A 55,963-nucleotide genomic window follows, 5' to 3' on the forward strand; every position below is an offset into this window, starting at 1 on the left:
GCTGGGCCGTGGGGCGGGGCGGGGGCAGGTGCCCCGGCCCCGCCCGACCGCTTTGCCCAGGTCACGAAGCCGGGGAAAAGATCTCGGCGAAAATCCGGGCGGAGGTGTCGGATCGGGCCGGTCGCGTTCGTAGCAGTGGTGAGGCCGCCCACGAGGGGCGGCGCCAAGGCGGAGGAACGCGATCGTGAAGCTGACGACCACGACCCAGGTCACCCTCGACGGCGTCATGCAGGGCAACGGAGCCACGTCGGACGACCGCCGCGGCGGGTTCGAGCGCGGCGGGTGGGCCCTCGGCCGGGGCGACGACGCCACCAGGGAGTTCATCACCCGCACCTACCAGCGCGCCGAGGCGTTCCTGTTCGGCCGGCGCACCTACGAGCTGTTCGCCCGCTCCTGGGGGACGATCGACGACATGCGCGCGCACCCCATCGGGGTGGCCTTGGACCGGGCTCCGAAGTACGTTGCCTCGACCACGCTCTCCGCGCCGCGGTGGCACGGCACGACCGTCCTCGGCGACGACCTCGCGGCGGCGATCGGCGAGCTGAAGGCCAGGCCGGGGGGTGAGCTGCAGGTGCACGGCAGCGGCGTGCTGACCCGGTGGCTGCTGGAGCACGACCTGGTCGACGAGCTGACCCTGATCGTGGTGCCGGTGGTGCTGGGCCAGGGCACGAGGCTGTTCCCGGAGAACGGTCGGGGCCTCGCGCTCGACCTGGTCGAGTCGCGGGTCGACTCGAAGGGCGTGACGATCCAGGTCCACCGGCCGGCCGGGCGCCCGCGCCACGCCGCCGCGGCCTGAGCTCCGAGCACCGAACCCCCACCGCCAGACTTCCCGGAGAGGATCTTCCCATGCAGTACCTGGTTTCCGTGATCGACGACAAGACCAACCCCGGCAGCACGGACCGGCAGCCCGCCATCAGCGCGTTCAACGAGCGGCTGATCGCCGAGGGCCACTGGGTCTTCGCGGGCGGGCTCGCGGACACCGAGGCGGCCACGGTCGTCGACAACCGGGGCGAGCAGGCCGTGTTCAGCGACGGACCCTTCGTGGAGTCCAAGGAGTACCTCGCCGGCGTCTGGGTCTGGGAGGCTCCCGACCTGGACGTGGCGCTCGCGCTCGCCGCCGAGGCGTCGAAGGTGTGCGACCGGAAGATCGAAGTGCGGCCGTTCCGGTGAACGACGTCGAGGAGGCGATCACCCGGGCCCACCGCGACGGGTGGGCCCGGGTGGTCGCCGCCCTGACCAGGCGGTTCGGTGACCTCGACCTCGCCGAGGAGGCGACGGCCGAGGCGTTCGCGACCGCCGTGCAGCGCTGGCGCGCCGACGGCGTGCCGCCCAACCCCGCCGCCTGGCTGACCACCACCGCCACCCACAAGGCCATCGACCGGATCCGGCGCGAGAGCAAGCGCGACGACAAGCACGAGGAGGCCCGGATGGTGCACGACGACGAGCCGCCCGAGCCCCTCGGCGTCATCGACGACGACCGGCTGCGGCTGTTCTTCACCTGCTGCCACCCGGCGCTGGGGGTGGAAGCCCGCCTGGCGCTGACGCTGCGCATGGTCGGCGGGCTGACCGTGCCCGAGATCGCCCGCGCCTTCCTGGTGGCCGAGAGCGCCGTGGCCCAGCGGATCACCCGGGCGAAGGCCAAGATCAAGGCGGCGCGCATCCCGTACCGGGTGCCGGCCGCGCCGGACCTGCCCGCCCGCGTCGGCGGTGTGCTCGCCGTGCTGTTCCTCGTGTTCAACGAGGGCTACCTGGCCACCGGCCCCGACACCGACCCGGTGCGCCACGACCTGACCGCCGAGGCGATCCGGCTCACCCGCCTGATCCGCGCCCTGCTGCCCGACGACGGCGAGGTGGCCGGGTTGCTGGCGCTGATGCTGCTCACCGAGGCCCGCCGCGCCGCCCGGGTCTCGGCGACCGGCGAACTGGTGGCCCTGCACGAGCAGGACCGGGGAGCCTGGGACGCGGACCTGATCGCCGAGGGCCACGGGCTGGTGCGCGAACGCCTGGCCGCGGCCGCCGCCGGCGTCGCGCCGGGCCGCTACCAGGTCCTCGCGGCGATCAACGCCGTGCACACGTCGGCCCGCGACACCCGTGACACCGACTGGTCGCAGATCCTCGCCCTCTACGACCAGCTCGTCCGCCTCGACCCGTCCCCGATCGTCGCCCTCAACCGGGCCGTCGCCGTGGCCGAGCTGGACGGGCCGGAGGTGGCCCTGGCCCTCGTCGACCGGCTCGCCGGGGCGCTGGCCGGCTACCACGCCTACCACGCCACGCGGGCCGACCTGCTGCGCCGCCTGGGCCGCAGCGAGCAGTCGCGCACGGCCTACGACCGGGCCATCGAGCTGGCCGGCAACACCGCCGAGACCGCCTACCTGACCCGCCGACGCGACCAGTTGGGGTCTGGCTAGTCCGCGTGCAGGACGAAGAACAGGAAGCTCGGGAAGGTGTCGAGGAGGTGGAAGCCGTCGGGGAACAGCTCGCGCGCGGCGGGCACGGGTTTGGGCTCGTGGAGGGCGGAGATCCGGAAGCCCGCCGCGGTGAAGGCGTCGGTCATCGCGTGCAGCGGCCGGTGCCAGAAGCTCAGCTCGGCGGTCTGGCCGCCCATGGTCCACGTCTCGAGCCGGTTGACCGTCTCGAAGTAGTCGGGCCTCGGCCCCCGCGCGCGGTGCATGAGGTTGATCGCGAACGGGTGGTCCACCGAGGCGATGAGCCGGCCACCGGGCCGCAGCACGCGCCGCAGCTCCGCCAGCGGCGGCCCCCAGTCCCGCAGGTAGTGCAGCACCAGTGACGCGATGACGTCGTCGAACTCGTCGTCGGGGTAGGGCAGGGGTCCGCCCAGGTCGACCACCCGCAGGTCCGCGTCCTCGCCCAGGCGTCGCCGGGCCTGCGCCAGCATCCCGGCGCTGCCGTCGAAGCCGCTCACGACCGCGCCACGCTCGCGCAGCGCCAGCGACAGCAGGCCGGAACCGCAGCCGGCGTCGAGGATCCGCCTGCCGGCCACGTCCCCGGCCAGGGCCAGGGCCGCCGGGCGCTCGTAGTGGGCGTTCACCAGGCTGGTCTCGTTCTCGGCCGTGTAGCCCTCGGCCAAGCCGTCGTAGTCGGCGGCGCGCGACCGCGCCGCGGTGCCTTCTCCAGGAGCGCGGGACATGCGTTCCATCGTGGCACGGGCGTTCGCGCGCGGTCCCCGGCGCGCTCGCCTAGCCTGCTCAGCGGAGGTTGACCTTGACACGGTGACAAGGTGTCCACTGGACGCCGGAGGTGGTCCCGATTACCACGACAAGCGCGACCCCGCACCACGCCCGCGTCACCGCCGCGCTGAGCGCCGGCGACGCGTCGGTCCGGCTCCAGGCGGCCCTGGCGGTCGGCTCGAACCCCGACCCCGGACTGCTCGACGCCCTGGTCGAGCGGTGCGCCGTCGAGCCGGACTTCTTCGTGCGCGACATGCTGTCCTGGGCGCTGACCCGCCTGCCGGCCGAGCTCACCCTGCCCCGGATCCGCCGTGAGCTCGACTCCGCGCGCACCCGGGCCCGCAGCCAGGCGTTGCACACGCTGTCCAAGATCGGCGACCGGCGCGCCTGGCCGTGGGTCACGCGCGACCTGCTGCGTGACGCGGACGACGAGGTGGCGCGGACCGCGTGGCGGGTCGCGGTGGTCCTCGTGCCGGAGGACGCGAAGGCGGACCTGGCCGCCGAACTCGTCGGGCAGCTCGGCCGGGGCGACCGCGACGTGCGGCTGAGCCTGAGCCGGGCCCTGGTCGACCTCGGCGACGTGATCACGCCCGCCCTGGCGCGGGCGGTCGCGAGCCCGGACCCGGCGGTGGCCACGCACGCCCGCGCCACCGAGCTGCTCCTGCAAGACCCGGAGACCGGTTTCGACGCGGCCGTCGCCGAGGCCAAGCGCGTCGTCGCGCTCGGGCCCGAACGAGCCGCCCGCGTGGCGGGGGAACCGGAGGGCACCGCTTGCTGATCGGTGACGTGGCCCGCCACTCCGGGGTGAGCACCCGGATGCTGCGGCACTACGACGCCCTCGGGCTGGTGCGACCGACCGGTCGCACCGTCGGCGGCTACCGCGAGTACTCCGCCGAGGACGTCCGCCGGATCTTCCACGTGGAGGGCCTGCGGTCCCTGGGGCTCTCGCTCAAGCAGGTCGGACGGGCGCTGGAGGACCCGGCCTTCACGCCGTCCGCCCTGGTCGGCGACCTCATCCGGTGGACCGAGGACCGGCTGGAGCGGGAACGGGAGCTGCTGGAGCGGCTCCGCGCGATCGACGCGTCCGCGCCGACCGACTGGCAGGACGTGCTGCGCGTCGTGGAGCTGATGCAGGGGCTCGGGTCGACCAGCGCCGCGCGCAGGCAGCAGGCCGTGCTGTCCCGACCGGACGGCGCGCCCGCGCCCGCCGAGCTGCTGGCCGGCGCGGTCCTGGCCGAAGCCGACCCCATCGTGGCGGGCGCGCTGCGCTGGGCCCTCGCCCGGTCGGGCGGCGACGGCCTGGCGACGCTGGCCGCCGGGATGCGCTCGGACGACGCCGACGTCCGGCGGCGTGCCGTGCTGACGATCGCCGAGCTGCCGGAGGACCCGGAGGTGACCGGGGTGCTCGCCGACGCGCTCGACGACCCCGACCCGGCCGTGCGCGGGCAGGCGGCCCTGGCCCTGGGCCGGCGGGGCGTGACCGAGGCCGTGCCGACGCTGGTCGGCATGGTGGTCGAGGGTTCGAACGACGTGGAGGCGGCGGAGGTCCTGGGCGCGCTGGCGCGTGAGGCGGGGTGCGCCGACCGGGTCATGACCGCGCTGGTGGACGAGCTCGCCGCGCACGCCGGGCACACCGCGGTCCGGATACGCCTGACCCAGGCGCTGGTCGAGCTGTCGGGCCGCGCGGCCCGGGACGTGCTGCGCCGCCTGACCCGGGACGACGACCGGGCCGTCGCGCTGGTCGCCTCGGCCTTCGTCGGACTGCTCGACGAGCGATCGGCCGAAGGCCGAAGCGACCCGGATCGGTGACCGCGCGGTGTGCCGGACTCGCGCGGCCGGGTGTCAGCGGAAGTAACCCTCGAACATGATCCGGCTGATTCCGGTCGTGGTTTCCATGCCCACGGCGTAACCGTTGTCCACGACCTGGGTGTTGTTCATGATGGCGAGGGTGTAGCGCTCATCGGGGCCGACGAAACCGACCGAGTTCATCAGCCACGAACCGTCGTCGTTGTCGTCGGACCAACCGTTCTTGTTGCCCGGGCGCGCCGCCGGGCCCGCGCCCCACACGCCCCACTGCTGGTTCACGTCGACCGAGCGCATCTCGTTGACGATGTAGTCGCGGTGCTGGGCGGGGAGTTCGGTGAGCACGTAGTTCACCAGCCGGTCGAGGTCGTCGGCGGTGGTGAGGATCCAGCCCCAGTGGTGCGGGTGCTGATCGGTGAACCGCATGTCCGTCATCCCGTAGGACGGGAAGCGGGACGCGAACTCCCGCTCGCCGCCGTAGCGGTTCCACAGCGTGTGCGCCGCGTTGTCGTCGCTGGAGTTCAGCATGCGGTGCATCAGGTCGCGGTCCTCGGCCGTGAGGCTGATGACGCCGGCGTCGTTGCGCAGCAGCAGGTCGACGACCATCGCGAGCTTGGGCGTGGAACAGGCCCAGATGAGCGTGTCGGAGTGCTGGTTGCGCCAGACCGCGCCGGTCTTGCGGTCGCGCACCACGATCCCGGCGAAACCGGGACGGCTCTGCGCGTAGGCATTCGCCCGGCGGATGCGGTTGAGCAGCGTCCAGTCGAAGTGCGCTTTGCCCGCCACCTGGTCGGCGGCCACCACGGCGGTCGTCACGGGTTGCGCGGCCGTGGCCGTCGGGGCGATCGACGGGGTGGCGAAAACGGCCGCGAGCAACGCGGTCGCGATCATTCGTCGGGGGCTGGGCCTCATGGTCACGGAAGGTAGCAGGGCGTGTGCGACCCGGCCAGGAAACGCGGGTGACCATCGTCATGCCGACCAAGTCTCGAATGGGTGCAACCTTTTCCGGTGCACCGCGGCGAACGGAGTCGTCCCGTCAGCGCGACCGCGGCGAGTGGTCGTGGACGTCGGCGCAGTCCACTCGCCGGCCGGTGCCGCGGACCGGTGGCGGTTCGTGGCGGACGCGAATCCGGCCCGGTGCGCGGTGTCGTGCGGCACCGCCGCGTTCGGTGCGACGTCACCGAGCGCCCGCCCGACCGGGCCGGTGCCCGGATCGAGGCCGAGCGGCGCGTCACGGTGGTGGTCGACGCCTCACCGGGTGCCGTCCGCGGGTGGCGGGATCTCGCCGGAGCCGCGGTGGATGAGGGTGGCGGGGATGACGGCGTGGGTCGGTTCGGAGCGGTCGCCGTCGATGCGGGCGAAGACCAGTTCGGCGGCCCTGCGGCCGAGGGCGGGGACGTCCTGGCGCAGGACGGTGACGCCGGGTTGCAGCATGTCGGCCAAGGGGAAGTCGTCGAAGCCGATGAGCGCGACGCGGTGGTGCAGGTCGCGGTCGCGCAAAGCGCGCATCGCGCCCACGGTCACCAGGTTCTGCGCGGTGAACAGCGCGGTCGGCGGCTCGTGGCGGTCGAGCAGGGCGGCGGTGGCGGTCTCGGCGGCGTCGGGGCCGTGCAGGTCGGTGCGCACGAGGTCCTCGCGCAGGGTCAGCCCGGCGTGGGCCAGCCCTTCGAGGTAGCCGGTATAGCGCTCGCAGCTGGTCCACAGGGTCTGCCGGTCGCCCAGGAACGCGATGCGCCGGTGACCCCGGCCGGCCAGGTGCAGCACCGCGTCGCGCGAGCTGTCGCGGTTGGTCGTGGTGACGCTGTCGGTGCCGTCGAACGTCGGCGGGCGGTCCACCAGCACCATCGGCGTGCCCCGCTCGCGTTCGCGCTGCAACGCGTCCTGGTGCCCGCCGGCTGCCATCACCACCATCCCGTCCACCCGGCGCGTGGCCAACGACGCGAGCAGCTCGCGTTGCAGGGCCGGGTCGTCCTCGCTGCTGCCCGCGAGCACCAGCACCCCGTGCCGCCGCGCGTGGTCCTCCACCGCCCGCAGCAACGCCGCGTCGAACGGGTTGGACAGGTCCTCGAACAACACCCCGATCGTGGCGCTGCGCCGGTCCGACCGACGCAGGCTGCTCGCGGTCAGGTTGGGCCGGTACCCCAACGTGCGCGCGGCCTCTCGCACCCGCTCCACGACCTCCGGGCCGGCACCCGGCAGGTCGTTGATCACTCTCGACACCGTCTTCGTGCTGACCCGCGCCAACGCGGCGACGTCCCGCATCGTCGGCTCTCGCCGCCCACCCCGTGGGTCCATGGTCCTCTGCTCCATCCCGAGTAACGCTTGCGTAACGGCGACTTGTCGTGACTTGGACCACGAAGCTAGCGTCAACGATGACTTAACGAAAGTCCCACTTCCTCCCAGCGGCTCCACCGCGTGAGAAGCGTGGGATTTGTGCTCGCGATCCAGCGTAATCAGGCCCGATGGGACAGGCTCGACACCGTCGGTAGATTACGTCAACGTTGACGTAGGAGGAGACATGACCGGACGGGCGCGCACGGGCGTCAGGCTCACGGCCCTGGTGTCGGCGTCACTGCTGGCGCTGCTCACCGGGTGCGGGGACGGCGGCGGCGCGGCCGGCGGCGGCACGCTCGTCGGGTTGGTGACCAAGACCGACACGAACCCGTTCTTCGTGAAGATGAAGGAAGGGGCGCAGCAGGCGGCCGGTGGCACGGGCGCGACCGTCCAGTCGTTCGCGGGCAAGCAGGACGGCGACAACCAGTCGCAGGTCGACGCGATCGAGAACCTGATCGGCGCGGGCGCGAAGGGCATCCTGATCACGCCCAACGACTCCAAGGCGATCGTGCCCTCGGTGGACAAGGCGCGCCAGGCGGGGCTGCTGGTGATCGCACTGGACACCCAGCTGGAGCCCGCCGACGCCGCCGACGCGACCTTCGCCACCGACAACTACCAGGCCGGCAAGCTGATCGGGCAGTGGGCGAAGGCGAAGTTCGAGGCCGAGGGCAAGCAGGCGAAGATCGCCCTGCTCGACCTGAACCCGAACCAGGTGTCCGTGGACGTGCAGCGCGACCAGGGCTTCCTGGAGGGCTTCGGCGTGGACGTCAAGGACGACAAGCGGATCGGGGACGAGAGCGACCCGCGCATCGTGGGTCACGACGTCACCGACGGCGCGCCCGAGGGCGGCCGCACGGCGATGGAGAACCTGCTCCAGAAGGACCCGGGCATCAACCTCGTCTACACGATCAACGAGCCGGCCGCGGCGGGCGCCTATGAGGCGTTGAAGGCGGCGGGCAAGGAGAAGGACGTCACGATCGTGTCGGTGGACGGCGGCTGCCCCGGTGTGCAGAACGTCAAGTCGGGGATCATCGGCGCCACCTCGCAGCAGTACCCGCTGAAGATGGCGCAGCTGGGCGTGGAGGCGATCGCCAAGTTCGCCAAGGACGGCACCAAGCCGCAGAACACCGCGGGCAAGGACTTCGTCGACACCGGCGTCACCCTCATCACCGACCAGCCCGTCACCGGCGTCGACTCCAAGGACGCCGCCTGGGGTCTTGAGAACTGCTGGGGCTGAGCCATGTCGACCACGCTGTCCACCAGCCACTCGCCCGGCGGCGGCCCCCTCGGCGGGGACGACGCCCGCCGCTCGCCGTTGACCCGGCTCCAGCACCTGCTGCACGCACAGGCCACCATCGGCCCGGCGGTGGTGCTGCTCGTCTCGGTCGTGGTGTTCGCCCTGCTGTCGGAGCGGTTCCTCACGCCGGGCAACATCTCCCTGATCCTGCAACAGGTCGCGGTCGTCGGCACTCTGGCCGTGGGCCAGACGATCGTCATCCTCACCGCGGGCATCGACCTCTCGTGCGGCGCGATCATGGTGCTCACCTCGATCGTGATGGCCAAGGTCGCCGCCGACACCGGGCTGCCCGGCCTGCCCGCGCTGCTGCTGGGCTTTCTGGTCGGCACGCTGTGCGGCCTGCTCAACGGTCTGCTGGTGACGCGGCTGAAGCTGCCGCCGTTCATCGTCACGCTCGGCACGCTCAACGTGTTCTTCGCGCTGAACCTCTGGTACTCCGCCAGCGCCACCATCCGCGGCACCGACATGCCGTCGCTGCTGCTGTGGACCGGTCAGACGGTCAACGTCGGCGGCACCCGGATCACCTACGGCTCGATCATGATGGTGCTGTTGGTGGCCGCGATGGCGTTCGCGTTGAAGAACACCGCGTGGGGCCGGCACGTCTACGCCACCGGTGACGACGCCGAGGCGTCGCGGCTGTCGGGCATCCGCACCGCGCGGGTGCTGCTGAGCGTGTACGCCACGGCCGGCGCGGTGTACGCGCTGGCGGCGTGGGTGCTGATCGGCCGCATCGCCTCGGCCAGTCCGCAGGCGGGGCAGCTGGACAACCTGGACTCGATCACCGCCGTGGTGATCGGCGGCACCAGCCTGTTCGGCGGTCGTGGCGCGATCGTCGGCTCGCTGATCGGGGCGTTGATCGTCGGCGTGTTCCGCAACGGCCTGGCGCTGGCCGGGGTGGACGTGCTGTGGCAGACCCTGGCGGTCGGCGTGCTGATCATCGTCGCGGTGTCGCTGGACCAGTGGATCCGGAAGGTGAAGCCATGACCACACCGGTGTTGCGGGCCCGCGGTCTGGTCAAGCGCTACGGCCGGGTCACCGCGCTGGCCGGCGCGGACCTGGAGCTGCTGCCCGGCGAGATCCTGGCCGTCATCGGCGACAACGGCGCGGGCAAGTCGAGCCTGATCAAGGCGCTGTCCGGGGCCGTGGTGCCGGACGAGGGCGAGATCCTGGTCGACGGCCGCCCGGTGTCGTTCTCCTCGCCCCTGGACGCGCGGGAGGCCGGGATCGAGACGGTGCACCAGTCGTTGGCGGTCGCGCCGTCGCTGGACATCGCGGCCAACCTGTTCCTGGGCCGGGAACGCCGACGCAAGGGCGTGCTCGGCTCGGTGTTCCGGATGCTCGACCGCAACGGGATGCGCGAGGAGGCGCGGCGGCAGCTCGACGCGCTGGGCATCATGACGATCCAGAACCCCGGCCAGGCGGTGGAGACCCTGTCCGGCGGGCAGCGCCAGGCCGTCGCGGTGGCCCGCGCCGCCGCGTTCGGCAGCCGGGTCGTGATCATGGACGAGCCCACCGCGGCCCTGGGCGTGCGCGAGTCCCGCGCCGTGCTCGACCTCGTGCTCCAGGTCCGCGACCGCGGCCTGCCGGTCATCCTGATCAGCCACAACATGCCGCACGTGTTCGAGGTCGCCGACCGCATCCACATCCAGCGCCTCGGCCGGCGCAAGGCCGTGGTCGACCCGAAGACGATCTCGATGTCCGACGCCGTGGCGATCATGACCGGCGCCATGGAGCCACCGTCCTAGACCACGCGACCGTTCCGCCACTCGCCCGGCGCACCTCACGCGGTGCGCCGGGCGAGCGCGTGTCGGCCGATCGGTGCGGTACCCCGAACGGGTGGGGCACGCCACCGCGGGGTCGGTGTCGACGCCCCGCGGCACCGCGTAGGGTGGTGCCCACCCCGCGGGAGCCCTGCGCGTCCGGGCTGAGAGGACGGCACGACCGGCCGTCGACCGTTCGCACCTGACCCGGTTCGTACCGGCGTAGGGAGGATTTGCCGTGCGTGCATGGAAGAACTTCGGCGTCACCGCCGTCGTGGCCGCTCTCGCCCTCGCCTTGACGGCGTGCGGCGGTGACGGGGGCGACGCGGGCGGTGCCGGGAACCGCCCGAAGGTCCGCTTGGCGCTGGACTGGACGCCCAACGTCAACCACACCGGGATCTTCATCGCCCAGCAGCAGGGGTGGTTCGAGCAGGCCGGGCTGGACGTGGAGCTGCTGCCCTACAACAACACCACCCCGGAGACGCTGGTCTCCTCCGGCGCGGCCGACTTCGGCATCAGCTTCCAGGACTCGTTCAGCTTCTCGAAGGCGTCGGGCGCCGACATCACGTCGGTGATGGCGATCGTGCAGCACTGGGCCACCGCGATCGCGGTGCGCGGTGATCGCACGGACGTCAACAGCCCGGCCGACCTCGACGGCAAGGTGTACGGCGGCTTCGGCGCGGCTTACGAGGTGCCGAAGATGCGCCAGGTCATCAAGAACGCGGGCGGCAAGGGCGAGTTCGAGACGATCGTGCTGGGCACGGCCGCGTACGAGGCGGTCTACGCGGGCGAAGCGGACTTCACCGAGCCGTTCCTCAACGTCGAGGGCGTGCAGGCCGAGCTGCGCGGCACGCCGTTCAAGACCTTCGAGTACACCGATTTCGGCTTCCCGGACTCCTACAACCTGCTCCTGGTCGGCAAGACGCCGTGGCTGGCGGACAACCGCGACACCGCGGCGAAGTTCGTGCAGACCGTGCAGCGCGGGTACCAGTTCGCCGCCCAGGACCCCGCGCGGGGCGCTGAGCTGCTGGCCGAGGCCGACCCGGCGGCGTTCGGCGAGCGGGAGATGGTCTCGCGCGGTGTGAAGATGATGGCCGAGAAGTACCTGCTCGACGCCAAGGGCGTGGTCGGGACGCAGACCGTCGAGACCTGGGCGGGCCTGTCCGGGTTCCTCTACGACTCCGGCGTGCTGGCCGGGCCGGACGGCGCGCCGCTGACCGAGCGGCCCGACTTCGCGACCTGGTTCACCAACGACTACCTGGCGTCCTCCCCGTGAGTGCGCCCACCCGCGGGCGGGCGCGGCGCACGCTGTCCGCCGTCGTCCCGCCGCTGGTGCTCGTGGTGGTCGGCCTGGTCGTCTGGCAGTGGGCCGTGACGTCGACCGGCGTGCGGCCGCAGGTCCTGCCCTCGCCGCTGCGCGTGGTGGAGCAGGGGTGGCGCAACCGCGAGCTCATCTGGACCCACACCGTGCCCACGCTCCAGGTCACCGCCATCGGGTTCGCCTGCTCGCTGGCGCTGAGCTGGGCGTTGGCCATCGCGGTCGACTTCTCCCGCTGGCTGCGCCGGGCCCTGACCCCGCTGCTGGTGGCCTCGCAGACCATCCCGATCATCGTCATCGCGCCGCTGCTGATCATCTGGTTCGGCTTCGGGCTGCTGCCCAAGGTGCTGGTGATCGCCCTGGTGACGTTCTTCCCGATCGCGATCGGGCTGATCGAGGGCTTCGCCGCCACCGACCGCAAGGCCACGGACCTGTTGCGCAGCATGGGCGCGTCGCGCTGGCAGCGGTTCCGCTACGTGCGGCTGCCGGGCGCGTTGCCGTCGTTCTTCACGGCGTTGCGCATCGGCATCACCTACGCGGTGACCGGGGCGGTCTTCGCCGAGTACGCCGGGGCCAAGGAGGGTTTGGGCATCTTCATGAGCCTGCAGAAGAACTCCTTCCGCACCGACCTGGTGCTGGCGGCGGTGGTGGTCACCGCGCTGCTGTCGATCGGGTTGTTCGGGGTGACCCACCTCGTGGAGCGGCTGGTCATCCCCTGGCACGTGAAGAGGCGTCGTGGGTGAGGTCAAGCTGGCCGTCGAGGACCTGCACAAGTCGTTCCGGACCGACGCGGGCGTGCTGCCGGTGCTCGACGGGGTCCGCTTCGACGTCGCACCGGGTGAGTTCGTCTCGGTGATCGGCCCCAGCGGGTGCGGCAAGTCCACGCTGTTCAACGCGATCGCGGGGCTGGAGCGGCCCGACTCCGGCCGGGTGGTGGTCGACGGCCGCGACTCCACCGGGCGCAGCGACCCGTTCGCCTACATGCCGCAGCAGGACCTGCTGTTCCCGTGGCGCACGGTGCTGGACAACACCACGTTGGGGCTGGAGGTCGCGGGCGTGCCGCGGCGGGCCGCGCGGGACCGGGCCCGCGCGCTGTTCGGGCCGTTCGGGCTGGCCGGGTTCGAGTCGGCACGCCCGCAGGAGCTGTCCGGCGGCATGAGGCAGCGGGCGGCGCTGCTGCGCACGGTGGTGCAGGACCGGGCCGTGCTGCTGCTCGACGAGCCGTTCGGCGCGTTGGACTCGCTGACCCGCACCGACATGCAGGAGTGGCTGGAGACCGTCCGCACCGGGTTCGAGTGGACCGTGCTGATGATCACCCACGACATCCGGGAGGCGGTGCTGCTGTCCGACCGGGTCCTGGTGCTCGCGCCCCGGCCCACCCGGGTGCACCTGGACGTGGTCGTCGACCTGCCCCACCCCCGCGGCCTGGGCGTGATCACCGACCCGCGGTTCGCGCAGTTGGAGGACGTGCTGCTCAACGCGTTGCGAGGTCGGCGGCCGGAGGCGTGAGCGCACCGGACGGGAGGCGCACGCCGGTGGCGCGGGCCAGGTCCTGCGTAGCGGTGGTGTTCTTCGTCAACGGGGCGATGTTCTCCGGCTGGGCCTCGCGCGTGCCCGCGATCGCGGACCGGGTGGGCGCGGGTCCGGCGGCCATCGCGATCGCGGTCTTCGGCCTGAGCGCGGGCGCGGTGGTCGGCCTGCCGCTGGCCGGTGCCCTGGTGACCCGCTTCGGCAGCACCGCGGTCGTGCGCGCGGTGCTGGTCGGCTACGCCGCGGCGCTCGCCGCCGTGGGCCTCGCGCCGACCCTCGCACTGCTCACCGTCGCGCTGGTGGGCCTGGGCATCGGCAACGGGATGCTGGACGTGGCCATGAACACCGCCGCGGTCGAGGTCGAGCGCCGGTACCCCCGGCAGGTGATGGCGGCGTTCCACGCGCAGTTCAGCTTCGGCGGGTTGGCCGGTTCCCTGATCGGGGCCGGCGCCGCCGCGGTCGGCGCGTCGCCGGCGGCGCACCTGCCGGTGGTCGCGGTCGTGCTGGCGGCGATCGGCCTGACCGCCGCCTTCGGGCTGCTGCCCACGTCACCGGAGCGTGAGGCCGTCGGGCGTTCCTCACCGCGTCGCGACCGGCGGCTGGTGGTGTTGGGCCTGCTGGTCCTGTGCAGCCTGCTGTGCGAGGGCGCGGTGTACGACTGGAGCGCGGTCTACCTGCGGGACGAGGCGGGCGGCAGCCCCGCCGTCGCCGCCCTGGGTTTCGCCGCGTTCTCGCTGTCCATGGCCTGCTGCCGGCTGGTGGCCGACCGGCTCGTGGACCGGGTGGGACGGGTGCGGTACGTGCGGGCGGCGGGCGTGCTGGCCGCGGCGGGACTGGCGCTGGCCCTGCTCGGCCCGGGCGCGACGGCGGGTGTCGTCGGGTTCGGGCTGGTGGGCCTGGCGCTCGCGGGCGTCGTGCCGACCCTGTTCAGCGCCGCCGCCGAGGGACGGGACAACCCGGCGGGCGCGATCGCGGTGGTGTCGACGATCGGCTACCTGGGGTTCCTCGCGGGGCCGGCGCTGATCGGCGGGATCGCCGCGGTGTCCTCGCTGCGACCCGCGGTGGCGGCACTGGTCGTGCTCGCCCTGGCGGTGTCCGCCGGTGCGGGGGTGTTGCGCGGGCGGTGAGGTGGCGGTGGCTGCCGGCGGTCAGTCGAGCAGGGCGGTTCGCAGTCGGGCCAGGGTGTCGGCGGACAGGCCCAGGTGGGACGCGAAGCCCGCCGGCGAGCCGTGCTCGGCGTCGACCGCCCGCAGGAACGCCAGCATGGTCGCGCGGTCCGCGGTGAGCATCGACGGCGGCACGTGCGCCCACTGTGCGCGGGTGTCGTCCTCACCGCCCGCCGCGACCGACGCCTGCCACCGGGCGGTGGCGGTCTCGCTCAGCGCGTAGTCGTCGGCCACGTCCTCGGCCGGCACGCCGAGCAGGCGCAGCACGAGCGCGGCGAGCACACCGGTCCGGTCCTTGCCCGCCGCGCAGTGGAACACCGCGGGCAGCGCGCCCGGCGCGGACAGCGCCTCCACGGCCGCCTTCAACCCGGCCGCGCCCTCGACCGCGATCTCCCGGTAGTGCTCCGCCGCGAAGTCCTCGCGGGCGATGTCCTCCGGCGGCAACGCCGACCAGTCCGGCACGTCCCGCAGCAGCGGCAGGTGCAGCAGCCGACCCGGCCAGCCCTGCGGGGGCGTCCACGCCCGCTCGGCCAGCTCCGCCGCGGTGCGCAGGTCCAGCACGGTGGTCGCGCCCAGCGCCAGGAAGGCCCGCACGCCCTGCTCGGTCAACCGGTGCAGGCCGTCGGAGCGGTACAGCCTGCCCCACGTCACCGAACGGCCGTCCTCGGTGCGGTAGCCGCCGAGGTCGCGGAAGTTGAACAGGCCGTCGATGTCGAGGAACCGGGGCGGTGGCGTCACGCCATCAGTCCACCACAGCCGACGGCAGCGCGGGCGAGGACGCCTGCGCCCAGTACCGCTTGGGGATGCGGCCCGCCAACCGGGCGTCGAACCCCGCCGACACCGCGTCGGCCATCGCCCGCGCCATCCGCTCGGGGTCGCCGGCCCGGGTGACCGCCGTGGCGAGCAGCACGGCCGCGCAGCCCAGCTCCATGGCCAGCGCCGCGTCGCTGGCGGTGCCGATGCCCGCGTCCAGGATCACCGGCACGCCCGCCTGCTCCGCGATCAGCTCGATGTTGTGCGGGTTGGCGATGCCACGCCCGGTGCCGATGGGGGAGCCCAGCGGCATCACGGCCGCGCAGCCGATGTCCTCCAACCGGCGGGCCACGACCGGGTCGTCGGTGGTGTAGGGCAGCACGGTGAAGCCGTCGTCGACCAACTGCTCGGCGGCGTGCACGAGTTCCGTCACGTCGGGCAGCAGGGTGCGCTCGTCCGCGATCACCTCCAGCTTCACCCAGTCGGTCTCCAGCGCCTCGCGCGCCAGCCGCGCGGTGAGCACCGCCTCGGCCGCGCCGCGGCAGCCCGCGGTGTTGGGCAGCACGCCGATCTTCAGGCGCTCCAACAGGTCCAGCACACCGCCGCCGGACGGGTCGACCCGGCGCATCGCCACGGTCGTCAACTCCGTCCCCGACGCCACCAGCGCGCGTTCCAGCACGGTGAGGTTCGAAGCGCCGCCCGTGCCCATGATCAGTCGCGAACCGAACACCCGGTCGGCGATCCGCAGCGGCTCATCCACCCTGCACCGCCGTGAGCACCTCGACCGCGGCACCGTCGCGCAGCGCGGTGCCCCACGCGTGCCGGGGCACGACCTCGCCGTCGACGGCCACCGCTATGCCGGTGCGCCGAGCGGACAGCCGCTCGACGAGCTCGGCGGTCGTGCAGCCGTCCGCCACCTCGGTCGGTTGCCCGTTGACCACGAGGTTCACCAGCGCCTCCCAGGGTCGGATCATCGACGGCGTGTCGGTTCCGGTGCGTTCACCGGCATTTCGACGGTAGTGCCGTTGTCCGTGCGGGCCATACCGCCACTCGTGCGGGTCCGCCACCGAAGCGGGGGAGTGCCGCGCCACGCGGGATGTCGCTAGCGTCGCGGACATGCAGCAGCGCGATCGGTTGGCGGCGGCCCGGCTCTACCTGTGCACGGACGCGCGTCGCGACACCGGCGACCTCGCCGAGTTCGCCGACGCCGCGCTCGCCGGCGGGGTGGACGTCATCCAGTTGCGGGACAAGGGTTCCGAGGGGGAGCGGCGGTTCGGCCCGCTGGAGGCGGGGCAGGCGTTGGCGGCGTTGGCCGTGCTGCGCGAAGCGTGCCTGCGCCACGGCGCGTTGCTGGCGGTCAACGACCGCGCCGACCTGGCGTCGGCCGCCGGGGCGCACGTGCTGCACCTGGGGCAGGACGACCTGCCGGTCGCGCACGCCCGTCGGCTGCTCGGTCCGGACGTGCTGATCGGGCGGTCGACCCACAACCCCGCGCAGACCGCGCAAGCGGCCGCCGACCCCGACGTGGACTACTTCAGCGTGGGCCCGTGCTGGGCCACGCCGACCAAGCCCGGGCGTGCGGCGGCCGGGCTGGACCTGGTGCGCCGGGCCGCCGAGGTCGCCGGGGACAAGCCGTGGTTCCCCATCGGCGGCATCGACGCGGCGCGCCTGCCGGAGGTGCTGGCGGCCGGTGCGCGTCGCGTCGCGGTGGTGCGCGCGATCGGTGCGGCGACCGACCCGCGCCGGGCCGCGGCGGAGCTGAAAGCGGCGGTCGGTGCGGGTTGAGCCCGTCACCGTCGTCGCATATTGCCCCTGAGCGATCAGGCGACTACGGTCGGTGAGGAACTCGCGTCTCGCCGTGGCGGGCACCGGTCGTCGGACCGGCGCGGCGGTGCTTTCCGCGACAGCGGTGTCGACGGTGTGGAGGGCCGATGGGGGAGCGGGCGGTCGGTGTCACGCCGCCGCGGGTGATGACCGTGGCGGGCACCGACTCCGGCGGCGGCGCGGGTGCGGCCGCCGACCTGCGGGCCTTCGCCGCGTGCGGGGTCCACGGGTGCCTGGCCGTCTGCGCGGTCACCGCCCAGAACTCGGTGGGCGTGCACGTCGTGCACGGCGTCCCACCGGACGTGGTGGCCGCCCAGATCACCGCCGTGGTCGAGGACATCGGCCTGGACGCGGTCAAGACCGGGATGCTCGGCACCGCCGAGGTCGTCGAAGCGCTGGTGCGGACGTGCGACGACGCGGGCATCGGCGGTGACGGGCCGGTGCCGCTCGTCGTCGACCCGGTGCTGGCCTCCATGCACGGTGACGCGTTGGCCTCCACCGCGGCCGTGGAGTCGTACCGGGCGCTGCTGCTGCCCAGGGCCACGGTCACCACGCCCAACCTCGACGAGGTGCGCCTGCTCGTCGGCGTCGACGTCCGCGACCGCGCCGGCCAGCACGAGGCCGCGAAAGCGCTGCACGACCTGGGCGCGCGGCACGTGCTGGTGAAGGGCGGCCACCTGGCCGGCGACACCGAGGCCAGCGTGGACGTGCTCTACGACGGCAGCACGTTCACCGAGTTCCCCGGCCCGAGGGTCGACACGGAGAACACCCACGGCGGGGGCGACTCGTTCGCCGCCGCGATCACCGCCGGCCTGGCCCGCGGCCTGCCCGTGCCGGAGGCGGTGGCGTTCGGCAAGCGTTACGTCGTCGAGGCGGTGCGCCACTCCTTCGCCCTGGGCGCGGGCTACGGCCCGGTGTCCGCGTTGTGGGCGACCAGACCCTGGTGGGAACACCCCGACGGATAGCCGTCCCTGGAGGAACCGCGACCGTGGAGTTCGACACCTTCCACCACGCCTACACCGCCGTGCTGCGATCGCTGGTGGACCAGCCGTCCTACCGCAACGCGCCACGCGGTCAGCCCAGCAGCGAACGGCTCGGCGTGCAGTACCGACTGCGCCGCCCGAGCCAACGGGTGCCCCTGGTGCCCGCCCGCCGCCTGAACATCGCGTTCAACCTCGCCGAGGCGCTGTGGTACCTGTCCGGTCGCGACGACCTGGACTTCATCGCCCACTACGCGCCCGGCATCCGCAAGTACTCCGCCGACGGCGTGCGGCTGACGGGAACCGCGTACGGCCGCGCGATCTTCGGCGGCGACGGTCGGCCGGACCAGTGGTGGACGGTGGTGGACCAGCTGCGCGACGACCCCGACAGCAAGCGCGCGGTGGTGCAGATCTTCCGCGCCGAGGAGCTGACCGTGCCCGGGAACCCGGACGTGTCCTGCACCCTGGGCGTGCAGTTCCTCGTCCGCGAGGGCGCGTTGCACGCGATCGGGTTCATGCGCGCCAACGACGCCTACCGCGGCATGTCCAGCGACGTGTTCTCGTTCACCTTCATCCAGGAGCTGATGGCGCGCCAGCTCGGGCTGCGGCTCGGTGAGTACGTCCACACCGTGGGCTCGATGCACGTCTACGACAGCGACGCCCGACGGGCACGCGAGGTGCTCGCCGACCCGGCGGCCGCGGCGGACCCGGCGTTGCCGTTCCCGGAGATGCCCGAGGGGGACAACTGGCCGTTCGTGCGCCACGTGCTCGACCTGGAAGAGCCGTTGCGCCTCAACCGGCACCGCCTCGACCCGGCCGTCGACTTCCCCGGGCTGCCCGACTACTGGGCGCAGGTGCTGCTGGTGTTGGAACTGCACCGCGCGTTGCGCCACGGGGAGCCACCCGACGAGGGCACGGCCGCGTTGCTGTGGCCCTGCTACCGGTGGTTGATGGGCAAGTGGAGACCCGACCTGCTGGCGGGTCCGGTCACGCTCGGCAGTTGACGATCCTGAGGAGTCGCATGGGCACGGACTGGCAGGCCGGTGGCGTCGTCGCCACCGGGTTCGACGAGTACGACGACCTGCCCGAGCGGGTGCTGGGCTACCCGACGGTGTTCTCCGCGCTGCGGTTGGGTGACACCGACGTGCGCACGGTGCTGGACTACGGGTGCGGACCGGGCAAGATCTCCTTGCGCGTGGCGGAGAAGCACCCCGTTCAGGTGGAGGCCGTCGACATCTCGCCGGGGATGCTGGAGATCGCGCGCACCCGGCGCGCCCACCCGCGGATCCGCTACCACCTGCTCACCGGGCCGCGGCTGGATTTCCTGGCCGACGACTCGGTCGACGCGGCGATGTGCTGCTACGTGCTGCTCAACATCGGCGACCTGGAGCGGATCCGCGCCATCGTGGCGGAGGTGCACCGGGTGCTGCGGCCGGGCGGGCGCTTCGCGGTGCTGGACACCAACCCCGACACCACGGGCACCCGGTTCTCCACGTTCATCAGCGGCGAGCCCGGCGTCCGGTACGAGGCCGGGCAGCAGCGCCGGGTGCTGCTGCACCTGCCCGGCGGCGGGGTGCTCGAACTGCTCGACCACCACTGGCCGCGCCAGACCTACGTGGATTTGCTGACCGAGTGCGGCTTCCGCGACGTCACCACCGCGGCCCCGCTGCTGGGTGACGTGCCCGACACCGAGGGTCTCGTGCCGGGGTCGCTGCTGGACGTCGACCAGCCGGCCGAGGCGACCCGCCCGCCGTTCCTCATCACGTCCGGGGAGAAGTGACGTGGGCGCCCGAGGCGGGGAGAGCTGATGGCCGTCCTGGCGGACGGGTTCGACGGGTTCATCGTGGACCTGGACGGCGTGGTGCACGTCGGTGGCCGCCCGCTGCCCGGCGCGGTGGAGACGCTGTCCGCCCTGGCCCGGGACGGCAAGGGGATCGTGTACCTGACCAACGACCCGCGGCACGCGCGCGCCACCGTGGCGGCGCGCCTGACGTCGTGGGGACTGCCCACGCGACCCGCCGCGGTGGTCACCTCGGGGTGGTTCGCCGCCGCCGAGGTCGCCGCCGGCGGCGCGCGGGTGTTCGTGATCGGCACCGACGAGCTGCGCGCGGAGGCGGCCGAGGCGGGCGCGGTCGTGCTCACTGCGGACGAGGCCGAGCACGCCGACCGCATCCTCGTGTCCGGGCACGACGGGTTCGACTACGCCGAGCTGCGCGCCGCCTGCCGGGCCGGCGCGCGCGGGGCGGAGCTGTTCGCCACCAACCGGGACGCCACCTTCCCGATGCCCGACGGGCTCTGGCCGGGCACCGGCGCGGTGCTCGCGGCCGTGGAGACCGCGCTGGGCAGGCGGGCCACCGCGCTGGGCAAGCCCGAACCGGCGATCTTCCGGACCGCCCGCGCGCTGCTGGGCGGTGGCCGGGTGGCGGTCGTCGGCGACCGGGTCGAGACCGACGTGGAGGGCGGCAGGCGCGCCGGCCTGCCCACCGTGCTGGTGCGGCCGGACCCGCTGCCCGAGGACGCCCACCCGCGCCCGGACCACGTGGTGGGCGACCTGACCGGGCTGCTCGCGCCCGCCTGACCCTCAGACGGGCCAGGACTCGCGGCGGTACCCGGCGTCCCAGAACATCCACTCGTACCGGGCGGCCGTGCGCATCCGCGCGCCGACCAGCAACCGGTCGTCGGGGGACAACCGCTCACCGAGCCAGTCGGTCGCCGCGAGCACCTCGTCCACCAGGCCCTGGAACGCGGGGTCGCCGTACGCGTCGATCCAGCGGTGGTACAGCGGGTCCGGTGAACCCTGCACGCGCAGCGCCGCGCCCACTCGTGCGTAGATCCAGTAGCAGGGCAGCACCGCGCCCACCGCCTCGGCGTACCCGCCGCGCGCGCTCGCGACCAGGAAGTCGAGGTAGGCGCGCGTGGTCGGGGAGACCGCCTCGGCCGCGGCCTGCTCCGGCGTGGTGCCCAGCTCGGCCAGCAGCGACTCGTGCAGGCCGCGTTCCACGGCCACCGTGTTGGCCGCGTGCCGGGCGAACATCGCGGTGTCCTCGTCCCGCGTCGCCATGGCCGCGCACAGCGCGAGCACCTTGGCGTACCCGCTCAGGTAGTGCGCGTCCTGCACGAGGTAGTGGCGGAACGACTCGCGGGGCAGCGTGCCGTCCAGCAGGCCGGTGATGAAGGGGTGGGCGAGCACGTGGGCGTGGATGTCCTCGACCTCGGACCAGAGCGCGTCGGTGAAGGTCGCGGGGACGGCGTGCGATGTGGCCATTCCAGCAGGCTAGCCGCACGCCGCCGGCGCGGACACCGTCCGCGCGCCCGTGACCGCGGGCCCGGTCAGCCGCGGATGCGGTCGAGTACGCGCAGGAACGCCTCGTTGGCCTTGGCCAGCACCTCGCCCTCGTCGATCGTGGTGAACACGCCCTCGTCCAGCACCACCACGCCGTCCACGATCGTGGTGTCGACGCTGCTGCCGTTGGCCGCGAACACCAGGTGCGAGTACAGGTGCTCGGCGTTGCCCGGCTCCAACGGGGTGAACATCTGGTTGCGCAGGCCGACCAGGGCGAGGTCGGCCTTGCGGCCCACCTCGATCCGACCGGTCTGGTGGCCCAACGCGTCCGCGCCGTTGCGGGTGGCCATGGCCAGGACGTCCGGCGCCTGGAACAGGCCCGCGTCCACCCGGTTGGCGCGGTGGACCAGCGAGGCGTACTTCATCACCTCGAACAGGTCGCGGCTGTTGTTGCACTCGGCCGCGTCGTGGCCGAGCCCGACGGTGAGGCCGGCGGCGATCATCTCGGGCACGCGGGCGATGCCGTTGCCCAGCTTCGCGTTGGACACGGGGTTGTGCGAGATCCGCGTGCCGGTCTCGCGCATCAGGGCGATCTCGGTGTCGGACAGCCACACGCAGTGCGCGGCGATGGTGTCCGGGCCGAGCAGGCCGGTGTCGAAGGCCAGCTCGGTGGGGCGCCTGCCGAACCGCTCCAGCACGGTCTGGACCTCGCCCAGGGACTCGTTGAGGTGCACGTGGATGCCCGTGCCGAGGTCGTCGGCCAGGCCGCGGGCGTCGCGCAGCAGCTCCGGCGAGGCCAGGGGCAGCCACTCGATGCCCACGTAGACCTCGATGCGGCCGTCGGCCTTGCCGTGCCACTCCCGGTAGGCGCGTTCGTTGTCGGCCAGGGTGTCCAGCCGGTGCTCGTCGGTGGCGACGTCGTTGGACAGCACGGCCCGGATGCCGATCCGCTCGGCGGCCGGCGCGAGCGCGTCCAGCCGCCGGTACATGTCGTTGACCGTGGTCACGCCGCAGCGCAACGACTCGCTGTAGCTCGCCAGCGCGGCCCAGTAGGCGGCTTCGTGGTCCAGCGCCCGGATGATCGGGTACCAGCACGTCTCCAGGTACTCCAGCAGCGGCAGGTGGTCGCTGTACCCCTTGCCCAGCGCGGTGTGGTAGTGCAGGTCCACCAGCCCGGGTAACACCGCCTTGTCGGTGGCGTCGATGACCCGGCTCGCGCCGGCGCGAGCGGCATCGGCCTCCGGGCCGCGCGGGTGGACCGCCACCACCCGATCCCCCTCGACCACCACGGTGCCGCCGTGGTGCACCTCCCGGGCGTCGTTCATGGTCACCACGATCCCGTTGGCGATTACCAGCCGATCCGCCATGGCAAGCTCCTCACCGAGTCGATCCGACCCTTTCGGAGCCTAGTGATCCACCTCACTGGCCGAGGCCGCCGGCGAGCCGTTCCCCGCCGGCGCTGCGCCATCCCGAACGCGCGTGTGATCGCACCGGTGGTCTGCTCAACGCCCTTCGGTGACCTCCGGCGGCACGGCGCAGTCGAGGCTGACGGCGGCCATCCGTTCGGTGATCGGACGTCCGTCGTGCGCGGGCACCACCCAGCCCGGATCGCGTCCGGCGGCGAGGTCGTCGGCGTGCCGGGCCCGTGCGTCCACGAGGGCGCGCCAGTCCGCGAGCCACTCGGCTGCCGGGCGGTCGTCCGCGATGCGGTCCTCCCCGACCGCCCGCACCGCGTCGATCATCGTGACGACGGCGTCGTTGCGCGCCCGGATCGCCTGCACGGGATCACCGACCACCGCGTGCACCTCCCGCGCCATCGCGGCGCAGGCGCTCTCCGCCGCGTCCGCGACGACGGGGTCGTCGATCAGCTCCGGCCGGTCGTGGTCGGCGCAGGCCGGGAAACCCGGCACGCCGAGTACCAGCGCGGCACCGGCGATCAGCACGCGTGTCACCCGACCACCGTGCCCGACGACCTGCCCCCGACGTTCGCCGATCAAGAACAGCCGTGATGACCCGGTACCGTCGATCGACGACCTGCCGATGTGCGCGAGGGGGTTGATGTGCCGGGCGGCAGCGCATGGGCAGCGTTGAGGGTCCGCGACATCCGCTTGTACATGATCGGCCTGACGTTGTCGTTGTTCGGCGACTCGATGTTCCTCGTGGTGGCCGGCATCTGGGTCAAGGACCTCACCGGCAGCGACGCCGCCGCGGGGATGGTGAACTTCTGCATCTGGGCCCCGTCGCTGATCGGGCCGGTGTTCGCGCTGGTCGCCGACCGGGTGCCGCGACGGCGGCTGCTCTTGGTCACGAACCTGGGCGCGGCGGTGGCGTTGCTGCCGCTGCTCGCGGTGGACCGCCCGGGGCTGGTGTGGATCGTGTTCGCGGTGATGACGGCCTACGGGGTCGGCTACGCGCTGATCGGGGCGGCGGAGCCGGCGTTGATGTCGACGCTCGTCCCCGAGGAGCACCTCGGCGGCTACAACAGCGCGCGGCTGACGTTGTCGGAGGGGTTCAAGCTGCTCGGGCCGGCGGCCGGCGCGGCGCTGTTCGCCGTCTGGGGCGGCCCGGCGGTGGCGGCGATCGACGCGGTCACCTTCCTGGCGGCCGCCGGCGCGTTGTCGCTGATGGCGTCGCGCGAACCGGCCCTCACGCCCGCCGCCCGCACGAGCTGGGCGCGCGAGCTGCGCGCGGGCATCGACCGGATCGCCGGGTTCGTGCCGCTGCGGCGGTTGGTGGTCGGCTCGGCGGTCGTGTTCGGCTTCGGCGGACTGCTGACGTCCTACGCCTACGCGGTGGTCGAGCAGGGGTTGGGCCGGTCACCGGAGTTCGTCGGCGTCGTGGTGACGGCCCAGGGCCTGGGCTCGGTGCTCGGTGGGCTCGTCGCGCCGTGGCTGATGCGGCGGCGCGGCGAGGCGGGGCTGGTCGGGATCGGCATGGTCGTGGCCGCGTTGGGGTGCGTGCTGACCGCGTTGCCGCCGTCGACGTGGCTGGTCCTGCTGGGCGCGGGCCTGCGCGGGTTCGGCCTGCCGTGGCTGCTGATCGGCACCACCACGCTGATCCAGCGCACCACGCCGAACGAGCTGCAGGGCCGCACGGGCAGTGCGGCGTTCACCGCCGCGTTCATCCCGTCGACGCTGGCGATCCCGGTGGGCGCGGCTCTGGTGGAGCTCGTGCACTACCGCGTGCTGTTCGCGGTCGCCGCCGCGGGCATGGCCGCCGCCGGCTGGTACGCCCTGCGCTCCCGTCACGACAGCGCCACCGGCCGACCCGGGAGGTGAGCTGGTCGCACGTGCCGGTGTGCCCCGCCGGGCAGGCGGGGCACACCGACCGCTCAGCGGCCCTTGCCCGGGTAGGGCAGCAGTGCCATCTCGCGCGCGTTCTTGATCGCGGTGGCGACCTGGCGCTGCTGCTGCGGCGTCAGGCCGGTGACCCGGCGGGAGCGGATCTTGCCGCGGTCGGAGATGAACTTGCGCAGCAGGGTCGCGTCCTTCCAGTCCACTGTGGTCACGCCTTCCTTGCGCAGGGCGTTGACGCGGCGCTTGGCGGGGCGTTCGGGGCGGGGCACGGTGCTTCCTCCTACCAGCTCGACTTGGTGACGCCGGGGAGCTCGCCCCGGTGGGCCATCTCGCGCAGCCTGATCCGGCTCAGGCCGAACGCGCGGAACACCGCACGCGGTCGCCCGTCGACGGTGTCGCGGTTGCGCAGGCGGGTGGGGCTGGCGTCGCGCGGCAGCTTCTGCAACGCCCGCACGGCCTCGTCGCGGCGGTCGGGATCGGTGCGGATGACCTCCTTCAGCTCCGCGCGCCGCTCGGCGTGCCGGGCGACGGTCTCCCGCCGCTGCCGGTCGCGGGCGATCTTGGACTTCTTGGCCATCAGCGCTCCTCCTTGAAGTCGACGTGGCGGCGCACGACGGGGTCGAACTTGCGCAGCACCAGGCGGTCGGGGTCGTTGCGGCGGTTCTTGCGGGTGACGTAGGTGTAGCCGGTGCCCGCGGTGGAGCGGAGCTTGATGATCGGCCGGACGTCGGTCGACTTGGCCATCAGAGCTTCACCCCTTGCCGGCGCAGCTCGGCGACCACGGCCTCGATGCCGCGCTTGTCGACGGTCTTGATGCCCTTGGTCGACAGCGTCAGCACGACGTGCCGGTTCTCGGACGGCAGCCAGAACCGCCGCCGCTGGGTGTTGGGCAGCCAACGGCGGGACGTGCGCCGGTGGGAGTGGGAGACCTGTTTGCCGTAGCCGGGCTTGCGCCCGGTGACCCGGCAGTGCCGTGACGACACGCTACCTCCAGTTTGAAACGACAATCGTTTCCGTTAGGCTAACCCACATGGGAACCGAGGTGCTGCTGGTGGCCGGGCTCGCGCGCCACGACGTGGCCGAAGAGGTCTGGCGGGCGTGGCCGCGGTCGGTGCTGGTCCGCCACGACCTGCGCGATCTGGCCGACGGTGTGGTGCGGCGCTGGGTCGACGGCGAGCTGACCGTGCTGGAACTGGCGCACGGCTGCGTGTCGTGCACGCTGCGCCTGGACCTGCTGCCGTTGCTGGAACGCCTGGGCGGCCGGGTGGTCGTGCACCTGGACCCGGCGCTGGAGCCGGAAGCGGTCTGCTTCGCCCTGCGGCAGGTGGACGTGCGGGTCGAGGCGGTGGTCACCGCGGTCGACCGCGCCACCTGGCTCGCCGACGCGACCGGGGACGAGGCGTTGCGCGACCGCGGCCTGGGAGCCGCCGAAGGCGACGAGCGGACCGTGGCGCAGGTGGTCGTGGGCCAGGCGGAGTTCGCCGACGCCATCGTGCTGACCGGGGAGGGCGCGGACCCGACCCTGGACGCCGTGCTGGACCGGCTCAACCCGCTCGCGCCGCGACGCCACCGGGATGCCCTCGACGTGCCGGAGCTGCTGGCCGCGATCCCCGAGGGCGCGCGCCGGGGTCGTTTCGACGACGGCTTCGGCGCCCTGCTGCACGGGCAGCCGCCGCTGGAACCGGCGCACGGCGCGGCCGTCGTCCACTTCACCGAACGCCGCCCGTTCCACCCCATGCGGCTGCACCGGGCGATCGACGTCCTGCTCGACGGCGTCGTGCGCACCCGCGGCCGGGTGTGGGTGGCGAGCCAACCCGACGTCGCGCTGTGGCTGGAGTCCGCGGGCGGCGGGCTGAACGTCGGCAACCTCGGCCCGTGGCCGGCCGCCGTCGAGGACCGGTCAGCCGTGCCCGCCGAGCGCCGGGCCCTCGCGTGGCACCCCGACTACGGCGACCGGTCGCAGGAGCTGGTGGTCATCACCGCCTCAGCGGACCCGGCGGAGATCACGGCGGCACTGCGCGCGGCGCTGGTGACCGACGAGGAACTGGCGCTGGCCGACGAGCTGGAGTTCGTCGACCCTTTCGCCGAGTGGCACGACGAGATGGAGGAGTTGTGAAGCAGGGCATCCACCCCGACTACCACCCGGTGGTGTTCCGGGACCAGTCGACCGGCAAGGCGTTCCTGACCCGGTCCACGGCGACGTCGACGCGCACCGTCGAGTGGGAGGACGGCAACACCTACCCGCTCATCACGGTCGACATCACCTCCGACTCGCACCCGTTCTGGACCGGCAACCAGCGGGTCGTGGACACCGCCGGCCGGGTCGAGAAGTTCAACCGCCGCTACGGCAGGAGGAACCGCTGACATGGCCGTCCCCAAGCGCAAGACCTCCCGCAGCAACACCCGCCACCGCCGCGCCCGGTGGAAGGCCGCCGCACCGGACCTGGTGCCGGTGACCACCCTCGACGACCGCCGGCTGACCGTGCCCAGGCGGCTCGTGGCCGCCTACCGCCGCGGGCTGCTGTGACCGACGCCGGGATCACTTGTCGCGCGGGTAGGTCTTCTGCACCTCGCCCTTCAGCGACGCCTGGAGGTACGCGCCGCCGTAGTCGTCGATCAGGTACACCCTGATCGACGGGGTGCCGTCGATGATGTCCGGGCTCACGATCACGTACCGCATCGTCGGCTGCGGCACGCCCAGCTCGTTGTTCGCCCGCTCGAACAGCGCGGGCAGGGCGTCCCAGTTCACCTCGTTCAGGTCGAGCACGGCCCGGTCGGCGTCCACGCCGTCCGGGCCCTTCCGGCTCGCCTTGCCGCCCCGGTACTCGAAGTCGTCGAACCCGTGCGCGACCGCCGAGGTCGGGGCCACGGCGGTGGCGCGGTCCGGCCACAGGGTCAGCTCGGACACCTTGGTGCCGCCCATCGCCTCGCCGAGCGCGCCGACGGCCTTGCGCGCGCCGGCGGGCGTGAGCAGGTCTTCCTTCGCCGGGTCGGCCGCCGCGGTCGTCGTCGGGAGGACGGGCAGGTCCGCGTTCGCCCCGGTGGTCGTCGGGGTGGTCGACGAGCCGGTGCCGGAGTTCGCCCCGGTGTCGCGGCCGCTCAGGTGGACCGCCAGCAGCGTGGCCGCGACGACCACCGCCACCCCGACCAGCGACAGCAGCACGGCGGCCGTCCGCTTGCGCGGCCCCGGCGTCGGCTGGGGACCGCTGACCTGGCCGGACGGCCAGTGCGGGTACGGCGGCGCGGGCTGCGGACCGCTGGGCGGTCCCGAGCCGGCGAACCCGGACGGGGTGGACGGTCCCGGGACCGCGAACCCACCGGGGGTGGGCGGCCCCGAAACCGCGAACCCGCCAGGCGTGGGCGGACCCGGGACGGCGAACCCGTTCGGGGTCGGCGGCCCCGAGGCGGCGAACCCGGCGGGCGTGGGCGGACCCGGGAACGGGGCGGAGTCGTGCTCGGCCGCGGCGAGCATCCGGTCCAGCACGTCGCCGGGAGGCCGCTCGGCCGGGTCGTTGCGCAGGGCGGCGTTGAGCGCGGGTGCGAGCGCGCCCGCGCGGCGCGGCGGCGGGACCGGCTCGGTCATCACCGCGGCGAGCGTCGCCATCGTGGAGGCGCGGCGCATCGGGTGGTGGCCCTCGACGGCCACGTACAGCAGCATCGCCAGCGACCACAGGTCCGACGCGGTGTGCGTCTCGTCGCCGCGCAACCGCTCCGGGGCGATGTACTCCGGCGACCCGATGACGTCACCGGTCGCGGTGAGCTGGGTCGAGCCCTGCAACGCGGCGATGCCGAAGTCGGTGAGCACGGCGCTGCCGTCGGTGCGCAGCAGCACGTTCCCGGGCTTGACGTCGCGGTGCATCACGCCCGCCGAGTGGGCCGAGCGCAGCGCGGCGAGCACGTCCCGCCCCACCCTGGCCGCCTCGGCCGGGGTGAGCACGCCCTCGTTCAGCCGCGCGTCCAGCGACGTGCCGCGCACCAGCTCCATGACGATCCACGGGTACGGCGAGTCGGCCGACTCGATGATCTGGTAGATCGACACGACGTTCGGGTGCTGCAACCGGGCGAGCGCGCGGGACTCGCGCAGCACCCGCTCCCGCAGCTGGGCGGCCGCCGCGGGATCGCTCTCGATCTGGTCGGCGTCCGCCGGGCGGACCTCCTTGATGGCCACCTCGCGGTGCAGCCCCAGGTCGACGGCGCGCCAGACCGTGCCCATGCCGCCGCTGCCCAGCCGCTCCAGCAGCTCGAACCGGCCGTCCAGGATCCGCCCGGTGTGCTCTCTCTCAGACACCGCGTAACGCTAGCAACCGGCCACCGGGGACCGGCGATCACGCCACCGCGTGCGCGGCGGTTTCGCGGTCCCGAACCCCGTCCGGTGCGTGCCGGGCTGCGGGGAACCGCAACCCCGCGCGCGGTCGAACGCGTCGATCACGCCGTGCCGGCGTTCGCGAACGCCCGCTACCACCAGGGCCGGGCGGCCCGCAGCAGCCGTCCGAGAGGATCCTTCGGGGTCGCTGATAAATCGGTACGAGATTCGATTCCCCTATCCCCGGAATATCTCGGAGTCGGAATATGTCCCTGTTCGGGCATGGGTCTTTTGCTATAGTCGCTCCTCGGTGACTTCGGCCGGTGTCGCACGCCCGTTCGGAGGTAGAACCGGCCTGGGGGAGGCAGCGCACGATCATGACTGGTCATCGCATCGGTTTGGCGCAGGGCACCGCGATTTACGTGGGGGCGATTCTGGGGGCGGGCATTCTCGCGCTGCCCGCGCTCGCCGCCGCGGAGGCGGGGCCCGCGGCGATCATCGCGTGGACGAGCCTGGTGCTGTTCTGCATCCCGGTCGCGCTCAGCTTCGCCGCGATGGGCTCGCAGTACCCCGACGGCGGCGGCATCGCCACGTTCGCGGCCAAGGCGTGGGGACCGCGCGCGTCGGGCGCGGTCGGCTACTGGTTCTACTTCGCGCTGCCCGCCGGCGCGCCCGCCACCGCGTTCGTCGGCGGCCAGTACGTCGCGCACGCGCTGGGCGGTGGTACCGGCCAGGCGCTGGCGATCGCCGCGATCCTGCTGGTGGCGGCGTTCGGCATAAACGCGGTCGGCCTCAAGGTCTCCGGACGGGTGCAGCTCGGGCTGATCAGCCTGCTCGCGGTGTTGCTGCTGGTGGCCGTGATCACCGCGATGCCGCACGCGGACACCGCCAACCTCACCCCGTTCGCGCCCAACGGCTGGCTGTCCGTCGGCCACGCGGCCAGCCTGCTGTTCTTCACCTTCGCGGGCTGGGAGGCCGTCACCCACCTGTCCGGCGAGTTCCGCGACCCGCGCCGCGACCTGCGCCGCACCGCGATCCTCACGCTGATCGTGGTCGCCGTGCTCTACCTGGGCCTGGCCCTGGCCGCGATCCTGGTCCTCGGCCCGGAGCTGGCCACCTCCAGCGCGCCGCTGACGCTGCTGCTGGAACGCGGCGTCGGGCCGGCCGCCGGGCCGGTCACCGCGGGCCTGGCCATCGTGCTGACCTTCGGCACCATGACCGCCTACCTGGCGGGTGCGTCCCGGCTCGGCGCGGCGCTGGCCCGCGACGGCGCGCTGCCCGCGTGGCTGAGCCGCGGCCACGAGGCGGGTTCCGTGCCGCGCCGCAGCCTGGCCCTGCTGTTCGTGCTGAGCCTGCTGCTCTCGGCGGTCGCCCTGGGCTTCGGCCTCGAACTCGGTGACGTGATGCTGGCCGCGTCCACGTGCTTCATCGCCGTGACGGTGGCCGGGCTCGCCGCGGGGCTGCGGCTGCTGCCCCGGCGCTCGGCCGTGTGGTGGGGCACCGTGCTGGCGCTGGTCGTGATGAGCGTCGTGCTCGTCTTCTCGGGTTACTTCCTGCTCGTGCCCGCGGTCCTCGCGGGAATCGCGCTCACCTACTCGCGGCGGACCCAGCCGGTCGCCGCGCAGCGGGTCGACGGCTAGTCGACGACAAACGTGCCGAGCCCGATCGCACCACGACCGCGATCGGGTGGGTTCGGTCTGCCGAAAAGGTCGGTCAACGAAATGTCGAACGGAGCGGAGAAAATGATCGCAACCGTGAGCTGCCTCGTCTGCGACGCCGAGCTGGAGGTGGCCGCCGCCACCGAAAAGGGCGAGATCGTCGAATGCGCGTCCTGCGGCCAGGAGCACGAAGTGGTCGACGCGACCGACGGCCGCGTCGCGGTCGAGCTCGCGCCGGAGGTCGAAGAGGACTGGGGCGAGTGACCGGGCGACCGGACGTCCTGCTGTCGGTGACGATGGTGCGGCCCGACGAACGGCTGCTGCTCGACTCGCTGCGCGCCCAGGGCATCAGCGTCGAGACCGCCCTCGTCGCCGACATCGGCAACGTGCTCAACGGCTCGGCACCGCGACCGGCGGTCGCGTTGCTGCGCAACCTCTCGCACCGCGAGGCCGCGGGCATCGCGCACCGGCTCGGCCACCTGGGCGTGCCGACCCTCAACACCGGCGCGGCGATCGACATCTGCCACGACAAGGGCACGCAGGCGCTGCTGTTCGACCGGCACGGCATCCCGCACCCGAGGTCGCTGCACGCGTTCGGCCACGACCAGGTGCGCGACATCGCCCTGGCGCTGGGCTGGCCGGTCGTGGTCAAACCGCTCAGCGGCTCCTGGGGCCGCGGTGTGGTGCGGCTGACCGACATGGGGTGCCTTGAGGCGTGGACGGGCGGGCGGGAGTCCGCCGACGCGGCGGGCAAGCAGTTCCCCGTCCTGGTGCAGGAGTACGTGGAGAAGCCGGGCCACGACCTGCGCGTGGTCGTCGTCGGCAGCGAGCCGGTGGTGGCCATCGAGCGCCGTTCGGCGGACTGGCGCACCAACACCCACCTCGGCGCGACCGTGCGGCGCACCGAGGTCACCCCGGCGATCAAGGACCTGTGCGACCGCGTGGTCGCGCTGCTCGGACCCGGTTTCTACGGCGTCGACCTGCTGGAAGACGTCCGCACGGGTGAGCTCAAGGTGTTGGAGGTCAACGCCAACCCCGAGTTCGCCAAGTCGTCCGCGCAGCACGGCGTGGACATCGGCGCGCACCTCGCCGCCTTCCTGGCGGACCGCGTCCGCCACCTCGCCGCGGCCTGACCGCCGTCCGGCTCTGTCGTGCCCGACTTTCCTGGGGGAAGCCAACGATGGACCACTTCGACACCGCGATCGCGCTCAGCCGGGTGCTGACCTCCGGCGTGATCATGAGCATCGAGCGCAACGACCGCGAGCTGCCCGCGCTGGAACGCCTGCTGCGCAAGGTGAGCGGGCGGACACAGGTCGTGCTGGTCAACAGCGCCACCGCGGGTCTGCACTCCGCGCTGGCGGGGCTGCGGCTCGGCCACGGCGACGAGGTCGTGGCACCCGCCCTGCCCGACGCGCACCGCCGGTTCCTGGACTGGCTGGGCGTCCGGGTGCGCGAGGACGGCACGCCCGCGTTCGCGTACGTGTCCCCGACCCCGGCCGACGTGGACCGGCTCGGCCCACTGCTGACCACCACCGCCGGTGCGCCCGCGGTGGTGCTGGACCTGACCGGGCTGGGCTTCGGCCCGGCCGCGGCGGTGCTGTTCGACGACGAGGACGCGTGGCGGCGCGCGGAGCGGCTGAAGATCTTCGGCACGTTCGACCTGCGCACGATGTGGACCCAGGCCGAGACCGACGAAGGGGTCGGCGGCGTGCAGTTCAACTACCGGCTCAGCCCCCTGGTCGCCGCGTGCGTCCGGATGGCCCTCACCACACAAGGAGCTCGGGCGTGAACACCGACTTCCCGAAGGCGCCGCTGCCGCTGCCGCGCGCCGAGGACGTGACGGAGGAACTGGCCGCGCTGGAGGGCCCGCCGGTGATCCCCGCCGGGCTGCGCCGCACGCTGTTCCCGGTCATCACCAAAGAAGACGTGTTCAAGATGCTGCTGTCCACGCGGGTCGACCCGGCGAAGGTCGTCGCCGACTTCGCCGAGGCCTACCGCGAGTACGTGGGCGCCGCGCACGCCCTGCCGACCGCGAGCGGCACGTCCAGCCTGCACCTGGCACTGGTCGGCGCGGGCGTGCGACCGGGTGACGAGGTGGTGGTGCCCGCGTTCACGTTCATCGCCACCGCCCAGGCGGTCGTCGCGGCGGGCGCGATCCCGGTGTTCGCCGACATCGAGCCGGACACCTACTGCCTGGACCCGGCCGCAGCCGAACGCGCCGTCACCGAGCGCACCAGGGCGATCATGCCGGTGCACGTGCACGGCCTGCCCGCGGACCTGACCGCGTTGCGCGCGGTCGCCGACCGGCACGGCCTGGCGCTGGTCGAGGACGCCTCGCACGCCCACTCGGCCACGTTCGACGGCCGCGTGGCGGGCTCGCTCGGCGACGCGGCCGGGCAGAGCCTCATGGCGGACAAGAACTTCCCGGTCGGCGGCGAGGGCGGCATCGCGTTCTTCGCCACGGCCGACGCGCACGCCCGCGCGGTGGAGTACCTGGAGCGGCACGGCATCGACTACGGCATGTCGTGGATCGTGGCGGCGTTCGGCGCGAGCCAGCTCGAACGGCTGCCGTACTACGACGAGATCCGCGCGCGCAACGCGGCGCGGCTGGCCGAGGTGCTCGGCGAGACCGGGCTGTTCAGCGCGCCGCACGTGCCCGAGGGCCGCACGCACGCGTACAACATGTACCGGATCGGGCTGCACCCGGACGCCGTCGGCCTGGGCGACCTGCCCGTGCACGCGGTCAAGGAGGTGGTGCACGAGCTGCTGGTCGCGGAGGGCGTGCCCGCGCGCGAGTGGCAGAACACGCCGATCCCGTGCCACATCCCGTTCCGCCGGCGCGAGGGCTTCGGCGGCGGCTACCCGTTCAGCCTGAACCCGGCGGCGGCGCGGGATTACGCGCCCGAGGACTTCCCGGTCACGCTGTCGATGCTGAGCAGCACGCTGGTGCTGTGCCGTGAGCTGCGCTCGCCGGTCGAGTACGAGCGGCTGGAGCGGTACGGGCACGCGTTCGCCAAGGTGGCGCGCCGGCCCGACGCGATCCGCAAGCTGGTCGGCGGCCGGGAGTTCCCGCTGCCGCACGCGAAGGCGGCCCGCCTTGGCTGAGACGAACGGGTCGACCGTGACGCCCGGTCGGGTCCGGGTCGCGGTGGTCGGCGCCAGCGGGTACACCGGTGCCGAGCTGGTCCGGCTGCTGCTCGACCACCCGCACGCGGAGCCGGCGTTCCTGTCCTCGGAGCGCAGTGCCGGCAAACCGGTGGACCGGGTGCTGCCCGCCGTGCGCAACCACCCGGCCGTGGCCGGCCTCACGCTACGGCCGTTGGACGAGCTGCCCGAGGTGGACGTGGCGTTCGGCTGCCTGCCCGGCGGGGAGCTGCCGGGCCGGATGCCGTTGCTGGCCGAACGGGCCAAGCACGTGGTCAACCTGGCGGGTGACTTCCGGCTCACCGACCCGGACGCGGCGGCCAGGCACTACCCGGCGTCGGCGGCGTGGACCGAGCCGTTCGCCTACCACGTGCCGGAGTTCCCGACCGCGGGCGGGCGGTTCCTGAACCTGCCCGGGTGCATGGCCGTCACGTCGATCTACGCGCTGTACCCGCTGCTGGCCGGTGGGCTGATCGAGCCCGACCCGGTGGTGGACGCCAAGACCGGGTCCAGCGGCAGCGGCCGGACGTCGTCGGAGCACCCGGCCGACCGGTTCGGCAACTTCCGGGCGCACAAGCCGCACGGCCACCGGCACGGGCCGGAGGTCGCCCAGGCGCTGCGCGACCTCACCGGCGTGGACGTCGACCTCCAGTTCTCCACGCACAGCCTCGACGTGGCCCGCGGCATCCTCGTGACGGCCTACTCGCGGCTGCGGCCGGGCGTCACCGAGGTCGACGTCAAGCGGGCTTACGTCAAGGCGTACCGGAACACGCCGTTCGTCAGGGTGACCAAGCACGGCCTGCCCGCGTTGAAGACGGTGGTCGGGTCGAACGTCGCCGAGGTCGCGCCGCAGGTGCACGGCGACCGGTGCGTCACCGTCGCCGCCCTCGACAACCTGATCAAGGGCGCGGCCGGGCAGGCGGTGCAGGCGATGAACCAGCTCTTCGGCCTGCCCGAGCACACCGGCCTGCCGTTCACGGCGGTGGCGCCGTGACGCTGCACGTGGTGAAGCTGGGCAGCGCGACCCTCGCGCACCCCTCGGTGTTCGCGGAGGTCGCCGAACTGGCCGGCCGGGCACGGGTGCTGGTCGTCGCGGGCGGCGCGGCGGGCATCGCGGCGCACTACCGGGCCATCGGGCGCGAGGTGCCGCTGTTGACGCTGCGCAACGGCGACGAGGTGCGGCACTGCACGCCCGAGGAGATGGCGCACCTCGTGGACGCCTACGAGCGGGTCACGTTGCCCGGCGTGCGGTCCGGGCTGGCCGCGCACGGGCTCGCCGTGTTCGCCGCCACCGGGGCGTCCGGCCTGGTCACCGCCACCCCGGCGGGCCCGCTGCGGGCGTCGGTCGAGGGCAAGGCGCGGATCGTGCGCGACCACCGCATCGGCACGGTGTCGTCGGTGGACACCGCGCGGCTGGACGCCCTGCTCGACGCCTACGACGTCGTGGTGCTGTCACCGCCGGTCGCCGCGTCCGACGGCGGCACGCCGCTCAACGTGGACGCCGACGTGCTGGCCGCGGAGCTGTCCAACGCGCTGCACGCCGACCACCTGCGCCTGGTCACCGGCACGCCCGGGTTGCTCACCGACCCGGCCGACCCGACCACCACGATCGCCGACCTGCACCCCGGCGAGGGCGCGGCGCACGCGGGCGGCCGGATGCGGCAGAAGGTGCGGGCCGCCGAGCTGGCCCTGCGGGGCAGCGCGGAGGTGGCCATCACCGGACCGCACACGCTGCACAACCCGGCGGGCACCAGCCGGTTCTGGCCGGAGCCGCCGCCGCGCCCGGAGCTGACCCTGCTGAGCCGGGCGGTGGCCATCCCTTCGGTGTCCCACGACGAGGGGGAACTGGCCCGTTACCTGGTCGGGTGGTGCGCGGCGCGCGGGATCGACGCGTTCGTGGACGAGGTCGGCAACTTCGTGGCGACCAAGGGCGACGGGCCGCGCCGGCTGCTGCTGCTCGGCCACCTCGACACGGTGCCGTTCCACTGGCCCGTGCGCTGGGACGGTGACGCGCTGTTCGGGCGGGGGAGCGTCGACGCCAAGGGGTGCCTGGTGAACTTCGTCGAGGTGCTGGCCTCCGTCGACGTGCCGCCGGGCCACCAGCTGCGGGTGGTCGGCGCGGTGGAGGAGGAGGTGTCGTCCTCGCGCGGGGCGTTCCACGTCCGCGACCACTACCCGGCCGACGCCGTGGTCGTCGGCGAGCCCAGCGGTGTGGACGCCTTGACGTTGGGCTACTTCGGGCTGTTCAAGCTGGCGCTGGCGGTGCGCACGCCCACCGGCCACTCGGCGGGCAAGGACGCGGTGTCCGCGCCGGACGCCGTGGTCGACCTGGTGCAGCGCATCCGCGACGACGTGCTCAAGCTCGCGCCGGACGCGTTGAGCGCGCTGATCTCGATGACCGGCGAGCAGCGGCACGACCACCACTCGGCCGAGGCGGTGCTGAACTTCCGCGTGCCGCCCGGCGCGGACCTGGACGCGATCACCGACGCGGCGCTGGCCCACGGCTCGCCGACCTCCTCCGTGCGGGTGCTGCGGCGCACGCCGGGCTACGCGGGGAAGCGGTCCACGGTGCTGGCCAAGGCGTTCGGCCGGGCGTTCGGGCAGCACGGGCTGCGGCCCCGCTACCTGGTGAAGAAGGGCACGTCGGACATGAACACGCTGGCCACGACGTGGCACGACGTGCCGATGGTGGCCTACGGGCCGGGCGACTCGGCGTTCGACCACACCGACGAGGAGCGGATCACGGGCGCGGACTGCCTGGCCGCCCGCGCCGTGCTGGCCGACGCCGTTAAGCACTGGATCGCGCTGACGGGGGAGGCGGGATGACCGGGACGTTGGAGGGCGCGTCGCTGGAGGTGCTGCGGGACCGCGCCACGCGCGCACGCCGGCTGGTGGTGGACATGGCGGCCCAGCCGACCGGCTGCCACCTGGGCGGCAGCCTGTCCGTGCTGGACATCCTCGTCGCCGCGTTCGACCGGGCGGACGCGGACGACGGCACGGAGGTCGTGCTGAGCAAGGGCCACGCGGCGGCGGCGCTGTACGCGGCGCTGTACGTGTCCGGTCGGCTGGCGGAGAACCCGGCGCCCCTGTACGGGCTGGCGGGCCACCACTACACCGGTCACCCGAGCCCGGCCGTGCCCGGCGTGCGGTTCCCGACCGGCAGCCTCGGGCACGGCGTGCCGTACGCGGCGGGATGGGCGATGGCGCAGCGGCTGTCCGGCGGGTCCGGGCTCGGCATCGCGGTCACCGGCGACGGCGAGTTGCAGGAAGGGCTGGTCTGGGAGGCGTGCCAGGTGGCCGCCGCGCGCCGGTTGGGCAACCTCGTGGTCGTCGTGGACCGCAACGGCGGGCAGAACGACGGGCTGGTGGCCGACATCTCGCCGCTGCCGGACCTGGACGCCCGGTTCGCCGCGTTCGGCTTCGAGGTGTCCGAAGTGGACGGCCACGACCTCGGCGCGCTGCGCTCGGCGTTGGGCGGCGCGGTCGGTGACCGGCCGCGCGCGGTCATCGCGCACACGGTGAAGGGCAAGGGCGTGCCGCCGGTGGAGGGCAAACCGGGGGCGCACTACGTGACCATCGACGCGACGAGGGCGGCGAAGTGGAAGCGCATGATCAGGTGACCGCGCTGTCGGGGCGCGACGCGTACCGCAGCGAGCTGACCGAGCTGGCCCGGCACGACCCCAGGGTGCTGTGCTTCGAGGCCGACCTGGGCGGCCGCAAGCACCCGTTCGCGCAGGAGCACCCGGACCGCTTCTTCAACCTGGGCATCGCCGAGGCCACCATGATCGACATGGCGGCGGGGCTGGCGTCGGCGGGCTACCGGCCGTTCGTCAGCACGTTCGCGCCGTTCGCGACGTTGCGCGCGGCGGAGAGCATGAAGCTGAGCATGGGGTACCTGGGCGCGGGCGTGGTCGTGGTCGCGCCCTACGCCGGGGTGTCGGGCGCGTGGTTCGGCACCACGCACCACTGCCTGGAGGACCTGGCGGTGGTGCAGAGCTTCCCGGGCATCACGATCGCCGCGCCCTACGGCGAGCAGGAGACGCGGGCGGTGGTCCGCGCGGCCGCCGCCGGCTCCGGGCCGTTCTACGTCCGGACCGGGCGCAACGCGGCGGCGGTCAGCCTGCCCGGGTCCGACGAGCCCGCCGGCGTGAACTGGGCGGCACCCGGGTCGTCCGAGGTGTGCCTGGTGTCGGTGGGCGAGGTCGGGACGGCGTTGGCGCTGGAGGCGCACGCCCAGCGGCCGGAGCTGGGGCACGCGCACCTGTGCTTCGTCGACCACGCGTCGTTGACGGCGGCGGCCGAGGAACTGAGGTCGTCGCGGTACTCGCGGTTCGTCGTGGTGGAGGAGCACCGGCCCACCGGGGGAGTGGCGAGCACGTTGGCGCTGCTGATGCCCGCGGTCGAGGTGGTCGGGGTGAACGCGGGCATGGCGTGGCCCTCCGAGGGCGGTGACCACGGCGAGGTGCTGGGGCAGCTGGGGCTGGACCTGGCGCACGTCCTGGCCGCCGTCTGAGCGCATTCCGCCCTCGCCCGACAATTCCCGCACACAACCGAAAAAGCCCGACGCGCTTCCGCTGCCGAGGCGGCCCGCTGTTCACGAATGTGGACGCAGCGGGCCGCCTCGTCGCTTTTCGGTTCATGGTCGTGAATCATGTTGCCTGTTCCGCGGTGCTGCGCAATGCTCCCTGAGGGTTTTCCCCGAGTACGCGCAAACGTCCATCCGCCTGCCGCCGGCGAATGCGACGACACCATCCGACCTTCGCAGACGCAGGAGATGGAATGACTCGATCAGTCGCTTGGCGGCTTTCCGCGGTCGTGGCGGCGCTGGCCGTCGCGACCTCGACCGGTGTGGTCGTCGGGGTGTCGCCGGCCTCGGCCGCGGCCGGTGTCGCGACCGGCTACGCGGCCGCCAACGGCGGGACGACCGGCGGGCAGGGCGGGGTCACGGTCCGGGCCAACACCGGGACCAAGATCCACGAAGCCCTGTGCCGCCGGGCGAGCACCAGCACCCCGATCATCATCGAGGTCGAGGGCACGATCAACCACGCCAACACCGCCAAGGTCTCCGGCGACAGCTGCGAGACCGCCGCGGGCGTGATCGAGCTCAAGCGGATCAGCAACGTCACGATCATCGGTGTCGGCAGCGGTGCGGTCTTCGACCAGCTCGGCATCCACATCCGCGAGTCCCGCAACATCGTCATCCGGAACGTGACCATCCGCAACGTCAAGAAGTCGGGCTCGCCCACCTCCAACGGCGGCGACGCCATCGGGATGGAGAAGAACGTCCGCAACGTCTGGGTCGACCACGTGAACCTGCTGGCCTCGGGCGGCGAGTCGGAGGGCTACGACGGCCTGTTCGACATGAAGGACAACACCCAGTACGTGACGCTGTCCTACAGCACCCTGCGCAACTCCGGCCGCGGCGGGCTGATCGGGTCCAGCGAGAGCGACCTGTCCAACGGGTTCGTCACCTACCACCACAACCTGTACGAGAACATCGACTCCCGCGCACCCCTGCTGCGTGGCGGCACCGCCCACATGTACAACAACCACTACGTGAGCCTCAACGAGTCCGGCATCAACTCCCGGGCCGGCGCCAAGGCCAAGGTGGACAACAACTACTTCAAGAACTCCAAGGACGTCCTCGGCACCTTCTACACCGACGCCGTCGGCTACTGGCACGTCAGCGGGAACATCTTCGACAACGTGACGTGGTCGAGCCCCGGCAGCGAGACCAGGCCCGCGGGGCCGGACGTCAAGTCCACCACCACGGTCAGCGTCCCCTACAGCTACGCGCTGGACCAGACGAGCTGCGTGCCGACCATCGTGAGCCGCACGGCCGGGGCCAACAAGGGCCTGCTGGAGTCGAACGGCTCCTGCTGACGCGGTGACGGCGAGGTCTCCGGTGGTCGGGTCGAGGGGTCCGGCCACCGGAGACCTCGCCGCGCGTCAGCCGCCGTCGTGCGGGCCGGCGGCGTGGTCGAGGTCGGCCAGGTGCCCTCGCACGCGTTCGGCGTCGGTGTCGCGGCCCTGCTCCAGGTACAGCTCCAGCGCCTGCCGCCACGCCGCACGCGCCTCGGCGTGGTCGCCGAGCGCGGCGTGCGGGTGGCCGAGGTGGTCCAGCGTCGTGGCGGTCTCGGTGGTGTCGCCCTGGGTTTCGTAGAGGGCGAGGGCCTGCCGGTAGTGCCGCACGGCCTGCTCGTGGCGGCCGGTGTGGTGGTCGATGTAGCCCAGGCTGTTGAGCGTGTGGGCCTCGCCGTGCGGGTTGCCGTGCCGGCGGTGCAGGGTGAGGGCGGCCCGGCAGTGGTCGCGGGCGGTGTCGTAGTCGGCGAGCCGGGCGGCCAGCCAGCCCACCGCGTTCAGCGCGTCGGCTTCGCCCACGGGCTGGCCGACCGCGCGGAAGAGGTCCAGGGCGTGGCGCGCGTGCTCCAGCGCCTGCCGTTCGCCTCCCAGCCGCTCCCACGCCCGGGCGAGGGTGTGGCGGGCGAGGGCCTGCTGGGTGCGGTCCCCGTGGTGTTCGGCCAACGCGAGGGCGTGGTGCAGGTGCTCGATCGCCTGCCCGTGACGTCCCAGCTCGGCGTGGGCGTAGCCGAGCCGCCGGTAGGCCAGGCCGCGCATGGCGGGGTCGGGCAGGTGGTCGGCGGCCTCGGCCGCGGCCTGCCACACGGCCAGGGCGTCGTGGTGGTGCCCGCGCCGCTGGTGGAACGTGTACAGGGCCCACGCGAGCTGCCACACGACGCGGTGGCGGTGGTGGGCGGCGGCGGTCTGCTGGGCCGCGAGCAGGTGGTGGTGATGCGCGTCCAGCCACGACAACGCCTCCGACGTGCCGGACAGCGGCACGGCTCGGGCCCCGGCGGCGGGCGGGTCGAGCCGGATCGGCTGCCGGTGGGCGGCCAGGAGGCGATCGGCGTGGTAGGCGGTGTGCAGGTAGCAGTCCACCACCCGCTCCAGCGCCGACCGGCGCACGGGCTCGGGCAGGTCGTGGGCGAGGGTGGTGGCGTAGGCGCGGACGAGGTCGTGCATGGCGTGGCGCCCGCCGGCGCGGTGGTCGAGCAGCGAGGCGTCGGCCAGGGCGCGCAGCACCGCGCGGACCTCCCGTTCGGCCAGGCCGGTCAACCCGGCGGCCGCGGGCAGGTCGATGTCGGGACCCGGCGCGACGCCCAGGAGCGCGAACGCGGTGCGCTGCCCGTCGGTGAGCCGGCGCAGCGACCAGGACAGCACCGTGGGCAGGCTGGCCGGCGGGTCGTCGTCCTCCAACGCGTGCAGGCCGAAGCCGCGCAGTTCGGCGACGGTGTCGGCCAGCGGCAGGCGCGGTTCGGCGGCGGCGCGGGCGGCGACCACCGCCAACGCCAGCGGGAAGCCGCCGCACAACGCGATCAGGTCGGTCACCGCCGGTTCCTCGGCCGCCACGCGTGCTTCACCCAACCGGGCCGTCAGCAGCGCGCGGGACTCGGCCGCGGACAGCACGTCCAACGCGAGGTGGCCCGCGCCGTGGGTGGTGATCAGGCCGGACAGGCGGGTGCGGCTGGTCACCACGACGGTGCAGGACCGGCCGCCGGGCAGCAGCGGCACGACCTGGCCGGTGTCGGCGGCGTTGTCGGCCACGACCAGCATCCGCCGGTCGCAGACCAGGCTGCGGAACAGGGCGGCCTGGGCGTGCGGGTCGGTCGGCAGCCGGGCGGGATCGACGCCGAGCGCGTCGAGGAAGCCGCGCACGGCCACCGCCGGGTCCATCGGGTCGCCGTCCGGGCTGAAGCCGCGCAGGTCCACGAACAGCTGCCCGTCGGGGAACCGGTCGACCTGCTGGTGCGCCCAGTGCAGGACCAGCCACGTCTTGCCGATCCCGCCGGCGCCGGCGACCGCGGAGACCACCACCGCGCCCGCCCGGCCGGCGTCGTCCAACGCCTCGGTGAGCGCGTCGAGCTCGGCTGCGCGGCCGGTGAAGTGCGGCGGCGGCGCCGGCAACTGCCGGGGCACGACCACCGGACGGGCGACCTCGCCGCCGGCCGCGGCGGTCAGCCCCGGGTCGGCGGCCAGGATCCGCCGGTGCAGCTCCCGCAACGCGGGGCCCGGGTCGACGCCCAACTCCTCGACCAGCCGGGCCCGCACCCGCTGGTAGTGCTCCAGCGCGTCCGCCGACCGCCCGGCCCGGTGCAGGGCGAGCACGTACTGACCCGCCACCCGTTCGTCCAACGGGTGCTCGGCGGCCCGCGCGGACAGCTCCACCAGCAGCTCCACGCCCTGACCGACGCGCAGCCTCGCGTCGACCAGCTCGTGCTGGGCGGTCAGCCGCTCCTGGGCCAGCCGGTCCCGTTCGGCCCGCGCCCACTCGCCGGCCAACCCGGACAGCGGCTCGCCGCGCCACAGCTCCAACGCCTCGGTCAGCGACCGCACCGCGTCGCCGTCGTCCGCGTCACGCGCCCGCTCGACCAGCGCGCGGAACCGGCACAGGTCGACCGCGGCCTCGTCGGCCGCGAGCAGGTAGCCGCCCGGCCTGCGTACCAGCTCCACGCCGTCCGCCCCGGCCAGCGCCTGCCGCAACCGGGACAGGTAGGTCGACAGCGTCGCCCGGGCCCGCGCCGGCGCGTCCACGCCCCACACCCGTTCGACCAGGCGCTCCACCGGCACCACGCGGTTGACGTCCACCGCCAACGCGGCCCACACGCACCGCTGCCGGGCCGGGCCGAGGTCCACCCGGCGGCCGGCCACGAGCAGGGCCGTGTCGCCCAGCAACCGCACCTCTGTCACCACACCCCCCGTGACCCGGCCGGCGGCATCACCGGTCACGGCGCGGTGGGGTGCGGCCGGTCGGGTCGAGGATCGATGCTACTGGTGCTGATCTCCCCACGCGCGGGCGTAGCGGTTGGCGTCGGGGCGTCGCGGATCACGGCTGCGGTACACGACGTACGGCCGGACCAGGTAGCCGAGCGGTGCGCTGAACACGTGCACCAGGCGGGTGTACGGCCAGATGCCCAGCAGCACGAGCACGACCACGTTGTGCACCTGGAAGCTCAGCGGCGCGCCCGCCATCAGCTCCGGCCGCGCGGAGAACGTGAACAGGCCGCGGAACCACACCGACACCGACGACCGGTAGTCGTAGCCGCCGCCGATCAGGTTCTCGCCCACGGTGTTGACCATGCCGGTGACGATCGCGGCCGCCAGGAGCGCGTACATGACCTTGTCGCCCGGCGTGGTGGCCTGGCGCACCGTGGGCACGGTGAACCTGCGGTACAGCAGGATCGCCACGCCCGCCGCGGTGGCCACGCCCGCCAGCGTCCCGGCCGTCACCGACACCAGGTGGTAGGCGCCCTCGCCGACCCCGACGAACTCCGTCCAGCTCTTGGGCACCAGCAGGCCCAGCACGTGGCCGCCGATCACGGCCAGCAGCCCGAAGTGGAACAGCGGGCTGCCCAGGCGCAGCAGCCTGCTCTCGTGCATCTGCGAGGACCGGGTCGTCCAGCCGAACTGGTCGTGCCGGTAGCGCCAGACGTGCCCGACCACGAACGAGGTCAGCGCGATGTAGGGCAGGGCCAGCCACAGCAGCGTGCTCATCGTCGTCCTCCCGACTCGGCGTGCAGGGCGGGGTCGACCGCGAACGGCTCCAACCCCACGTCTTCCTCGGGCGGGCCCTCCGCCGCCAGCGTGGCGATCTTGCGCCGGTCCGCGTCGCTGATCTCGGGCAACGTGGCGCACACCGCGTCCAGCACGGCCAGGTACGGCGACCCGCCGTCGGCCAGCGACAACCGGATCATCTCCAGCACCGGCCGGTGCTCCACCAGCAGCCGCCGGCCCGAGGCCGGGTCGGCGGTCGCGGCGAACTCCAGCACCACCGCGAGGTGGTCGGGCAGCTCGTGCTCGCCCAGCTCGACGCCGGCCGCGCGGTAGGCGTGCTTGAACCGCAGCAACGCCATGCCTCGCTTGCGGGTGTCGCCGTAGGCGTAGTACGACAGGTGCAGGCAGTTGCGCCTGCGCAGGTCGAAGGTCTCGACGTAGTGCTGCGCGAGCGCGCTGCCCGACGTGGACCGCGCGTGGTCGATGAACGCCACCAGCGCGGGCCCGGCGGGCTCGGGCAGCGACACGGCCGCCGCCCGCAGGTCGGGCAGCATCGCGGTCATCGCCTCGTTCGGGTAGTCGATCAGGAGCGCGGCGATGCGCCACACCAGCCGGCTGTCCCGGTCCGACGCCTCCGCGACCTTCTTGTCCCGCTTGCGCAGCAGGCTCATGCGATGGCCCCGGGTTCGGGCGCGGCACCCGCACCGGCGGGCCGGTGGCCGGAGGAGCCGTTGCCGGCGGGCTGGTTGCCGGAGGAGCCGTTGCCGGTCGACCCGTTGCCCGAGGAGCCGTTGCCGGTGGACGACCCGTTGCCCGTCGTCGGGAACAGGCCCTTCGTGCTGACCCCGTCCCAGTCGAGCAGGTTGACGCGCTTGGCCTTGTCGGGCGGTGCCGCGCCGTTGGTGTCCGTCAGCCGGAACTTCTCCGCCATCACGTCGAACGCGGTCATGCCGGGCCCGCCGTCGCCGTCCAGGCTGCACCCGGTGGTCAGGGCCTCCAGCCGGTGCGCGTCGGAGCTCGCGCCGTCCGGGATCACGTACCGGTCCTCGTACTTGGCGATGGCCAGCAGGCGGTACATCGACTCGATCTCGCCGGGCGCGAGCCGCACCGACGCGGCGATCGAGTCGTCCACCTCCTCGCCGAGGTTGACCTTGCGCATGTGCGCCCGCATCGCGGCCAGCCGCTGCAACGAGGCCCGCACCGGGCCCACGTCACCGGCGGTGAACAGCTCGGCCAGGTACTCCACCGGGATGCGCAACGCGTCGATCGCGCCGAACAGGTTGCCCACCGCCTCGCCGTCGTGCCCGGTCTGCGACAGCACGTCGACCACGGGCGACAGCGGCGGCACGTACCAGACCATCGGCATGGTGCGGTACTCCGGGTGCAGCGGCAGCGCCAACTGGTAGTCGACGATCAGCCGGTACACCGGCGAGTTCTGCGCCGCCTCGATCCACTCGGCGGAGATGCCCGCCCGCTCGGCCTCGGCGACCACGCGCGGGTCGTGCGGGTTGAGGAAGACGCCGAGCTGCGCGGGGTAGAGGTCCTTCTCGTCCCGCACCGACGCCGCTTCACCGACCTTGTCGGCGTCGTAGAGCAGCACGCCGATGTAGCGCAGCCTGCCGACGCACGTCTCCGAGCACACCGTGGGGATGCCCACCTCGACCCGCGGGTAGCAGAACGTGCACTTCTCCGCCTTGCCCGTCTTGTGGTTGAAGTAGATCTTCTTGTACGGGCAGCCCGTGACGCACTGCCGCCAGCCGCGGCACTTGTCCTGGTCGACCAGCACGATGCCGTCCTCGGCCCGCTTGTAGATCGCGCCGGACGGGCAGGAGGCCGCGCAGGAGGGGTTGAGGCAGTGCTCGCAGATGCGGGGCAGGTAGAACATGAACGTCTGCTCGAACTCGAGCTTGACCTGCTCGGAGAGCTTGCCCAGCACCGGGTCCCGGCCGATCTGCGCCGGACCGCCGCCCAGGTCGTCGTCCCAGTTGGCGCCCCAGGTCACCTTGGTGTCCTCGCCGGTGATCGACGACTTCGGCCGGGCCGTGGGCGTGGTGTCCGAGGGCGGGGCGGACAGCAGGTTCTGGTAGTCGTAGGTCCACGGCTCGTAGTAGTCCGCCACCGAGGGCAGGTCGGGGTTGGCGAAGATGTTCAGCATCCGCCGCAGCCGCGAGCCGGTGCGCAGGGTCAGCTTGCCGCGCTTGTTCAGCGCCCAGCCGCCCTTCCACTTGTCCTGGTCCTGGTACTGGCGCGGGTAGCCCTGGCCCGGGCGGGTCTCGACGTTGTTGAACCACGCGTACTCGACACCGCCGCGGTTGGTCCACGCCTGCTTGCAGGTGACGCTGCACGTGTGGCAGCCGATGCACTTGTCCAGGTTCATCACCATGGCGAGCTGTGCCATCACGCGCATCAGTACTGCACCTCCTGGCTGCGGCGGCGAATGGTCGTGACCTCGTCGCGCTGGTTGCCCGTGGGACCGTGGTAGTTGAGCGCGAACGACTGCTGGGCGTAGCCGCCGATGAGGTGCGACGGCTTGATCATCAGCCGGGTCAGCGCGTTGTGGATGCCGCCGCGCTTGCCGGTCGCCTCGGTGCGCGGCACGCCGACGGCCTTGTCCTGCGCGTGGTACATGAACACCGTGCCCTCGGGCATCCGGTGGGACACGATCGCGCGTGCCACCACGATCCCGTTGCGGTTGACCGCCTCGATCCAGTCGTTGTCCGCGACCCCGATCTTCTCCGCGTCGCGGTCCGACATCCAGATCGCCTGCCCGCCGCGCGAGAGCGTGAGCATGTGCAGGTTGTCCTGGTACGCCGAGTGGATCGACCACTTCGAGTGCGGCGTCAGGTACCGCACGGTCACGCCGCCGTCCAGCGAGCCCACCGCGGGTTCGTCGAACAGCGCGGTCATGTCCAGGGGCGGCCGGAACACCGGGAGCTGCTCGCCCAGCTCGAACATCCAGTCGTGGTCGAGGAAGAAGTGCTGCCGGCCGGTGAGCGTGTGCCACGGCTTCAGCCGCTCGGTGTTGATGGTGAACGGGGAGTACCGCCTGCCGCCGGTCTCGCTGCCCGACCACTCCGGCGAGGTGATCACCGGCACCGGCCGCGCCTGCGTGTCCGGGAACGTGATCCGCTTGCCCTCGCTCTCCGCGGCCAGGTCCGCCAGGGGCGTGCCGGTCCGGCGCTCCAGGGCGCGGAAGCCCTCGGTCGCCAGCCGACCGTTGGTCGTGCCGGACAGCGCCAGGATCGCCTCGGCGACGTGGGTGTCCTTGGCCAGCGACGGGCGACCGGCCGCGACGCCGGACGCGACCGTGCCGTTGGCGCCCTTGAGGTGCTCGACCTCCTCGTCCGGGTGGACGGTGACGCCCTTGGTGGTCAGCCCCACCTGCTCGACCAGCGGTCCCAGCGCGGCCATCTTCTCGGCGATCGCCGGGTAGTCGCGCTCCACGACCACCAGCCGCGGCATCGTCTTGCCGGGGATCGGCTCGCACTCCCCGGCCTTCCAGTCCAGCACCCGTCCGCCCGGCTGCGCGGTGGCGTCGGCCGTGTCGTGGGTGAGCGCCACCGCCACGACGTCCTTGCGCTTGCCCAGGTGCTTCTCGGCCAGCCAGGAGAAGCCGCGGGCGATGCGGTGGAACGCCTCGAAGTCGGTCTTGGTCTCCCACGGTGGCGAGATCGCGGGCGAGAACGCGTGCACGTAGGGGTGCATGTCGGTGGAGGACAGGTCGTGCTTCTCGTACCAGGTCGCCGCGGGCAGCACGACGTCGGAGAACAGCGTCGTGGAGGTCATCCGGAAGTCCAGCGACAGCAGCAGGTCGAGCTTGCCGACGGGCGCCTCGTCGTGCCAGGTCACCTCCTGCGGCCGCACCCCGTCGGAGTCCCGCGCGCGCAGGTTGGTGTCCGTGCCGAGCAGGTGCTTGAGGAAGTACTCGTTGCCCTTGGCCGACGAGCCCAGCAGGTTCGCCCGCCACACGGTGAGCACGCGCGGGAAGTTCTCCGGGGCGTCGGGGTCCTCGCAGGCGAACCGCAGGTCCCCGGACTTGAGCCCGTCCACCACGTGGTCCGCGACGGGCTTGCCCAGCCGTTCGGCCTCGTCGACCAGGTCGAGCGGGTTGCGGTTGAACGTCGGGTAGCTCGGCATCCACCCCAGCCGGGACGCCAGCGCGATGTTGTCGGCCGCGGTGCGGCCGGCGAAGCGCCCCGCGCCCAGCGGGGAGGACATCACGTCCGCGGTGAACGGGTCGTAGCGCCACTGGTCGGTGGCCAGGTACCAGAAGATCGTGCCCTGCATCTGCCGCGGCGGGCGCTGCCAGTCCGCCCCGAACGCCAGCGTGGACCAGCCGGTGATCGGGCGGCACTTCTCCTGGCCCACGTAGTGCGCCCAGCCGCCGCCGTTCACGCCCTGGCAGCCGGTGAGCATGGTCAGCGCCAGGAACGAGCGGTAGATCTGGTCGGAGTGGAACCAGTGGTTGGTGCCCGCGCCCATGAGGATCATGGACCGGCCCTTGGAGCGCTCGGCGTTGTCGGCGAACTCCCGGCCGATCCGCTCGGCCGCCGCGGCGGGCACCCCCGTGATCTCCTCCTGCCAGGCGGGCGTGTACGGCTGGGTGGCGTCGTCGTAGCCGGTCGGCCACTCGCCGGGCAGCTCGTCGCGCCGCACGCCGTACTGGGCGAGCAGCAGGTCGAACACCGTGGTCACCCGCCGGCCCGCGACGACCCGCGTCGGCACGCCCCGGCGCAGCACGCCCGGCTCGGCGGTGTCGAACCGCGGCAGCGCGACCGTGACCGGGTCGCCGCCCAGCACCGACAGCAGCGGGTCGACCTCGCCCAGGTCGAGGTTCCAGCTGCCCTGCCCGGAGTCGGTGAACCGGTGCCCGAGCGAGCCGGGCGGGACCACCGGCTCGCCGTCGGCGTCGAGCAGCACCGTCTTGGACTCCGCGCCCTCGCCGGTGTCGCCGAGGTCGGCGGCGGTGAGGAACTTGCCGGGCACGTGACCGTCCTCGGTCTCGGTCAGCGTGACCAGGAACGGCAGGTCGGTGTAGCGCTTGACGTAGTCGGTGAAGTACGGGGTGGTCCGGTCGACGAAGAACTCCCGCAGGATCACGTGCCCCATCGCCATGGCGAGCGCGGCGTCGGTGCCGGGCCGGGCGGGCAGCCACTCGTCGGCGAACTTGGTGTTGTCGGCGTAGTCCGGCGACACCACGACGACCTTCTGGCCCCGGTAACGGGCCTCGGTCATGTAGTGGGCGTCGGGGGTGCGGGTGACCGGGACGTTCGAGCCCCACATGATCAGGTACCCGGCGTCGAACCAGTCCGCCGACTCCGGCACGTCGGTCTGGTCGCCGAACACCTGCGGGCTCGCCACGGGCAGGTCGGCGTACCAGTCGTAGAAGCTCAGCATGGAGCCGCCGACCAGCGAGACGAACCGCGCCCCGGCCGCGTGGCTGACCATCGACATCGCCGGGATCGGCGAGAAGCCCGCGACCCGGTCCGGGCCGTAGCGCTTGATCGTGTGCACGTGCGCGGCGGCGACCATCTCGGCCGCCTCCCACCACTCGGCGCGCACGAAGCCGCCCATGCCGCGGGCGGCCTTGTACCGGCGCGCCTTCTCGGGGTCCTCGACGACGTCGGCCCAGGCGAGCACCGGGTCCTTGAGCCGCTCCTTGGCCTCGCGGTACAGCTCCAGCAGCACGCCGCGCACGTACGGGTAGCGCACGCGTGCGGGGGAGTAGGTGTACCAGGAGAAGGACGCGCCGCGCGGGCACCCGCGGGGCTCGTACTCCGGCTTGTCCGGCCCGATCGACGGGTAGTCGGTCTGCTGCGACTCCCAGGTGATCACGCCGTCCTTGACGTAGACCTTCCACGAGCACGAGCCGGTGCAGTTGACCCCGTGGGTGGACCGCACCACCTTGTCGTAGGCCCAGCGGTCCCGGTAGAACACGTCCGCGCCGCGGCCGCCGATCTGGTGCAGCGTCCGCCCGTCCGCGGAGGTCTCGCCCCGCTGGAAGTGCCTGGCCAGTCGCAGCAGCGAGTCGCCGATCTCGGAATCACGCTCCGCACCGTCCGGACGAACGCTGCCGGCGGATGAATTCGACACGGCGATCACCTCCGAGGTAATAGTGAATCGCGAATTCGACAGCCGTCGCCAATGTCCCCTGTCGAGTCACCTTAGGGGGCCGAAGGGGTGCCTACAAGAAAGGACTGGAATCCGCACGTTATCGCACCGGGGGTGGTGCGTCGGACGTAACACGACGTTTACCCGAGCCCTCTTGCCGGTGTCCGGGCCTGGCTCGGTCAATGGTCTCTCACCTGCGCTGACGGGTCGTTGTGCGGCTCGATCCCGCCATCGGTGGCGGGTGTCGGTCGGCGGGTTCACACCCATCTTTAACATCCGAGTCACATCTTCCGGCCGTGGAAGCGTGTAGTCGTCGGCGCCTGGCGAGGGGTATCGGAAATGTCTGACCGCCGAATTCGCCCACAACGGACGGGCGGTGGTGATTCCGGTCCAGATGTGGTCAAGCGGTCCGCCACCTCCGTCGGGAGTGCTCCTGCCGGCCTCATCGGCACCGTAGCGGCCGGGTGCACGCGATCGCACCGAGTGACGGCAGCGCGCTTCGGTCGGACTTCGTCCACCACAACGGATGCCACGCGATCACTTCGTCGTGGCCGGCCTCACCGCGCTTGCTCCGCGCGGGCGTGGCGGGAGAGGCTGCGGGCGTGACTCACGCGGCTGCCACGGGCTTGTCCTCGCGTCGACCCACCGAAGCGGACCACGCGCGGGTGCTGGCCGTGCTGGAGCCGTGGTGGGGTGGTTTCAAGGGCGCGGACGGCGCGCGGGAACGGGCGCTGCTCCTGCCGCGCCTGTACTTCCAGCACTTCACCGACACCAGCTCCCTGGTCGAGCGGCCCGACGGCAGCTTGGCGGCGTTCCTGGTCGGGTTCCTCTCGCAGACCGACCAGGCGACCGCGTACCTCCACTTCGTCGGGGTGGACCCGGCCCTGCACGGGCAGGGGGTGGCCCGCTCGCTGTACGAGTGGTTCTTCGGTCGGGCCAGCGAACTCGGCGCGCGGCGGGTCGAGTGCGTCACCAGCCCCGGCAACACCGCCTCGCGCGCCTTCCACGACCGGCTCGGCTTCACCACCTCGCCGGTGCTGCCCGACTACGACGGCCCCGGCCTGGACCGGGTCGCCTTCACCCGCGAGCTCGACGATTCGGGCTGAACGCCGGGGTCAGCGGTCGGCGAACCGGAGGGGCGGCGCGTGCACCCGCTTCCCAGCGGTCCTGGTGGCCCGTTCAGCGCGTCGGCGACCGGAACCCGTCGATCAGCAGCTCGATCAGCCGGGCGCTGTGGTCGTGGCCCGGCGGTGAGTTCTCCCGCGCCCACGCGGCGGACGTGATGGCGGTGAACAGCTCCTCACCGGTGAGGTCCGGTCGCACCAGGCCCGCCTCCTGGGCGCGGGCCAGCAGCGCGCCGCCCGCGGCGTGCATCTCGGCGCACGAGTGGTGCAGCGGCGTGCCCTCGTCGTAGGTGCTGGCCGCGAGGAACCCGACCAGGCCGCGGAAGGTGCTGCAATGCGCCACGGTCTGGTGGATCCACGTGGTCAGCGCGCCGACCGGGTCGTCCGCGGCGGCCTCGATCAGGTGCTCGGCACTGGCCCGCAGCGCGTCCAGGCCGTCGCGCACCGACGCCTCGATCAGGGTTTCGCGGGTGGGGAAGTGGCCGTAGAGGGTGCCGATGGCCACGCCCGCCGCCCGGGCGATGTCCTCCAGTGCGGCGTCCGTGCCGCGGGCGTCGAACGCCTCCCGCGCGGCTTCCAGGATGCGGTCGTAGTTGCGCCGCCCGTCCGCGCGCTTGGGCCGTCGGGCCAGGTAGGCCGTCACGAGTGCCTCCAACCGGCTGGTGCGCCGCTCGGCCCAGGTTACCGGGCGACCCCACCGGCGGGGCCGGCGCCCGAACCCCGCACGGCGCGTCCACTCCGTGCACACCCGGCTCACGGCTGGTTCTTCTCCTGGAAGTCGGCGATCGCCTCGCCGTGGTCGCGGGCCCAGTCCGTGAGCACCTCGATCGGCTCGATCAGGGTGCGCCCGAGCTCGGTCAGGGCGTACTCGACGCGCGGGGGCGCTTCGGCGTACGCGTGCCGTTCGACCAGGCCGTACCCCTGGAGCCGGCGCAGCGTCTGGGTGAGGACCTTCCGCGAGATCCCGCCGATCAGCTCGGCCAGGTCACCGGGTCGCCGCGGTTGGAGGCTGAGCGCGAACAGCACGATCACCGCCCACTTGTCCGCGATGACCTCGACCGCCAACCGGGTGGGGCAGTCGGCGAGGAAGACCTGTCCGGAGGAGTTGTGCACGAAGCCGAAAGTTACCAGCGGGTTCCAATCGGCTCCGTAGCGTTCTCCCCGAATCCCCTGGCACGAAAAGGAGTCATCCATGCCACGCGTCGTGGTGTTCGACGAGACCGGTGGTCCGGAAGTGCTGCACGTGGTCGAGGAGCCCGGGTCCGAACCCGCGGCGGGCGAGGTGCGCGTCCGGATCGAGGCGTTCGCCGTCAACCCGCTCGACCGGATGGTCCGCGCCGGCCAGTCGCCGCGGCCCGTGCGGCTGCCGCACGCCCGGCTGGGCATCGAGGGCACGGGCGTCGTCGACGCGCTCGGTCCCGGCGTCACCGGGCTGGCCGTGGGCGATCCCGTGATCCTCAGCGCCCTGCCCGATTTCGAGACCCGGGGCGCGTACGCCGAGTACACCACCGTGCCGGCGAGCCGCGTGGTGGCGCGGCCCGCCGGGCTGGACGTCGTCGGCGCGGCGGCGCTGTGGGTGGCCTACTTCACCGCGTACGCCGCGCTCGTCGAGAAGGCGGGGATGCGGCCCGGCGACCACGTCCTGATCACGGCGGCGTCGGGTGGTGTCGGCCGCGCGGCGATCCAGGTCGCCAACCAGCTCGGCGCGGTCCCCCTCGCGGTGACCCGGCAGACCGCGAAACGGGACGAGCTGCTCGCCGCCGGTGCCGCCGCGGTGATCGCCACCGATCACGAGGACGTGGCCGAGTCCACCCGGCGGCACACCGGCGGTGCGGGCGCGGACGTCGTGCTGGACGCCGTCATGGGCCCGGGGCTGGCCGAGCTGTCCCTGGCCGCGAAACTCGGCGGCGACCTGGTCACGGTGGGGTGGCAGGACCCGCGGCCCGCGTCGTTCCCGGCGAACCCGTCGCTGACCATCCACCGCTACATGGCCTTCGCGGACATGGTCGAGCCGGCGATCACCGGGCGGGTCGCGGCCTTCCTGTCCGCCGGCGTCCGCACCGGCGCGCTGCGGCCCGCCGTCGACCGGGTGTTCGGCCTGGACGACGTGGTCGAGGCGCACCGCTACTCCGATCGCGGGCCGTCGGCGGGCAAGGTCGTCGTGAGGGTCTAGCCCGCTGGGTCACGGCCGTTCCGGTCGGGGGTGTCGCACCAGCCAGAGCAGCGCGCCCGCGGCCAGGACCGCCGAGCCGACGACCACCGAGGCCACGGGCAGGGTGACGGCCAGCACCAGGCAGCCGACCAGCCCGACGGCGGGCACGACCCGGGGCGGGCGGCCTTCGTCGCGGCGCAGCGTCCAGGCCGAGGCGTTGGCGATCGCGTAGTAGACGAGCACGGCGAAGGAGGAGAAGCCGATGGCCCCGCGCAGGTCCACCAGGGCGGCGAGGGTCGCGACGGTGACGCCGACGGCGATCTCGGCGTGGTGGGGCACCTGGTGGCGGGGGTGGATCGCGGCCAGGGTGCGGGGCAGGTGGCCGTCGCGGGCCATGGCCAGGGTGGTGCGGGAGACGCCGAGGACGAGCGCCAGCAGCGAGCCGAGCGCGGCCAGCGCGGCCCCGACGCGGACCACGGGTACCAGCCACGGCCACCCGGCGGCAGCGGCGGCGAGGGGGTCGGGCGCCGCGGCCGTCGCGACCGGGCCGAGGGCGGCCAGGACGGCGACCGCGACGGCCGCGTAGACCACGAGGGTGATGCCCAGCGCGATGGGGATGGCGCGGGGGATGGTGCGGGCCGGCTCGCGGACCTCCTCGCCGAGGGTGGCGATGCGGGCGTAACCGGCGAACGCGAAGAACAGCAGACCGGCCGACTGCAGGACGCCGAACGCGCTGGTCGTCCCCGGCGTCCAGGTCAGGTTGCCGGTGTCGCCGCCGACGGCCGCGGCGGTCACCACCAGCGCCAGCACGACCAGCACGACGGCCACGACCACCCTCGTGGCCACGACGGACTTCTGCACGCCGAAGTAGTTCAGGGCGGTCAGCGCGAGCACGGCGGCCACCGCCACGGCGGCACGTGCGGGTTGGCCGGCGTCGGGCAGGGCGTAGGCGGCCACGGTGAGCGCCATCGCCGCGCAGGACGCGGTCTTGCCGACGACGAAGCCCCAGCCGGCGAGGTAACCCCAGAACGGCCCGAGCCGTTCGCGGCCGTAGACGTACGTGCCGCCGGAGGCGGGGTACCGGGCCGCCAGCCGGGCGGAGGAGGTGGCGTTGCAGTAGGCGACGACGGCGGCGATCGCCAGGCCGACGAGCAGGCCCGCCCCGGCGGCACGGGCGGCCGGGGCGAAGGCGGCGAAGACCCCCGCGCCGATCATGGAGCCCAGTCCGATGGTCACCGCGCTGCCGGTGCCCAGCCGGCGGGCCAGTCGAGGGGGTGTCACGGCGTCCTCCGGGGACGTGCTGGTGTGCGGCCTCGCCAGACGGTAGCCCGAGGGCCGCGACGGGCGAACGCCGAGCCGAGGCGACCGGTGCCCCGACCCGGCGACCGGCTGATCCGCCTCGACACCGCCCCACGGACTTCTCGACGCGCCCGCGGCGACCACCCCGCCCGAAGCCGACCGCACCGCCGCGGCCGTCCGCGCGCACCTGGCCGCCCGGCTCACCGCCACCACGGGCCGAGCCGGGACGGAGGACCTCCCGCTAGACCTCGCCGAAGACGTGCGTGCCGGGCGCGTCCGCGTCGTCGCCCGCCCAGAACTCCACCCAGTGCCGGGCGAACTCGCCCTTGGAGATGTGCCCGTCACCGTTGAGGTCGAGCCGGGCGAACACGGCGTCGGTCGGCGCGTCGTCCCCGGTCCAGGCGTGGATCATCCGGCCGTACTCCGCCGCCGAGATCTCACCGTCGCCGTCCTCGTCCACCGCCTCGAACATCGACTCGGCGGTCGCCACCACCAGGTCCAGCATCGTCCCCAGGTTGCCGACCGCGGCCAGCATCTCGTCCAGGGTGACCTTGCCGTCCGGGTCCTGGTCCGACGCCGCGTGCAACGCCTCCCACCAGTCGATCACCAGCTCGCGCAACCGCTCGGCCCCGGCCCCTCCCCGCAGGCTCACCCACCGGTCGGCCAGCGCCTCGAAATCCGCGCGCTCCAGGTAACCGTCGCCGTTGGCGTCCATCGCGGTGAACACGACGGAGACCTTCTTCTGCTGCAAGTCGCTCGCCACACTGCCAACCTCGCGGGGGAACGGCGAAAGATCAATTGGCCGGTCAGGGCAAAAACGGGCACGCACGAGTGAAGTTGAGGTGACGTTCGGTGACTCCACCGTGCGGGGGTCGGCCACCCGGTGCGGGTGGCGTCAGAACTTGGTCCGGTAGCGCGGGTTGGTGTTGTGCCACTCGAAACCGCCGCCCATCCATGCGCGCAGGCCGCGCAGGAACCGCTGGAGCTCCGGTGACGGCACGGCGCTCAGGCTCGCGTGCAGCTCCTCGAAGTCGTGGACGAACTTGTTGTGCAGGGCGACCGTGGCCTCGGTCGCTTCCTCGATCGAGCAGCCCCGGTCCGCGGCGATCTGCAGCACCATGTTGCAGACGGGCTTGGCGTCCGCCGCGTCCTTCGCCACCGACAGCAGGTCGTTGACCAGGACGGACGCGGTACCGGCCTGGGTGAGGGCGCGCCGCACCCGCGGGTCGTAGTAGAGGTTGGCCGGCACCTCGTAGCCGCCGACGGGGTCCACGAGCGTCATGGAGGTGGCGAAGGTGTCGTGCTGCCGGGTGGCGAGGTACTTCCAGGCGGGCGGGTACTCGCCGGAGTGCCGCCACGCCGCGTACGTGGTCCAGCTGACGAACATGGTGAACGTGGAGTAGCAGATGCGCTGGACCTGGGCGGGGGTGCCGGCGCGTTCCAGGTGCTCGACGGCCGACCGCAGCGCCCTGAGCACCGGCTCGGCCCGCAACGCCTCCTCCAGCGGCTCGTCGAACTCGCCCGTCGGCGCGACCGGGTCCATCGCCGCCATCGCCAACGCCAGGCGCGGCGGGAGCTCGGCGGGCGTGGCGCCCATGTCGGTGTTGTCGGCGTAGAGGTCGTCGGCCGCCCACCACGCGGCGTTGAGCCGGGCCGCGATCAGCAGTTGGTCCGGGTCGTCGGTGTCGGTGTGGGTCAGCATCGCCAGCCGCCCGAACCCGGCCTTGCGGAGCTGGTCGAGCTCCTCGCCCTGGAAGCCGCACCTCTCACCCCAGCGGACCAACCGGTCGTCGACCTCGTCGGCCAGCGCGTCGTCGACCCGCTCCACCACGGGCACGTAGACGGGCGACGCCGTCCCGTCACCCCACTCCCGTTCGACGTAGCCGGGGCTCGCCGTGGGCGTGGGAGCCGGACCCGCGGCCTGGTCGGCAACCTCCCCGAGCGCGGCCGCGAACCGTGCCGCGAGCCGCACCGCGGACGTGCCGAACCCGGACGTGCCCAGGCCAGAGGTGCCCGATCCGATCGTGTCCGGCGCGGTTGTGCCGAGCCCGGCGGTGCCGTGCGGCGATGTGCGGAGCGCGGACGTGC

Annotated in this window: 57 protein-coding genes and 1 riboswitch; of the genes, 33 read left to right on the forward strand and 24 right to left on the reverse strand. The window is 73.1% G+C overall.

Going from position 1 to position 55,963, the window contains the following annotated elements; genetic code table 11:
• The first annotated feature begins 184 nt into the window (after positions 1 to 184).
• Genes LZG04_RS26025 through LZG04_RS26035 form a run of 3 tightly spaced genes read left to right on the forward strand, consistent with a single transcriptional unit; the run spans position 185 to position 2,408 of the window.
• Positions 185 to 796: a dihydrofolate reductase family protein gene (locus tag LZG04_RS26025; protein ID WP_233821437.1), complete on the forward strand. Its 612-nt coding sequence runs from the start codon at positions 185 to 187 to the stop codon at positions 794 to 796.
• A 50-nt stretch (positions 797 to 846) separates the two neighbouring features.
• Entirely contained in the window at positions 847 to 1,170 is a 324-nt protein-coding gene (locus tag LZG04_RS26030) for a YciI family protein (RefSeq protein WP_233821439.1), read from the forward strand.
• A complete protein-coding gene (locus LZG04_RS26035; protein ID WP_233821441.1) occupies positions 1,167 to 2,408 on the forward strand; it encodes an RNA polymerase sigma factor in 1,242 nt (413 codons plus the stop codon). Before LZG04_RS26030 ends, LZG04_RS26035 begins: the two co-directional genes overlap by 4 nt.
• On the opposite strand, the gene LZG04_RS26040 is transcribed toward LZG04_RS26035, so the two are convergent.
• Entirely contained in the window at positions 2,405 to 3,148 is a 744-nt protein-coding gene (locus LZG04_RS26040; protein ID WP_233821444.1) for a class I SAM-dependent methyltransferase, read from the reverse strand. The genes LZG04_RS26035 and LZG04_RS26040 overlap by 4 nt on opposite strands.
• A gap of 110 nt (positions 3,149 to 3,258) precedes the next feature.
• Here LZG04_RS26040 and LZG04_RS26045 point away from each other — a divergent pair, with 110 nt between their 5' ends.
• Both LZG04_RS26045 and LZG04_RS26050 read left to right on the forward strand, forming a co-directional pair.
• Positions 3,259 to 3,966 (forward strand): HEAT repeat domain-containing protein, encoded by a 708-nt coding sequence (locus tag LZG04_RS26045; protein ID WP_233821446.1) that lies wholly within the window; start codon positions 3,259 to 3,261, stop codon positions 3,964 to 3,966.
• Positions 3,960 to 4,997: a HEAT repeat domain-containing protein gene (locus LZG04_RS26050; RefSeq protein WP_233821448.1), complete on the forward strand. Its 1,038-nt coding sequence runs from the start codon at positions 3,960 to 3,962 to the stop codon at positions 4,995 to 4,997. Before LZG04_RS26045 ends, LZG04_RS26050 begins: the two co-directional genes overlap by 7 nt.
• A 33-nt stretch (positions 4,998 to 5,030) precedes the next feature.
• Here the strand turns inward: LZG04_RS26050 and LZG04_RS26055 are convergent, their stop codons facing one another.
• Both LZG04_RS26055 and LZG04_RS26060 read right to left on the reverse strand, forming a co-directional pair.
• Positions 5,031 to 5,903, reverse strand: coding sequence for a serine hydrolase (locus LZG04_RS26055; protein WP_233821450.1), 873 nt, complete (start codon positions 5,901 to 5,903; stop codon positions 5,031 to 5,033).
• 339 nt (positions 5,904 to 6,242) lie between these two features.
• A complete protein-coding gene (locus tag LZG04_RS26060; protein WP_233821452.1) occupies positions 6,243 to 7,286 on the reverse strand; it encodes a LacI family DNA-binding transcriptional regulator in 1,044 nt (347 codons plus the stop codon).
• 223 nt (positions 7,287 to 7,509) lie between these two features.
• Between LZG04_RS26060 and LZG04_RS26065 the strand changes: the two genes are divergently transcribed.
• The 7 genes from LZG04_RS26065 (at position 7,510) to LZG04_RS26095 (ending at position 14,357) form a co-directional block, all read left to right on the forward strand.
• The gene (locus tag LZG04_RS26065) at positions 7,510 to 8,562 is read left to right on the forward strand and encodes a sugar ABC transporter substrate-binding protein (RefSeq protein ID WP_233821454.1); all 1,053 of its coding nucleotides are present in this window, start codon (positions 7,510 to 7,512) and stop codon (positions 8,560 to 8,562) included.
• Between the two features lie 3 nt (positions 8,563 to 8,565).
• Positions 8,566 to 9,606 (forward strand): ABC transporter permease, encoded by a 1,041-nt coding sequence (locus tag LZG04_RS26070; protein ID WP_233821457.1) that lies wholly within the window; start codon positions 8,566 to 8,568, stop codon positions 9,604 to 9,606.
• On the forward strand, positions 9,603 to 10,367 hold the full coding sequence (locus LZG04_RS26075) for an ATP-binding cassette domain-containing protein (RefSeq protein ID WP_233821459.1): 765 nt from the start codon (positions 9,603 to 9,605) through the stop codon (positions 10,365 to 10,367). Before LZG04_RS26070 ends, LZG04_RS26075 begins: the two co-directional genes overlap by 4 nt.
• A gap of 147 nt (positions 10,368 to 10,514) precedes the next feature.
• Positions 10,515 to 10,628, forward strand: a riboswitch (TPP riboswitch).
• The gene (locus tag LZG04_RS26080; protein WP_233821461.1) at positions 10,621 to 11,658 is read left to right on the forward strand and encodes an ABC transporter substrate-binding protein; all 1,038 of its coding nucleotides are present in this window, start codon (positions 10,621 to 10,623) and stop codon (positions 11,656 to 11,658) included. (Overlaps the previous riboswitch by 8 nt.)
• Entirely contained in the window at positions 11,655 to 12,443 is a 789-nt protein-coding gene (locus LZG04_RS26085; RefSeq protein ID WP_233821463.1) for an ABC transporter permease, read from the forward strand. Before LZG04_RS26080 ends, LZG04_RS26085 begins: the two co-directional genes overlap by 4 nt.
• Positions 12,436 to 13,209 (forward strand): ABC transporter ATP-binding protein, encoded by a 774-nt coding sequence (locus tag LZG04_RS26090; RefSeq protein WP_233821465.1) that lies wholly within the window; start codon positions 12,436 to 12,438, stop codon positions 13,207 to 13,209. The genes LZG04_RS26085 and LZG04_RS26090 overlap by 8 nt, the downstream gene beginning before the upstream one ends.
• A complete protein-coding gene (locus tag LZG04_RS26095; RefSeq protein WP_233821467.1) occupies positions 13,206 to 14,357 on the forward strand; it encodes an MFS transporter in 1,152 nt (383 codons plus the stop codon). The genes LZG04_RS26090 and LZG04_RS26095 overlap by 4 nt, the downstream gene beginning before the upstream one ends.
• A gap of 21 nt (positions 14,358 to 14,378) precedes the next feature.
• Here LZG04_RS26095 and LZG04_RS26100 read toward each other — a convergent pair whose 3' ends face one another.
• Genes LZG04_RS26100 through thiS form a run of 3 tightly spaced genes read right to left on the reverse strand, consistent with a single transcriptional unit; the run spans position 14,379 to position 16,123 of the window.
• Entirely contained in the window at positions 14,379 to 15,134 is a 756-nt protein-coding gene (locus LZG04_RS26100) for a tyrosine-protein phosphatase (RefSeq protein ID WP_233821469.1), read from the reverse strand.
• A gap of 4 nt (positions 15,135 to 15,138) precedes the next feature.
• Complete coding sequence (locus LZG04_RS26105; protein ID WP_308199318.1) at positions 15,139 to 15,909, reverse strand: thiazole synthase; 771 nt, start codon at positions 15,907 to 15,909, stop codon at positions 15,139 to 15,141.
• Positions 15,902 to 16,123 carry a sulfur carrier protein ThiS gene (gene thiS / locus LZG04_RS26110; RefSeq protein ID WP_267937912.1) on the reverse strand — a complete coding sequence of 74 codons (222 nt, stop codon included), beginning with the start codon at positions 16,121 to 16,123 and terminating at the stop codon, positions 15,902 to 15,904. The genes LZG04_RS26105 and thiS overlap by 8 nt, the downstream gene beginning before the upstream one ends.
• Before the next feature lie 142 nt (positions 16,124 to 16,265).
• Between thiS and thiE the strand changes: the two genes are divergently transcribed.
• The 5 genes from thiE (at position 16,266) to LZG04_RS26135 (ending at position 20,531) form a co-directional block, all read left to right on the forward strand.
• Positions 16,266 to 16,934 carry a thiamine phosphate synthase gene (thiE, locus tag LZG04_RS26115; protein ID WP_233821471.1) on the forward strand — a complete coding sequence of 223 codons (669 nt, stop codon included), beginning with the start codon at positions 16,266 to 16,268 and terminating at the stop codon, positions 16,932 to 16,934.
• Between the two features lie 146 nt (positions 16,935 to 17,080).
• A complete protein-coding gene (thiD, locus tag LZG04_RS26120; RefSeq protein WP_233821473.1) occupies positions 17,081 to 17,938 on the forward strand; it encodes a bifunctional hydroxymethylpyrimidine kinase/phosphomethylpyrimidine kinase in 858 nt (285 codons plus the stop codon).
• Between the two features lie 23 nt (positions 17,939 to 17,961).
• Positions 17,962 to 18,957 carry a thymidylate synthase gene (locus tag LZG04_RS26125; protein WP_233821475.1) on the forward strand — a complete coding sequence of 332 codons (996 nt, stop codon included), beginning with the start codon at positions 17,962 to 17,964 and terminating at the stop codon, positions 18,955 to 18,957.
• A 17-nt stretch (positions 18,958 to 18,974) separates the two neighbouring features.
• Positions 18,975 to 19,733: a class I SAM-dependent methyltransferase gene (locus LZG04_RS26130; protein WP_233821477.1), complete on the forward strand. Its 759-nt coding sequence runs from the start codon at positions 18,975 to 18,977 to the stop codon at positions 19,731 to 19,733.
• 27 nt (positions 19,734 to 19,760) lie between these two features.
• Complete coding sequence (locus tag LZG04_RS26135) at positions 19,761 to 20,531, forward strand: HAD-IIA family hydrolase (protein WP_233821479.1); 771 nt, start codon at positions 19,761 to 19,763, stop codon at positions 20,529 to 20,531.
• Between the two features lie 3 nt (positions 20,532 to 20,534).
• Here LZG04_RS26135 and tenA read toward each other — a convergent pair whose 3' ends face one another.
• The 3 genes from tenA to LZG04_RS26150 all read right to left on the reverse strand — a co-directional run bounded on the left by tenA (position 20,535) and on the right by LZG04_RS26150 (position 23,188).
• Complete coding sequence (gene tenA / locus LZG04_RS26140) at positions 20,535 to 21,218, reverse strand: thiaminase II (RefSeq protein ID WP_233821481.1); 684 nt, start codon at positions 21,216 to 21,218, stop codon at positions 20,535 to 20,537.
• A gap of 65 nt (positions 21,219 to 21,283) precedes the next feature.
• A complete protein-coding gene (locus tag LZG04_RS26145) occupies positions 21,284 to 22,603 on the reverse strand; it encodes an amidohydrolase family protein (RefSeq protein WP_233821483.1) in 1,320 nt (439 codons plus the stop codon).
• 135 nt (positions 22,604 to 22,738) lie between these two features.
• Complete coding sequence (locus LZG04_RS26150) at positions 22,739 to 23,188, reverse strand: hypothetical protein (protein ID WP_233821485.1); 450 nt, start codon at positions 23,186 to 23,188, stop codon at positions 22,739 to 22,741.
• 108 nt (positions 23,189 to 23,296) lie between these two features.
• Between LZG04_RS26150 and LZG04_RS26155 the strand changes: the two genes are divergently transcribed.
• A complete protein-coding gene (locus LZG04_RS26155) occupies positions 23,297 to 24,514 on the forward strand; it encodes an MFS transporter (protein WP_308199321.1) in 1,218 nt (405 codons plus the stop codon).
• Positions 24,515 to 24,567: 53 nt separating this feature from the next.
• Here the strand turns inward: LZG04_RS26155 and rpsR are convergent, their stop codons facing one another.
• From rpsR to rpmB, 4 genes are read right to left on the reverse strand one after another with little or no spacing between them, the layout of a single operon-like run.
• The gene (gene rpsR, locus LZG04_RS26160; protein WP_233821489.1) at positions 24,568 to 24,801 is read right to left on the reverse strand and encodes a 30S ribosomal protein S18; all 234 of its coding nucleotides are present in this window, start codon (positions 24,799 to 24,801) and stop codon (positions 24,568 to 24,570) included.
• A gap of 11 nt (positions 24,802 to 24,812) precedes the next feature.
• Positions 24,813 to 25,109, reverse strand: a complete 297-nt coding sequence (gene rpsN / locus LZG04_RS26165; protein ID WP_233821491.1) for a 30S ribosomal protein S14 — start codon at positions 25,107 to 25,109, stop codon at positions 24,813 to 24,815.
• On the reverse strand, positions 25,109 to 25,276 hold the full coding sequence (gene rpmG, locus LZG04_RS26170) for a 50S ribosomal protein L33 (RefSeq protein ID WP_033439124.1): 168 nt from the start codon (positions 25,274 to 25,276) through the stop codon (positions 25,109 to 25,111). The genes rpsN and rpmG overlap by 1 nt, the downstream gene beginning before the upstream one ends.
• Positions 25,276 to 25,515, reverse strand: coding sequence for a 50S ribosomal protein L28 (gene rpmB / locus LZG04_RS26175; protein ID WP_233821493.1), 240 nt, complete (start codon positions 25,513 to 25,515; stop codon positions 25,276 to 25,278). The genes rpmG and rpmB overlap by 1 nt, the downstream gene beginning before the upstream one ends.
• A 47-nt stretch (positions 25,516 to 25,562) precedes the next feature.
• On the opposite strand from rpmB, the gene mrf reads away from it, so the two are divergent.
• The 3 genes from mrf to rpmF are packed head-to-tail and all read left to right on the forward strand — an operon-like array spanning position 25,563 to position 27,059.
• A complete protein-coding gene (mrf, locus tag LZG04_RS26180; protein WP_233821495.1) occupies positions 25,563 to 26,648 on the forward strand; it encodes a ribosome hibernation factor-recruiting GTPase MRF in 1,086 nt (361 codons plus the stop codon).
• Positions 26,645 to 26,896, forward strand: a complete 252-nt coding sequence (locus LZG04_RS26185) for a type B 50S ribosomal protein L31 (protein ID WP_233821497.1) — start codon at positions 26,645 to 26,647, stop codon at positions 26,894 to 26,896. The genes mrf and LZG04_RS26185 overlap by 4 nt, the downstream gene beginning before the upstream one ends.
• Position 26,897: 1 nt before the next feature.
• Complete coding sequence (gene rpmF, locus LZG04_RS26190; protein WP_233821500.1) at positions 26,898 to 27,059, forward strand: 50S ribosomal protein L32; 162 nt, start codon at positions 26,898 to 26,900, stop codon at positions 27,057 to 27,059.
• A gap of 12 nt (positions 27,060 to 27,071) precedes the next feature.
• Here the strand turns inward: rpmF and LZG04_RS26195 are convergent, their stop codons facing one another.
• Entirely contained in the window at positions 27,072 to 28,820 is a 1,749-nt protein-coding gene (locus tag LZG04_RS26195) for a serine/threonine-protein kinase (RefSeq protein ID WP_233821502.1), read from the reverse strand.
• A gap of 392 nt (positions 28,821 to 29,212) precedes the next feature.
• Between LZG04_RS26195 and LZG04_RS26200 the strand changes: the two genes are divergently transcribed.
• From LZG04_RS26200 to LZG04_RS26245, 10 genes are all read left to right on the forward strand, one after another.
• Entirely contained in the window at positions 29,213 to 30,475 is a 1,263-nt protein-coding gene (locus LZG04_RS26200) for an APC family permease (RefSeq protein WP_267937918.1), read from the forward strand.
• A 102-nt stretch (positions 30,476 to 30,577) separates the two neighbouring features.
• The gene (locus tag LZG04_RS26205) at positions 30,578 to 30,757 is read left to right on the forward strand and encodes a lysine biosynthesis protein LysW (RefSeq protein ID WP_233821507.1); all 180 of its coding nucleotides are present in this window, start codon (positions 30,578 to 30,580) and stop codon (positions 30,755 to 30,757) included.
• Positions 30,754 to 31,626, forward strand: a complete 873-nt coding sequence (locus LZG04_RS26210) for a RimK family alpha-L-glutamate ligase (RefSeq protein WP_233821509.1) — start codon at positions 30,754 to 30,756, stop codon at positions 31,624 to 31,626. The genes LZG04_RS26205 and LZG04_RS26210 overlap by 4 nt, the downstream gene beginning before the upstream one ends.
• A gap of 47 nt (positions 31,627 to 31,673) precedes the next feature.
• The gene (locus LZG04_RS26215; RefSeq protein ID WP_233821511.1) at positions 31,674 to 32,282 is read left to right on the forward strand and encodes a DegT/DnrJ/EryC1/StrS family aminotransferase; all 609 of its coding nucleotides are present in this window, start codon (positions 31,674 to 31,676) and stop codon (positions 32,280 to 32,282) included.
• Complete coding sequence (locus tag LZG04_RS26220) at positions 32,279 to 33,598, forward strand: DegT/DnrJ/EryC1/StrS family aminotransferase (RefSeq protein WP_233821513.1); 1,320 nt, start codon at positions 32,279 to 32,281, stop codon at positions 33,596 to 33,598. Before LZG04_RS26215 ends, LZG04_RS26220 begins: the two co-directional genes overlap by 4 nt.
• Positions 33,591 to 34,631 carry an N-acetyl-gamma-glutamyl-phosphate reductase gene (argC, locus tag LZG04_RS26225; RefSeq protein ID WP_233821515.1) on the forward strand — a complete coding sequence of 347 codons (1,041 nt, stop codon included), beginning with the start codon at positions 33,591 to 33,593 and terminating at the stop codon, positions 34,629 to 34,631. Before LZG04_RS26220 ends, argC begins: the two co-directional genes overlap by 8 nt.
• Positions 34,628 to 36,463, forward strand: coding sequence for a M20/M25/M40 family metallo-hydrolase (locus LZG04_RS26230; protein WP_233821517.1), 1,836 nt, complete (start codon positions 34,628 to 34,630; stop codon positions 36,461 to 36,463). Before argC ends, LZG04_RS26230 begins: the two co-directional genes overlap by 4 nt.
• Positions 36,460 to 37,257 carry a 1-deoxy-D-xylulose-5-phosphate synthase N-terminal domain-containing protein gene (locus LZG04_RS26235; protein ID WP_233821519.1) on the forward strand — a complete coding sequence of 266 codons (798 nt, stop codon included), beginning with the start codon at positions 36,460 to 36,462 and terminating at the stop codon, positions 37,255 to 37,257. The genes LZG04_RS26230 and LZG04_RS26235 overlap by 4 nt, the downstream gene beginning before the upstream one ends.
• Positions 37,236 to 38,150 (forward strand): transketolase family protein, encoded by a 915-nt coding sequence (locus LZG04_RS26240; protein WP_233821521.1) that lies wholly within the window; start codon positions 37,236 to 37,238, stop codon positions 38,148 to 38,150. Before LZG04_RS26235 ends, LZG04_RS26240 begins: the two co-directional genes overlap by 22 nt.
• A 266-nt stretch (positions 38,151 to 38,416) precedes the next feature.
• Positions 38,417 to 39,520, forward strand: coding sequence for a polysaccharide lyase family 1 protein (locus LZG04_RS26245; RefSeq protein ID WP_233821523.1), 1,104 nt, complete (start codon positions 38,417 to 38,419; stop codon positions 39,518 to 39,520).
• A gap of 66 nt (positions 39,521 to 39,586) precedes the next feature.
• Here LZG04_RS26245 and LZG04_RS26250 read toward each other — a convergent pair whose 3' ends face one another.
• From LZG04_RS26250 to LZG04_RS26270, 5 genes are all read right to left on the reverse strand, one after another.
• Positions 39,587 to 42,385: a BTAD domain-containing putative transcriptional regulator gene (locus tag LZG04_RS26250; protein ID WP_308199325.1), complete on the reverse strand. Its 2,799-nt coding sequence runs from the start codon at positions 42,383 to 42,385 to the stop codon at positions 39,587 to 39,589.
• 78 nt (positions 42,386 to 42,463) lie between these two features.
• On the reverse strand, positions 42,464 to 43,189 hold the full coding sequence (narI, locus tag LZG04_RS26255; RefSeq protein ID WP_233821525.1) for a respiratory nitrate reductase subunit gamma: 726 nt from the start codon (positions 43,187 to 43,189) through the stop codon (positions 42,464 to 42,466).
• Positions 43,186 to 43,860 carry a nitrate reductase molybdenum cofactor assembly chaperone gene (narJ, locus tag LZG04_RS26260; protein WP_233821527.1) on the reverse strand — a complete coding sequence of 225 codons (675 nt, stop codon included), beginning with the start codon at positions 43,858 to 43,860 and terminating at the stop codon, positions 43,186 to 43,188. Before narJ ends, narI begins: the two co-directional genes overlap by 4 nt.
• The gene (gene narH / locus LZG04_RS26265) at positions 43,857 to 45,596 is read right to left on the reverse strand and encodes a nitrate reductase subunit beta (RefSeq protein ID WP_233821529.1); all 1,740 of its coding nucleotides are present in this window, start codon (positions 45,594 to 45,596) and stop codon (positions 43,857 to 43,859) included. Before narH ends, narJ begins: the two co-directional genes overlap by 4 nt.
• Positions 45,596 to 49,225, reverse strand: a complete 3,630-nt coding sequence (locus LZG04_RS26270) for a nitrate reductase subunit alpha (RefSeq protein ID WP_374202890.1) — start codon at positions 49,223 to 49,225, stop codon at positions 45,596 to 45,598. Before LZG04_RS26270 ends, narH begins: the two co-directional genes overlap by 1 nt.
• Positions 49,226 to 49,902: 677 nt before the next feature.
• On the opposite strand from LZG04_RS26270, the gene LZG04_RS26275 reads away from it, so the two are divergent.
• A complete protein-coding gene (locus tag LZG04_RS26275) occupies positions 49,903 to 50,406 on the forward strand; it encodes a GNAT family N-acetyltransferase (RefSeq protein WP_233821534.1) in 504 nt (167 codons plus the stop codon).
• A gap of 73 nt (positions 50,407 to 50,479) precedes the next feature.
• On the opposite strand, the gene LZG04_RS26280 is transcribed toward LZG04_RS26275, so the two are convergent.
• Together LZG04_RS26280 and LZG04_RS26285 are read right to left on the reverse strand one after the other, a co-directional pair.
• Positions 50,480 to 51,067 carry a TetR/AcrR family transcriptional regulator gene (locus tag LZG04_RS26280; protein ID WP_233821535.1) on the reverse strand — a complete coding sequence of 196 codons (588 nt, stop codon included), beginning with the start codon at positions 51,065 to 51,067 and terminating at the stop codon, positions 50,480 to 50,482.
• A gap of 110 nt (positions 51,068 to 51,177) precedes the next feature.
• Positions 51,178 to 51,537 (reverse strand): helix-turn-helix domain-containing protein, encoded by a 360-nt coding sequence (locus LZG04_RS26285; RefSeq protein WP_233821538.1) that lies wholly within the window; start codon positions 51,535 to 51,537, stop codon positions 51,178 to 51,180.
• Positions 51,538 to 51,616: 79 nt separating this feature from the next.
• On the opposite strand from LZG04_RS26285, the gene LZG04_RS26290 reads away from it, so the two are divergent.
• A complete protein-coding gene (locus LZG04_RS26290) occupies positions 51,617 to 52,597 on the forward strand; it encodes a zinc-dependent alcohol dehydrogenase family protein (protein WP_233821540.1) in 981 nt (326 codons plus the stop codon).
• Between the two features lie 9 nt (positions 52,598 to 52,606).
• Here the strand turns inward: LZG04_RS26290 and LZG04_RS26295 are convergent, their stop codons facing one another.
• The 3 genes from LZG04_RS26295 to LZG04_RS26305 form a co-directional block, all read right to left on the reverse strand.
• Complete coding sequence (locus tag LZG04_RS26295; RefSeq protein WP_233821542.1) at positions 52,607 to 53,857, reverse strand: APC family permease; 1,251 nt, start codon at positions 53,855 to 53,857, stop codon at positions 52,607 to 52,609.
• 259 nt (positions 53,858 to 54,116) lie between these two features.
• Positions 54,117 to 54,638, reverse strand: a complete 522-nt coding sequence (locus LZG04_RS26300) for an EF-hand domain-containing protein (protein WP_233821544.1) — start codon at positions 54,636 to 54,638, stop codon at positions 54,117 to 54,119.
• Between the two features lie 132 nt (positions 54,639 to 54,770).
• The gene (locus LZG04_RS26305) at positions 54,771 to 55,898 is read right to left on the reverse strand and encodes a family 2 encapsulin nanocompartment cargo protein terpene cyclase (RefSeq protein ID WP_233821816.1); all 1,128 of its coding nucleotides are present in this window, start codon (positions 55,896 to 55,898) and stop codon (positions 54,771 to 54,773) included.
• Positions 55,899 to 55,963: the final 65 nt, after the last annotated feature.

The sequence above is a fragment of the Saccharothrix sp. S26 genome, from assembly GCF_021390395.1.
Taxonomy (GTDB): Bacteria; Actinomycetota; Actinomycetes; order Mycobacteriales; family Pseudonocardiaceae; genus Actinosynnema.

Bases quoted from the DNA above. Each gene is read 5' to 3' on its own strand.
- LZG04_RS26215 (WP_233821511.1), top strand. From the start codon at position 31,674: ATGGACCACTTCGACACCGCGATCGCGCTCAGCCGGGTGCTGACCTCC.
- LZG04_RS26130 (WP_233821477.1), top strand. From the start codon at position 18,975: ATGGGCACGGACTGGCAGGCCGGTGGCGTCGTCGCCACCGGGTTCGAC.
- LZG04_RS26065 (WP_233821454.1), top strand. From the start codon at position 7,510: ATGACCGGACGGGCGCGCACGGGCGTCAGGCTCACGGCCCTGGTGTCG.
- LZG04_RS26070 (WP_233821457.1), top strand. From the start codon at position 8,566: ATGTCGACCACGCTGTCCACCAGCCACTCGCCCGGCGGCGGCCCCCTC.
- thiD (WP_233821473.1), top strand. From the start codon at position 17,081: ATGGGGGAGCGGGCGGTCGGTGTCACGCCGCCGCGGGTGATGACCGTG.
- LZG04_RS26235 (WP_233821519.1), top strand. From the start codon at position 36,460: ATGACCGGGACGTTGGAGGGCGCGTCGCTGGAGGTGCTGCGGGACCGC.
- LZG04_RS26145 (WP_233821483.1), bottom strand. From the start codon at position 22,603: ATGGCGGATCGGCTGGTAATCGCCAACGGGATCGTGGTGACCATGAAC.
- LZG04_RS26205 (WP_233821507.1), top strand. From the start codon at position 30,578: ATGATCGCAACCGTGAGCTGCCTCGTCTGCGACGCCGAGCTGGAGGTG.
- LZG04_RS26055 (WP_233821450.1), bottom strand. From the start codon at position 5,903: ATGAGGCCCAGCCCCCGACGAATGATCGCGACCGCGTTGCTCGCGGCC.
- LZG04_RS26040 (WP_233821444.1), bottom strand. From the start codon at position 3,148: ATGTCCCGCGCTCCTGGAGAAGGCACCGCGGCGCGGTCGCGCGCCGCC.
- thiE (WP_233821471.1), top strand. From the start codon at position 16,266: ATGCAGCAGCGCGATCGGTTGGCGGCGGCCCGGCTCTACCTGTGCACG.
- mrf (WP_233821495.1), top strand. From the start codon at position 25,563: ATGGGAACCGAGGTGCTGCTGGTGGCCGGGCTCGCGCGCCACGACGTG.
- LZG04_RS26245 (WP_233821523.1), top strand. From the start codon at position 38,417: ATGACTCGATCAGTCGCTTGGCGGCTTTCCGCGGTCGTGGCGGCGCTG.
- narH (WP_233821529.1), bottom strand. From the start codon at position 45,596: ATGCGCGTGATGGCACAGCTCGCCATGGTGATGAACCTGGACAAGTGC.
- narJ (WP_233821527.1), bottom strand. From the start codon at position 43,860: ATGAGCCTGCTGCGCAAGCGGGACAAGAAGGTCGCGGAGGCGTCGGAC.
- LZG04_RS26200 (WP_267937918.1), top strand. From the start codon at position 29,213: ATGACTGGTCATCGCATCGGTTTGGCGCAGGGCACCGCGATTTACGTG.
- thiS (WP_267937912.1), bottom strand. From the start codon at position 16,123: ATGATCCGACCCTGGGAGGCGCTGGTGAACCTCGTGGTCAACGGGCAA.
- rpmF (WP_233821500.1), top strand. From the start codon at position 26,898: ATGGCCGTCCCCAAGCGCAAGACCTCCCGCAGCAACACCCGCCACCGC.
- LZG04_RS26030 (WP_233821439.1), top strand. From the start codon at position 847: ATGCAGTACCTGGTTTCCGTGATCGACGACAAGACCAACCCCGGCAGC.
- LZG04_RS26135 (WP_233821479.1), top strand. From the start codon at position 19,761: ATGGCCGTCCTGGCGGACGGGTTCGACGGGTTCATCGTGGACCTGGAC.
- LZG04_RS26290 (WP_233821540.1), top strand. From the start codon at position 51,617: ATGCCACGCGTCGTGGTGTTCGACGAGACCGGTGGTCCGGAAGTGCTG.
- LZG04_RS26060 (WP_233821452.1), bottom strand. From the start codon at position 7,286: ATGGACCCACGGGGTGGGCGGCGAGAGCCGACGATGCGGGACGTCGCC.
- narI (WP_233821525.1), bottom strand. From the start codon at position 43,189: ATGAGCACGCTGCTGTGGCTGGCCCTGCCCTACATCGCGCTGACCTCG.
- rpsN (WP_233821491.1), bottom strand. From the start codon at position 25,109: ATGGCCAAGAAGTCCAAGATCGCCCGCGACCGGCAGCGGCGGGAGACC.
- rpmG (WP_033439124.1), bottom strand. From the start codon at position 25,276: ATGGCCAAGTCGACCGACGTCCGGCCGATCATCAAGCTCCGCTCCACC.
- tenA (WP_233821481.1), bottom strand. From the start codon at position 21,218: ATGGCCACATCGCACGCCGTCCCCGCGACCTTCACCGACGCGCTCTGG.
- LZG04_RS26075 (WP_233821459.1), top strand. From the start codon at position 9,603: ATGACCACACCGGTGTTGCGGGCCCGCGGTCTGGTCAAGCGCTACGGC.